Source organism: Pseudoleptotrichia goodfellowii, from assembly GCF_007990505.1.
GTDB classification, from domain to species: domain Bacteria; phylum Fusobacteriota; class Fusobacteriia; order Fusobacteriales; family Leptotrichiaceae; genus Pseudoleptotrichia; species Pseudoleptotrichia goodfellowii.
The window spans coordinates 2,076,171-2,133,841 of the sequence record NZ_AP019822.1 but is presented as its reverse complement, the minus strand read 5'-3'; the positions used below and the strand labels follow the sequence as shown (position 1 = coordinate 2,133,841).

Genomic DNA, 57,671 nt, shown 5'->3' with positions numbered 1-57,671 from the left:
AAGTACAAATCCTACATATTCAAAAAATGTAGATAAACAGAATATAGAAATAGTAAAAAATATATCAGGAATAACAGAAGTAAAGAATACTGGTATAATCCCGATAAATATATCGGGAATAAACACCGGCAACACAGGAATAAGCCAAAGAAATGGAATAAATATAGGGAGTCTTTATGTTCCTTCAACAGATCCGAGTTCAAGATATGTAATAGAAAACAGAACAGAGTTCATAACAAGAGGAAACTACTATGGAGGAGATTACTTCCTAAGCAGAATGGGTTATGTGGAAGACTGGGACAGAGTAAAACTGTTGGGAGATGCATATTATGATAATATGCTGATAGAACAGACATTAATGGAAAAACTGGGAACAAGATACATAAACGGACTGTCAGGAGAAAAGTTGACAAAACAACTGATAGATAATGCAACAACAGCGAAAAAAGACTTACAGTTAAGACAGGGAGTAGCTTTAACAAAAGACCAGATAAATAACTTAAAAAATGATATAATATGGTATGAATATGAAACATTAAACGGTAAAAAGACATTAGTACCTAAAATATATTTATCAAAAGCAACAATAGAAAAACTGGAAGTAGACGGAAGAAGTAAAATGTACGGGACCGACTATACATTGGTAAATATAAAAGGAGACTATGAAAATAAAGGACTTAAAATAGGTTCGACAACAGGAGTAACATTAGTAAAGGCAAATAAAGTAAGAAATGAAACAGTAGCAAATGAAAGAGCAGAAATAACAGGAAGACAAGTAAGAGTAACAGCTTTAGAAGGCAATATAGAAAATATAGGCGGAAAAATAGTATCAGTAGAAAGAACTGAATTAATAGCTAAAAACGGAGATATAATAAACAACGGAACAAAAGTAACAAAAGGTTATGACTTGGGAGAAAACTTCAGAAGTAAATACGAAGAACTGGGAAATATAGGAGAAATATCAGGATCGGCAGTTTATCTTGAGGCAAACAATTACAACAGCACAGGAGGAGCATTAGCGACAAAAAATCTTGAGTTACAATTAACAGGCAATATAAATGAAAATGCCCTTGAACTAAATGGAGATGACAGATTCGGAAGAAACAGCAGTAACTATCAAACATATAAGTCAAAAGAACATATAGGGTCTGGAATAGTAGCAGAAAAAGCAACAGGAAAAGTAGGAGATATAAACCTTAAAGGGTCAGCTTTTGTAGTAGAAGACGGAAAAGGACTGAAGGTAGGCAATGTAAAAGCAGAATCAGCAGTAAACGAATATGATGTAGAGAAAAGAACAGGACAGAAAGGATTAGGCTATAGAGAAAGCAGCTTTACCCAAAGTCATACAGAAGAAAATGCAGCAAGTAACTTTAAGATAGGTGAAAATGCAAATATATCAGGAACAGTAACAGGCATAGGAAGTAATATCTATATAGGAGATAACAGCTTTGTAGGAGGAAAAGTAACAACAGACTCAAGAGAGTTGCATAATACTTACTATAATGAAGAAAAGAAAAGCGGCTTCAGTGCAAGTGCAAAGGGAACGAGTGTAAGTGCAGGATACGGAAAGAGTAAAAATACATATGATGAAAAAAGCACAATAAATGCAAAATCAAGTCTGCATGTAGGACATAATACGACTTTAAATAACGGAGCAGAGATAACAGCGACAGACTTTGAGCATGGAAAGATAGAAATAAATAACGGAGATGTAACATACGGAGCAAGAAAAGACACAAGAGATGTATCGACAACCTCAAAGAGCAGCTATATAGGAGTAACAGCAAGTGTAAAAAGTCCAGCCCTTGACAGAGTAAAACAGGCAAAAGAAGCAGTAGATCAGATAAAAAAAGGAGATACAGTAGGAGGAGCAGTAAATGCTGTAAACTTTATGACCGGTACTGTACATGGCCTTGCAGGAAATCAAGGAAACAGACAAAGAAACTACGATAAAAATGGAAGTGTAGGAAAACAGGGAGTAAAAGATGCTTCGGCAAATAACAACTTCTATGCGAATATAGGATTGGATGTAGGATTTAATACATCAAAAAGTGAAACAAACTCTCATGAAGAAAGTGCAGTAGTAACGACAATAAAAGGCATTAACGAAGAGTCAAGCATAACGTATAATAACGTAAAGAACATAAACTACATAGGAACACAGGCAAAAGATACAAAATTCATCTATAATGATGTAGAAAATATCAATAAAGAAGCAGTAGAGTTACATAACAGTTACAGCAGTAATTCAAAAGGTTTCGGAATAAGTGCAGGAGCAACAGTAGGATACGGACATAAAATACAGACGACAGGCAACGGTGGAAGTGTATCAGTAACAAGAAGTAATATGAATACAGAAGAAACACTGTATCAGAATGGAAGATTTACGAATGTAGAAGAAGTTCATAACGGCACAAAAAATATGAGACTGAGTGGCTTTAATCAGGAAGGTGGCAAAGTAACAGGAACAATAGAAAACCTTGTAGAAGAAAGTAAACAGAACATAAGTAAAACAACAGGAAGTAGCAGTGGAGTAACACTGGGGATAGGTTCAAACGGAGTACCGAGTTCAGCTTCAATAAGCGGAAGCAGAACGAATGGAAGCAGAGCCTATGTAGATAATCAGACAACATTTATCTTGGGAGAAGGAAGTAACCTTACAATAGGGAAAGTGGAAAATACGGCAGGAATAATAGGAGTGGAAGGAAACGGAAAACTAAAGATAAATGAATACAAAGGAAAAGATTTACATAATCATGATAACTTAACAACAACAGGTGGCTCAATAGGAGTGGACTTTGGAAAAGGCGGAGCAAAAGTCAATGGAATAGGCGTAAACAATGAAAGCCATAGAAAAGGAGGCATAACACGACATACAGTAATAGGAAATGTAGAAATAGGAAGTGCAACAGGAAGCCCTATAAACAGAGACAGAAGTAAAGCCAATGAAACAACAAGAGATGACCACAGCAGTACAAATGTGTATATAGAAGGACAGACAATAGATTATGCAACAAACCCTTCAAAACTTAAAGAAGATATAGGGAAAGCAAAAGACGAGATAGGAGATATAGGAAGAGCAATAAAAGAATCATTAAATGACAGAGGAGATGATAACAGAAACTTCTTAGGACAGTTAAGTGAGACAAGAATACAAAGAACCATAGAAAACATAGCAGGAGAAAGACTGAAAGTATCAACAACCCAGGAAGATATATCAAAGACACTAAAAGATACTTACAAAGACTTAGGCTATGATATAAATATAGTATTTACGACACCGGACAAAGCACCGCAACTAATAGATGAGAAAGGAAAAATAAAGGCAGGAACAGCGTATGTAGGAGAAGACGGAAAACATACGATAATAATAAACACAGAAGCAAAAGAAAACCAAGACAGAGCAGGGTTAATCGGAACGATAACAGAAGAAGGCAGTCATGTAATAGGAAAAGTAGAAGGAAGACAAAGAAAAGTACCAGAAGGTTCGGAAGAAAAAGGGTTGGAAAGTACGGGAAGAGCAACGAATGACTTCTTTAATAAGACGTATCAGGAAGGAAATATACAGATACAGACAAAGTCAGATGGAAAAGATTACAGTAAAGCTGATTTTGGTGAACATGTTGGAGATAAAGAATATAAGTTACTAGGAAAAATGAGTGCAGAAGAAATAATAAGGAATTCTAGAGAATATATATTAGAATCTAAAAAACAGGGATTGATTCATTCAGCAGAAGCTTTGGAACATTTTTTAAATAATAAAGGAACATCATTGAAAATTGATGAAGAATGGTATAGAGGTTATGATGATGTAAAAAAAGCAGAGCAGAGAAATATTAATAGATTTTTTTCCATAGAGTCAGGAAAAAGTGAGGGTGGAGAATGGTTCTCAGGATTTAAAGGAACACCATTAGTAGCACTTGATAAAATAAATAAAGACTATGGAGGATTTGATAAAATGAAAATAGGCGAATCTATAGAATTCAATGATTATTGGAAAACATCTGTTAAAATATCCGAAAAAGAAGATATAAAAAAAGCAGCAGACTTTTTTTTCACATTTGGTGCTACAATATTGAAAACAGAAGCAAAAGTTAAAGTAAAGAAGATTGATCAAGAGAATGTGAGTATAGAAATATCGAATGTCAAATATTCAATAGAAGATATGTATGACTGGCATCCTGGAAAAATAAGAATGCTCAATAAAAATGTTAAGTTTGATGAGAAATTAATTGAAGAAAAAACAGGGTTAAAAAATGTTTCAATTAATTTTGAAGATTCCGCTATGAAAAAATTAGTTAATGAAAAAAAAGCTAAAGAATTTAAGTTTGAATTAGAATATAAGGGAAGAGATAGAAGTAATAATATAAACATGAAGAAAATATTGAAGAAATATATGAAGATTGGAGGAGCTTGGAGAGAAAAATGGTTTTAGTATTAAAAAAAGGAATTATGCTCTTATTATTGTGGATATTTTGTATAATTTTATTTTCAGGAAGTGATATTTATGAGCAATTTATATTATTTGTTTTTAATATAATAATAACATTTCGTATTTTGTTTGATATAAAATATAGAAATAGAATATTGCTAATAAATTTATTTAGTTTTTTATTATTTATATTAATATTACCGAATATATATTACTTAGAAATTTATAAAATATATATATGCATGTATATATACATAATTATGTATATAATATTATTATATTGTGCTTTTAAAAATTATAAAAAAGGATGTTTAATAATATTATTAATTATGCTGTTTTTTACATTTTTTTCTTTCGTGAAAAGTTATAATAGAGTTTATGATTTTAGAAAACAAGAATTATATAAAATTATTGATATAATGAAAGATCAAAATTGAAATATCTTAATTTTTGCGTTAAAAATATTTAACAGGTAGAGAAAATGAATGTACTTCTATAAAAATGCTTGAATAGAAATCATTAAAAAAATTCCCGCATTTTCGGAGTCGACGTAAGGAGCGTAGAAAGCGGGTAGCAGGAGTATGAGGGGCGGCAATGAGCCCCTCATAGACTTCAGGAAGGTGGCAAAGTAACAGGGAGTATAGAAAACCTTGTAGAGGAAAGTAAACAGAACATAAGCAGAACAACAGGAAGCAGCAGTGGAATAAATGTAAATCTAAGCTCCAAAGGAGTACCTACAGGAGGAAGTGTAAACTACAGCCAAACAAACGGAAGCAGAGCCTATGTAGATAATCAGACAACATTTATCTTGGGAGAAGGAAGTAACCTTACAATAGGGAAAGCAGAAAATACAGCAGGAATAATAGGAGTAGAAGGAAACGGAAAACTAAAGATAAATGAATACAAAGGAAAAGACTTATACAATCATGACAGTTTAACAACAACAGGCGGCTCAATAGGAACAAGCGGAGCGGGAATAAGTAATGAAAATCATAGAAAAGAAGGAATAACAAGACATACAGTAATAGGAAATGTAGAAATAGGAAGTGCAACAGGAAGCCCTATAAACAGAGACAGAAGTAAAGCCAATAAAACAACAAGAGATGACCATAGCAGTACAAATGTATATGTAGAAAGTCAAACTATAGATTATGCATTACATCCTGCAAAGTTTAAAGAAGATGTAGGGATAGCAGTACTTGAAGGCAGTGCAACGGTAGAAGGAGCCTTAAAGAAAATAGATAATATATTAAGAGGAGATGATAACAGCGACATATCACAATCAGAAAAGAGAAGATATGAAGAGATAAAGGAAAATATAATAAGGGTAAAGACAGCTCCAGATATGAAGTTAATAGCAGAAGGAGATTTAAGTGACCCTGAAGTACAGAAACGGCTTGGGATAGGAGGAAGATTTAATCCAGATGATCCTAACTTACCTGAAAAGATAAAAGACAGAATAGCTCAGGTAAGAGAACAAGGACAGGAGATAAATTACTTTTACGATAAGGTAACAGGAAAGATATACATAAATGAGAATGCAGATGAGGATGAGATAAGAGCAGGAATAGGAAGAGAGTGGGGTATAAGAAACGAGTTTGACAGAGGAAGAACGAAACCTAACGGAGAAGGACAGGAAAAAGGAACGGTCGCAGGAGAGATAGCGTATAAGGAAATAGAAGACAGAACAAAAGGAAAGGGCGATAAGAAAGTAAATCCATATGACTTTGAGTACGCACAATTTGATCCTGATAGTGAGGTTAGTGGGGACTTTACAAAAGCTCATATAGATAAATTTTTTGCAGGACTGGGAGAAGCGGGAGCAAGATTAAGAAAAGGAGACATAAAAGGAGGTTTAGGTAAAGTAGCAGAAACCTTTGGCAAGACAGGAAAAGTTCTTGGAAAAGATACTAAAAATGTAATAGCAGGAGGAGATAAGCGAAAGAAAACAATAGAAGAATCAAAAAATGCGATAAAAGAAAAAGCAACAGAAGTAAAGGCAAGAAATGAGAAAAAGAGAAAAGCAGCAGAAGCAGAAAAAGCGAAGAAAAGACAGGAAGAAGAAAGGAAAAAACAGGAAGAAAAAAATAAAGAAATAGCTGAGATAAGTAAAAAATATATAGGAAGAAGAATAGTAAGTAAAGAAGACTATGATTATTTAATATATTTATCTAAAAATCCTGACTTGAGAAGTGAGTATAAGGATTATAATATTAAACTTATAAATACACTTGAAGGAAAATATTTAATAGAAGAAAGTCTGGGAAATCCAAAAGCAAAAGCATCAAAAGAATGGTTTGAAGAAAAATATTTAGCAAATAATGAACAATATTATTATTACACTACACCACAACCGACAATATCAGATTTCAGAAGAGATATAAATGCAGGAAGAGGGATATCGAGTGGCGGCTTATTCATAAAAGGATATGGGTTAACAAAAGAATATGCTGAAATGAATAAAGAAGAAAAAGTCGGAATGGTAATAGAAGGAACAGCACAGGGAGCAGGAGGAGTAATAAGAGCGGGAGCAGGAGCAAGTGCAGTTGGTATAGGTCTTGGAACGTGTGTGGAAACAGCAGGAGGAGGATGTTTAGCAGCAGGAGCAGGAGCAGCAAATGTAAGCTTTGGAGGGAATGAGGCATTTATGGGCGGACAAAAAATACTTCAAGGCTTTACAAATCAAGGATATACAATAAAAGGGACACCGGGAGAAGAGTATGCAAAGTTAAAGGCAGGAAAAGAAGCAAATGTAAATAGAAGTTTTAAAGGAATAATAAATCCAATAAAAAGTACAATGACAACTATAGGTTTTGGTGAAGATGATTATGATGTATTAAATATGATGACAGGACAAGGCATGCAATATGCCTCACAGTACGTACAAACTTATAGACCGATGTATGAAGCTAAGAGAGCAGTGATATTAGGGAATGGAAATAGTAATGTAAGAGCTAAAAATGAAGTTTCTCATACCAAAAATGAATCTTCAAGTACGAAAGGAAAGCCACAAGATATAGTATTAGTTGAAAATTCAGAAGGAGTTTTAGAAGTTCCGAAAGAAACAAAAATACAAAATAATACAAATATAAAACCGATAAGTTCTAACTCAGGTAAAAAGCCTATGAGAGATGTAACTAACAGTGTAAAAGAAGATAAATCAGGAGGAATAACATATACAATAAAGGTAATACCAAAAGAAAATCCTAAAGTAAATCCTGAAATAATAGAAAAAAGTACAATAGAAGCAACAAAAATTCAAACAGAAGAGATAGTATTAAAGAAGCCTGTTAAAAATGATTATAAAGAGAATAATTCATTTGAGAGTAATTATTCAAATAATAAAGAAAAATCATTTAACTATAAATCTTCAGGGGGTAATGAAAATTTAAAAAATACAGAATATAGTTCAGGACTTGGAGATTTAAAATATACAGAAACACCATTGACTTCTAATAAGATAGGTTCAAAAAATGTAAATAAACATTCACAAACTTTAAATACACCATCTGAAGTATCAAAAGATGTAAAGACTGTAATGAGAGGAGAAGACAGTAGTGGAAGGATAACGGAAAAAGTATTTAACACAGCATTTGAAAAAGACCCGAATATAACGGTATATGAGGGGAAATATGGTTCAAATAATGGTTTTGACCATGTGATAAAGGACGAGAAGACAGGAGAAGTATGGATACTGGAAAGTAAGCAGCTCTCTAATAAAGGAACTGTGAATTTATCTAATAAGGGAGTAGGTGGAACAAGACAATTATCATCTGAATGGGTAGATAATGTTTTAATGAAACTTGATAAGGATAGTCCTACAAGAAAATTAATTGAACAAGCTAGAAAATACGATAAATTAAGAACGGGAGTAACAGTAATAGACAAAGATACAGGAGAATTAAAAATAGTACCCGTAATAATAAAAAATAAATAACGGAGAGTGATAAGAGTGAATGTAGTAGCAGGAAAAACAAAATATGAAAGAGGATTACGTCATATTTTAGTTAGTGGAATTGATAAAAAGTCAGAAAAAGAAAGTCTTGAATATATTCAAAATAGAGTAGGAGATCAACTATGGTGTATGTATAGTTTATCAATAGATTATGAAGAAATGTCATCTAAAAATTTATTGATAGAAAAAGATATAAAAACACATAGATTAAATTCCTATATATCAGCAAAACTAAGGCTTTTGGGTCAAAAAGTTCGAGAAAGATTTGTTCGAGGAGTTGGCGATTTATTTGTACTAATGGAATCAAATAATAGAGACTTTATAGAATTTCTAATGAATAATTTGGAAGTAATAACCCCAAATGATTATGATGAAATGAAAAGAGTATATAAAAATATGATGATTAATAGTAAAATAAGCTTGTTTATATTAAGAAATGTTTTGTTAGCAATAAAAGGGGATATGGAAGAAGTAGGAAAAAGAAGTGAAGCATATTTGAAGGAGTGCAAGGAAAGTAAACATTATGTATATTTTTATACAGGACAGTTGTTTTTAAAAGCGTTATCAGAGGGAAACAAAGAAAAAATGAAAGAAGCGATAGAATTAATGATGGAGCCGAGACTTGCAAAAAAGTTAATGTATGATTTGAATCCGAATTATGACTTTTATTTACATATGTTTGTAATAATCTATGCAAAGATAGCTATGTATCATAGGTATGATTTAGAAATAGATTATGAGGTAGCTCCGAAAGAGCTTATAGATAATACACCATTAGAAAGATATGAAGATCCATATGAATTTATGAAAGCGTTTAGTTTAGCAACGATAACTCAAGAGGAGTGGAGAAAATGGACATTTAGTTGGCCATTTAGACCAGTGGAATGAGGGACAACCCGCATTACCGAAGTCGACTGAAAGGAGCGAAGGTCGCGGGTAGCGGGAGTATGAGGGCGGCAATGAGCCCTCATGAACTTCCCAAACGGAAGCAGAGCCTATGTAGATAATCAGACAATATTTATCTTAGGAGAAGGAAGTAACCTTACAATAGGGAAAGTGGAAAATACGGCAGGAATAATAGGAGTAGAAGGAAACGGAAAGCTAAAGATAAATGAATACAAAGGAACAGACTTATACAATCACGATAATCTAACGACAACAGGCGGCTCAATAGGAGTGGACTTTGGAAAAGGCGGAGCAAAAGTCAATGGAGTAGGTGTAAACAATGAAAGCCATAGAAAAGAAGGCATAACACGACATACAGTAATAGGAAATGTAGAAATAGGAAGTGCAACAGGAAGCCCTATAAACAGAGACAGAAGCAAAGCTAATGAAACAACAAAAGATACACATAGAACTACAAACATAAATATAGAGAGTCAAACAATAGAGTATGCAACAAATCCTAAAAAGTTTAAAGAAGATTTAGGAAAATCAAAAGACGAGATAAATGATATAGGAAGAGCAATAAAAGAATCATTAAATGACAGAGGAGATGATAACAGAAACTTCTTAGGACAGTTAAGTGAAGGAAGACTTCAAAGAACGATAGAAAACATAGGAGGAGAAAGATTAAGAAAGTCAACAACCCAGGAAGATATATCAAAGACATTAAAAGATACGTATAAGGATTTAGGATATGATGTAAATATTATATTTACGACACCGGACAAAGCACCGCAACTAATAGATGAGAAAGGAAAAATAAAGGCAGGAACAGCGTATGTAGGAAAAGACGGAAAACATACGATAATAATAAACACAGAAGCAAAAGAAAACCAAGATAGAGCAGGACTGATAGGAACAATAACAGAAGAAGGAAGTCATGTAATAGGGAAGGTAGAAGGAAGACAAAGAAAAGTACCTGAAGGTTCGGAAGAAAAAGGACTGGAAAGTACAGGAAGAGCAACGAATGACTTCTTTAACAAGACATATGAGGAAGGAAATATACCGATACAGACAAAGTCAGATGGAAAAGATTACAGCAAAGCTGATTTTGGTGAGCATGTGGGGGATAAAAGAAATGAAGGTTGGGGAGCTATGTTCTTTAATAATAGTTTGTTGAAAGAAAAAAAATCTGATGGAACAACATATAAGAAAACAGAAATAGAGAGAGAATTAAATAGCATATTTGGATTAAAAGTAGATTGGAAAAAATATGAGGAGGAAGGACCATATAGAGAAGAGATAAATTATTATTTTTTTCAAGCTAAATATACTTTAAGAGTTAAATCGGTAGGAAAACCATACACAAAATCAAATGGAAATACGTATATAAAAATAATTAGAAATAATGGTAGTCCTATGGAGTTAAAAATGATCCCAGAAAATGAGAGTGTTTATCATAATCTAACATTTAAAAATGGAGAAATAGCAATAAATTTTAAAGAAGTAAATAGAAAATATGTCCAAGATGATGGATATGAATTTATAGTCAATAGTAAAGGAGAACAACTTAAAAATGACCCCAAAAATATGGGGACATATAATTTTTATACATATGGTTCTATTAATATTGATGCTGCTCAACATGGAATAACAGATGTTGGATTTTGGAAAAAATATGGTACAGCTCCTAAAGGTATAGATCCAACTACAAAAGAGCAACGTGAGAAAATAGGAGCTGCTGGAGTAGGACTTAGTTTAAAAGATGATTATCAATATTATAAAGAAGCGTCACAGCACAGAAATGGAGTATTAACTTATTCAGATATAAAGCGATTAAAGGAAAACATGTGGCGAATAAAAGAATATAAAAATTTTTATGATGATAGACAAAATTTAATAAAAAAAATCTTAGATACTAATAAGAAGGTAAGATGATGAAACAAATATTAAAGAATAAATACTTAATGAAAGTATTTGTAGGATTTGTTTTGCTTTTTTTACTAAGAACAATAGGTGTAAAGTTTTTTACTCCAACGGTTGTTGAATGGGTTGTATTAGAAGAAATAATAAAAAACATATTGATATTTATAATTTCTTTTTTTATAAAAGAAGATGAAAAATTTAAAAAAGAAGAAAATACGATAAAAGGGATTTGTATTTTTGTATTATTTTACATTATTATGAGAGCAGTAATAATAGGTTCAATAATGTAAAATATGAATAATATACATCTATTTAAAATTTCCCGCATTTTCGGAGTCGACGTAAGGAGCGGAGGGGAGTATGAGGGCGGCAATGAGCCCTCATGAATTTCCCAAACGGCAGCAGAGCCTATGTAGATAATCAGACGACATTTATCTTGGGAGAAGGAAGTAACCTTACAATAGGGAAAGCAGAAAATACAGCAGGAATAATAGGAGTAGAAGGAAACGGAAAACTAAAGATAAATGAATACAAAGGAAAAGACTTATACAATCATGACAGTTTAACAACAACAGGCGGCTCAATAGGAACAAGCGGAGCAGGGATAAGTAATGAAAATCATAGAAAAGAAGGCATAACACGACATACAGTAATAGGAAATGTAGAAATAGGAAGTGCAACAGGAAGCCCTATAAACAGAGACAGAAGTAAAGCCAATGAAACAACAAGAGATGACCATAGCAGTACAAATGTATATGTAGAAAGTCAGACGATAGATTATGCATTGCATCCTGCAAAGTTTAAAGAAGATGTAGGGATAGCAGTACTTGAAGGAAGTGCAACGGTAGAAGGAGCCTTAAAGAAAATAGATAATATATTAAGAGGAGATGATAACAGCGACATATCACAATCAGAAAAGAGAAGATATGAGGAGATAAAGGAAAATATAATAAGGGTAAAGACAGCTCCGGATATGAAGTTAATAGCGGAAGGAGATTTAAGTGATCCTGAAGTACAGAAACGGCTTGGTATAGGAGGAAGATTTAACCCTGATGACCCTAATTTACCTGAAAAGATAAAAGAGAGAATGGCTCAGGTAAGAGAACAGGGGCAGGAGATAAATTATTTTTATGATAAGGTAACAGGAAAGATATACATAAATGAGAATGCAGATGAGGATGAGATAAGAGCAGGAATAGGAAGAGAGTGGGGGATAAGAGACGAGTTTTACAGAGGAAGAACGAAACCTAACGGAGAAGGACAGGAAAAAGGAACGGTCGCAGGAGAGATAGCGTATAAAGAAATAGAAGACAGAACAAAAGAAAAGAGTGATAAGAAAGTAAATCCTTATGACTTTGAGTACGCACAATTTGATCCTGACAGTGAGGTTAGTGGAGACTTTACAAAAGCTCATATAGACAAATTTTTTGCAGGATTGGGAGAATCAGGATCAAGATTAAGAAAAGGAGACATAAAAGGAAGTTTAGGTAAAGCAGTAGAAACCTTCGGCAAAACAGGAAAAGTTCTTGGAAAAGATACTAAAAATATAATAGCAGGAGGAGAAAAACGTAAAAAAACAGTAGAAGAATCAAAAAATGCGATAAAAGAAAAAGCGGCGGAAGTAAAAGCAAAAAATGAGAAAAAGAGAAAAGCAGCAGAAGCAGAAAAAGCGAAGAAAAGACAGGAAGAAGAAAGGAAAAAACAGGAAGAAAAAAATAAAGAAATAGCTGAGATAAGTAAAAAATATATAGGAAGAAGAATAGTAAGTAAAGAAGACTATGATTATTTAATATATTTATCTAAAAATCCTGACTTGAGAAGTGAGTATAAGGATTATAATATTAAACTTATAAATACACTTGAAGGAAAATATTTAATAGAAGAAAGTTTGGGAAATCCAAAAGCAAAAGCATCAAAAGAATGGTTTGAAGAAAAATATTTGGCAAATAATGAAGAATATTATTATTACACTACACCTCACCCGACAATAACAGATTTCAGAAGAGATATAAATGCAGGGAGAGGTGTATCAAGTGGTGGCTTATTCATAAAAGGATATGGGTTAACAAAAGAATATGCTGAAATGAATAAAGAAGAAAAAGTCGGAATGGTAATAGAAGGAACAGCACAGGGAGCAGGAGGAGTAATAAGAGCAGGAGCAGGAGCAAGTGCTTTTGTAGTAGGGATTGGAACGTGTGCAGAAACAGCAGGAGGAGGTTGTTTAGCAGCAGGAGCAGGAGCAACAAATGTGGGCTTTGGAGGGAACGAGGCATTTATAGGAGGGCAAAAGATACTGCAAGGCATTACAAATGAAGGATATACAATAAAAGGGACATCGGGAGAAGAGTATGCAAAGTTAAAGGCAGGAAAAGAAGCAAATGTAAATAGAAGTTTCAAAGGAATAATAAATCCTATAAAAAGTACAATGACAACTATAGGTTTTGGAGAAGATGATTATGATGTATTAAATATGATGACAGGACAAGGCATGCAATATGCCTCACAGTACGTACAAACTTATAGACCGATGTATGAAGCTAAGAAAGCGGCAGTAGTGGCGAATAGTAAAAATCAGGAAACTGGAAGTGGTGGTTCACAAGGAAAAAGAGAGATAAACAAAGAATTACATGCAAAAATAAACAACAGAGAAAAAGAGCATTTTGCTAATTTGCAGGCAAGTAAGCGAGTGAATAATGTTGAAGCTAAATTTGAAAATTTTGAAGGACATATAATTAATGCAGAAATGAAAAATGGAAAAGTAAAAGGGGGTCATACAACTTTAGGAAATGTAAAGGTAAAACAAGTAACCAAGAGATATCCGAGTGGAGTTTATGAAGCAGAGATTGAAATTCAAGATCCCAAAAATCCTAATAATTTTATTCCTAAGTCAAATAATAGTGGAAAATCAACAATGTTTCCTGAACATTGGACAGCGGATAGAATAAAAGTGGAAGTAGACATAGCTTTTAAAAATAAAACTATGACGGGGATATATAAATGGAAAGGTAGAACTCCATCAGGGATTGAAGTAAGAGGGTATATAGATAAAAATGGAAATATTACAAGTGTATATCCGATAAAATAGAATAATAGAATATAGGAGAAGTTAAAAATGAAATTGATTTTTAAATACGAAAAATATTTGAATGAATATGAACCTTGTAGTTTATCATTTAATGGTAAACATGATGAAGAGTTTTTAGCAGAATACGTAGCCGATACAAATTTAGAATTAGCTGTTCATGAGCTTAAATTTTTAGGTAATAAAGATGTAAAAAAACGTGCTATAGGCTCAGAAGGTTGGGATGTAGATATTTTAGGTAATATTGTATCTATTGAGTTATCAAATACAAGTTATCCCGATAAAGTATATATAGATAGAGAAGTGGTGACGTATGCTATGTCAAAATGGAAAGAATTTTTAGAAAAAGAAATTAAAGATTACAGTTATGAAGAAATAATAGATACAGATGACATTTATAAAAAATAAAATAATAAAAAATCTCCCGCATTACCGAAGTCGACTGAAAGGAGCGTAGGTCGCGGGTAGCGGGAGTATGAGGGGCGGCGATAAGCCCCTCATGAACTTCCAAGTCCATAACAACACAAAGAACATGAGATTATCAGGTTTTAATCAGGAAGGTGGCAAAGTAACAGGAACAATAGAAAACCTTGTAGAAGAAAGTAAACAGAACATAAGTAAAACAACAGGAAGTAGCAGTGGAGTAACAATAGGAGTAGGCTCAAACGGAGTACCGAGTTCAGCTTCAATAAGTGGAAGCAGAACAAACGGAAACAGAGCCTATGTAGATAATCAGACAACATTTATCTTGGGAGAAGGAAGTAACCTTACAATAGGGAAAGCAGAAAACACAGCAGGAATAATAGGAGTAGAAGGAAACGGAAAACTGAAGATAAATGAGTATAAAGGAACAGACTTATACAATCACGATAATCTGACAACAACAGGCGGCTCAATAGGAGTGGACTTTGGAAAAGGCGGAGCAAAAGTCAACGGAATAGGCGTAAATAATGAAAATCATAGAAAAGAAGGAATAACAAGACATACAGTAATAGGAAATGTAGAAATAGGAAGTGCAACAGGTTCTCCTATAAATAGAGACTTAAGTAAAGCAAATGAAACAACGAAAGATACACATAAAAGTACAAACATAAATATAGAGAGTCAAACAATAGAATATGCATTAAATCCTGGAAAGTTTAAAGAAGATTTAGGGAAGGCAAAAGATGAGATAAAAGATATAGGAAGAGCAATAAAAGAATCATTAAATGACAGAGGAGACGATAACAGAAACTTCTTAGGACAGTTAAGTGAAGGAAGACTCCAAAGAACGATAGAAAATATAGGGGGAGAAAGATTAAGAAAATCAACGACTCAGGAAGATATATCAAAGACATTAAAAGATACGTATAAGGATTTGGGATATGACATAGAAATAATATTCACAACACCTGATAAAGCACCGCAACTAATAGATGAGGCAGGAAAAATAAAGGCAGGAACAGCGTATGTAGGAAAAGACGGAAAACATACGATAATAATAAACACAGAAGCAAAAGAAAACCAAGATAGAGCAGGACTGATAGGAACGATAACAGAAGAAGGAAGTCATGTAATAGGAAAGTAGAAGGAAGACAAAGAAAGGTACCTGAAGGTTCGGAAGAAAAAGGACTGGAAAGTACAGGAAGAGCAACGAATGACTTCTTTAACAAGACGTATGAGGAAGGAAATATACCGATACAGACAAAATCAGACGGAAAAGATTACAGTAAAGCTGATTTTGGTGAACATGTGGGGGATGAAAAAGGAGCTTGTTATAAAGGTGGAAGAATATTAATTAATTGTAAAGTGCCTCCTACTATGGCTGATTTTAGAATATTAGATCAAGAACATCTAAAAAGAGATAAAAACAAACTTCAAAAAATTCGAGAGATATCAAAGGTAGAAAAGAAAATAGAAGAATCTAAAACACCCGAAGAAAAAGCGGCTTTGAAAAAACGTTTGGATAAATTAGAAGGGAAAAATAAGAATTTTTCAAGTTTTATTTCAGGATTTAAGGAGGAAACAAAAGAAAGTACACCATTAGGCATAGTGATAGGAGTCGCTGAAAAACTTAATCCGGTTGCAGCATTATTTTTTGCGACATCTACCCCTGTAAATACAAATGAAGAACAATTGCTTCATGGGATTAGAAAGCCTCAATATTCAACTAAAGATGCAGAATATATAAAGAATAATTATCCTGAAATGTATCCTGAAATAAAGGGAAGTATTAATCCCAAAATAAAAGAATTTAATAAAAAAGCAGTAGATGTATCGGCGACAAAATTTTATGGAAAAGACGAAGAAAATGCTAATGAATTTGGCAAATTTTTAGGAAGTATAGTAGGGTTTGAAGCAGGTAGAGGTGCTGCAAATACTGTAATTAATACAGGAGTAAAATATTACAGTAGCAGTTCAAAATCATTATTTGAAAAAGGTCATAGTGAAGAAATTGGTAAAAATCTTAATGATTATGCAAGTTCTAAGAGTAATCCAAATAAAAGATATACAGCAAGTGAATCAGAAGCTGAACTCACTACCCGTTTAAAAGAAATGTATAAAGATAAACCGAATACAACGATAGAAACTCAAGAGTCATATAAGGGTGGAGAGAATGTGAAATATGGAATAAAAGGTTCAGTAAGACCTGAAAATTCTGTAGTAGAAAACGGTATTGTAAAGGAAACATATGAAATAAAGAATTATAATCAAGAAAATTATAACAGTATGACCTCAAATATAGGAAAACAGGCAATTAAAAGAGCAGAAGAATTACCTGAAACTGCGACACAAAAAATTGTAATAGATACAAGAGGTCAAAAAATTACACCTGAAATAAGACAAAAAATAACAGAGGATATAATTAGAAAATCAAATAAAATAATAAAAAAGAAAATATAATATTTATGGAATAAAATAGGAGGATAAAGATGAGAGAATTAACAACAAAAGAGTTTAATGACTTATACAAAAGAAATTTTAGGGAATATTTTGATAAACCTTTAAAGAAAGATGGATTTTATAAGAAAGGCACAATAAATTTTTATAGAATAAATAAGCTGGGTATGATTGAAACATTAAATTTTCAGAAACATCGAGAAGAATTAAATGTAAATTGTGCTATTCTTCCAATATACTGTGGGGCTACAAAAGAATCTATAACGATAGGATTAAGATTAGGAAAATTTATGAATACCCGTTATACTTATTGGTGGGATATAAAAGACGATGAAAGTATGGAAAAAAATATGCAGGAAATGTTAAATGTAATACAAACAGATTTGTATAATTGGTTTAATAAAATGGATAATGAGAAAGAGATATTGAAATATATTTCAATATCATATCAAACAATTATAAATAGATATATAACTCAAGCAGCGAGTATGGCAAAATTTAAAAGATATGATGAAATTTTACAATATGTAGAAAAAGTGAAAAAAGAATATATGGAAAGTTGGTCAGAAGAAGAGAGACAAAAGAAGGAGTGGTTAAAAAAAGTGTTAGACGAAGCTTTATTGCTTGAAAGAAAATTAAAGGAAGGTAAAGAAAATATAGATCAATATATTATAGAAAGAGAAAAACAATCATTGATTGAATTAGGATTAGAAAAGTTAATTAAATAATAAAAAGATTCCCCGCATTTTCGGAGTCGACGTAAGGAGCGGAGAACGCGGGTAGCGGGAGTATGAGGGCGGCAATGAGCCCTCATGAACTTTCCAAACGGAGGCAGAGCCTATGTAGATAATCAGACAACATTTATCTTGGGAGAAGGAAGTAACCTTACAATAGGGAAAGTAGAAAACACAGCAGGAATAATAGGAGAAGGAAACGGAAAACTGAAGATAAATGAATACAAAGGAAAAGACTTATACAATCATGACAGTTTAACAACAACAGGCGGCTCAATAGGAACAAGCGGAGCAGGGATAAGTAATGAAAATCATAGAAAAGAAGGAATAACAAGACATACAGTAATAGGAAATGTAGAAATAGGAAGTGCAACAGGAAGCTCTATAAACAGAGACAGAAGTAAAGCCAATGAAACAACAAGAGATGACCATAGCAGTACAAATGTATATGTAGAAAGTCAAACTATAGATTATGCATTACATCCTGCAAAGTTTAAAGAAGATGTAGGAATAGCAGTACTTGAAGGCAGTACAACAGTAGAAGGAGCCTTAAAGAAAATAGATAATATATTAAGAGGAGATGATAACAGCGATATATCAGAACCTGAAAGACGAAGATATGAAGAGATAAAGGAAAATATAATAAGGTTTAAGACAGCTCCTGATATGAAATTGATAGCAGAAGGAGATTTAAGTGATCCTGATGTACAGAAACGACTTGGCATAGGGGGAAGATTTAATCCTGATGACCCTAATTTACCGGAAAAGATAAAAGAGAGAATAGCTCAGGTAAGAGAACAGGGGCAGGAGATAAATTACTTTTATGATAAGGTAACAGGAAAAATCTATATAAATGAGAATGCGAATGAAGACGAGATAAGAGCAGGAATAGGAAGAGAGTGGGGGATAAGAGACGAGTTTGACAGAGGAAGAACGAAACCTAACGGAGAAGGACAGGAAAAAGGAACGGTAGCAGGAGAGATAGCGTATAAAGAAATAGAAGACAGAACAAAAGGAAAGAGCGATAAGAAAGTAAATCCATATGACTTTGAGTACGCACAATTTGATCCTAATAGTGAGGTTACGGGGGATTATTATTATATGTGGGAGGATAATGTTAATAAATCAAGAGTTGTAGAACATAAATTATTAACAAAAAGATATGCAATAGGTAGTAACAGTTTTCTTAAAGATTTGACAGATTATTCTTATAAAACTCCATATAAAATTGCAGTTATATCACCTTATTTTGGATTTTACTATTTACCAAAGGAAGTTCAAAACAAGTATATGTCAAGAGATGAAGATGGAACAAAAGGTTTAAGAGTTGATGTTTTTGATCCAAAAGGTTTTAGAAAACTTGAAAATAGTAAACCGTATACAATAGCTATGTATAAAACAAATATTGAAGTTTTTAAAAGTTCAATTTCACATTTTAATAGAAAAGGTTTGGTAAGCGGAAAGATAAAAAATGAGGTTGTAAAACAAAATTTTATTGGAGAAAAAAATGTTTTTGGAGGGAAAAATCTTGGATTAGATAAAGCTATTTTATCTCCAGAGGACTTAGATATAACTTATAGAAACGGAAGCGTGATAAGTAAGACTATAATTGATATTTCAAAAAATGAAAAGGGTTTAGTAGTAAAAATAACAAGAAGACACAAACTATTTGATGAATTTTCAAAGCCACTTGATTTAGCAGGCGGTTTTATAGATTCAAGAGAACTTGGGAATCCTTATAATTTACTTACAAATTATCAAAATCATGTAGTGTTTGAAGGTGTTTTTAAGAATAAAGATGAAGCCATAAAGTATTTGAATGATAGAGTAGATGAGGCAAAGAAAAAATTAAAGGAGTTAGGTGAACCGTATGAAGAAAAGAAAAAATAATCAATTATATTTATTTGTAATTTCAGCTACGATTTCGTATGTTATATTTTCTCTCATATGCATTCATTCAATAAGAACAGAAAAATATGTACAAAACACATATATGAAAATCAATGATACTTATGATTTATACAGAACGGAAAATGACAACAAGATAATATTATATTTCGGTTCAAGAGGTTTCGGAGAACATAGAGGAGTGCCTTCCTGTGATAATATAAAAGAAATAGCGATGAATGGAGAATATATTGTAGGATTTTTGCCGGGAACAAGTGAGTCCGGATATCGGGATGATATTAAAGAAATAGAGAATAAAAAGGCATGCAGAGGATATTTTTATATAAACATGTATAAGGAAAACGATGAGAAATTTAACTTGACTGATATTGATATGGAAATAAAATTTAACGGGAAAATAAAATATATGAATAGTATAGATTTTATAAATACTTTCGGAGAAGGTTCGGACGATTTAATGAATATAGAAGGAATAATATTTATAAATTCAGTACATGGAATAAAGTGGACATTTTTTATTTATATTTTCTTAAATATAGCAACATATATAGAAAAACTTAAAAAAAATCTGGATAGAAAAAGAATAAAAAATAGTTTTAAAAAAAGATATTCCAGATATTCACGTTTATACAATTCTCGAAAGAGAAGGAAAATGTAATTTTTCTTATAATTATAGAATAGAAATAAAGAAGATAATAAAAGAATAAATTATCAAATATAATCCCAAATTTTCGGAGTCGACTGAAAGGAGCGGAGAAGGCGGGTAGCGGGAGTATGAGGGCGGCAATGAGCCCTCATGAATTTCCCAAACGGCAGCAGAGCCTATGTAGATAATCAGACAACATTTATCTTGGGAGAAGGAAGTAACCTTACAATAGGGAAAGTGGAAAACACAGCAGGAATAATAGGAGTAGAAGGAAACGGAAAGCTAAAGATAAATGAATACAAAGGAAAAGACTTATACAATCATGACAATCTGACAACAACAGGCGGTTCAATAGGAACAAGCGGAGCAGGAATAAGTAATGAAAACCACAGAAAAGAAGGCATAACAAGACATACAGTAATAGGAAATGTGGAAATAGGAAGTGCAACAGGAAGCCCTATAAATAGAGACAGAAGTAAAGCCAATGAAACAACAAGAGATGACCATAGCAGTACAAATGTATATGTAGAAAGTCAGACTATAGATTATGCATTACATCCTGCAAAGTTTAAAGAAGATGTAGGGATAGCAGTACTTGAAGGAAGTGCAACGGTAGAAGGAGCCTTAAAGAAAATAGACAATATCCTAAGAGGAGATGATAACAGCGACATATCACAATCAGAAAAGAGAAGATATGAAGAGATAAAGGAAAATATTATAAGGGTAAAGACAGCTCCAGATATGAAGTTAATAGCAGAAGGAGATTTAAGTGACCCTGAAGTACAGAAACGACTTGGGATAGGAGGAAGATTTAATCCAGATGATCCTAACTTACCTGAAAAGATAAAAGACAGAATAGCTCAGGTAAGAGAACAGGGACAGGAGATAAATTACTTTTATGATAAGGTAACAGGAAAAATCTATATAAATGAGAATGCGAATGAAGACGAGATAAGAGCAGGAATAGGAAGAGAGTGGGGGATAAGAGACGAGTTTGACAGAGGAAGAACGAAACCTAATGGAGAAGGACAGGAAAAAGGAACGGCAGCAGGAGAGATAGCGTATAAGGAAATAGAAGACAGAACAAAAGGAAAGAGTGACAAGAAAGTAAATCCATATGACTTTGAATATGCTAAGTTTGATCCTAATAGTGAAGTTACGGGGGATAAAAAAATTGTTAGTGTATTTAATGCCAGTGCGATTTGGTTTGACACTAAGCTAAAACAGGAAAAAGTACAACAATCTTTTCAAGAAACATATGGTAAGAAATATTCGATTGATTGGAAAAAATACAATAGTGGAAGAATAGTTGATATGGTATATAGAGAAAAAATAAACTATTATTATCAGTCGTTAAATTCAGTAAAAACTATAGAAGAATTCAAAAAAGGAAAATTTGAAGCAGCTGATGAAAAAGAATCCGTTTTTCATAATATTAAAGGAGGTAAGATATACATAGGAGATGAACCTAATAAGAAGTTTATTGAATATGAGACAGGAAAAGAAGTTGTTCTTAATAATAAATTAACAAAAATTATTAAAGATCCTGTAAATATAGGAACTTTTAATTATTATACATATGTTCTTAAAGGTGGAGGTATAAGTATTGATAAAGGAATGCATGGTATTGACGTATATAATTGGATAAGATTTGGTACAGGAATAAATGATAAGTCTACATTTGGCGAAAGGATTGATATTTTTGTATTAGGAACAATTGTCTCAACTAATTATAAAGAATTAAAAGAATGGTCGAAAAATCGGAAAATAGAGTATATAGGATATAAAGAATTAATTGAATATGATGAAGATTTAAAGTTTAAAATAGAGAAAGAAAGAAATAGAATAAAAAATAGAATCAATAGAATCTCAGGAGGTAAATAAAAATGAAAAAATTAATAGTTATAGTTATAATTATAATTCTGTTATTTTTAAAGGCATGTGTAAGACATACAGATAGAAATCATTATAATATTTCGTCTGGTAGGTTTGAAGGTAATGTGCCTAATATAGAAATTTATACATCTCTTGAAAATGTCTGTTTTGAATCAAATAATTTTCCGGAAAATTTAATTCTTAAAAAAATAAATCTATATTTTAATGGAAAAATTATAGGAACAATGAATATAAATAAAAATATTCATGAAATGAAATTCACAAATAGTACTTTAAAAGAGTATGAAATGGAGGAAGAACTTTTAAGAATATTAGGAAAAAATAATGAAAAATATGAAATCGCTACAGGATATATGCAAAAAGGATTTGTTTTTGAAATTCTTATAAAAAATACTGATACAGAAGAAATTTATAAGGCAATAAGAGAAACAAGTATAAGTTTTGATAAGAAAGGTTTTTACTTTTGGGTTCCGAATATTTAAAAAATAATAATTAGTTAAAGTAAAAATAAAAATATATAAACATTAATATTATAAATAGTGAATGTGTGACTCAGAATGTGTAAGAAAACATAATGTAAACCCGCATTACCGAAGCCGACTGAAAGGAGCGAAGGTCGCGGGTAGCGGGAGTATGAGGGCGGCAATGAGCCCTCATGAACTTCCCAAACGGAAGCAGAGCCTATGTAGATAATCAGACAACATTTATCTTAGGAGAAGGAAGTAACCTTACAATAGGGAAAGTGGAAAATACGGCAGGAATAATAGGAGTAGAAGGAAACGGAAAGCTAAAGATAAATGAATACAAAGGAACAGACTTATACAATCACGATAATCTAACGACAACAGGCGGCTCAATAGGAGTGGACTTTGGAAAAGGCGGAGCAAAAGTCAATGGAGTAGGTGTAAACAATGAAAGCCATAGAAAAGAAGGCATAACACGACATACAGTAATAGGAAATGTAGAAATAGGAAGTACAACAGGAAGCCCTATAAACAGAGACAGAAGCAAAGCTAATGAAACAACAAGAGATGACCACAGCAGTACAAATGTGTATATAGAAGGACAGACAATAGATTATGCAACAAATCCTTCAAAACTTAAAGAAGATATAGGAAAAGCAAAAGATGAGATAAAAGATATAGGAAGAGCAATAAAAGAATCATTAAATGACAGAGGAGACGATAACAGAAACTTCTTAGGACAGTTAAGTGAAGGAAGACTCCAAAGAACGATAGAAAATATAGGGGGAGAAAGATTAAGAAAATCAACGACTCAGGAAGATATATCAAAGACATTAAAAGATACGTATAAGGATTTAGGATATGATGTAAATATTATATTTACGACACCGGACAAAGCACCGCAACTGATAGATGAGAAAGGAAATATAAAGGCAGGAACAGCATATGTAGGAAAAGACGGAAAACATACGATAAAAATAAACACAGAAGCAAAAGAAAACCAAGACAGAGCAGGGTTAATCGGAACGATAACAGAAGAAGGCAGTCATGTAATAGGAAAAGTAGAAGGAAGACAAAGAAAAGTACCAGAAGGTTCGGAAGAAAAAGGGTTGGAAAGTACGGGAAGAGCAACGAATGACTTCTTTAACAAGACGTATGAGGAAGGAAATATACCGATACAGACAAAGCCAGACGGAAAAGATTACAGCAAAGCTGATTTTGGTGAACATGTGGGGGATTTTTTAGGAAATATAGAACGTTTAGAAAATACAGTCTATTATAAATATGCTCAAACAACTTTAAAAGAAAGAGCTAATGAAGATATTAATAAATTAGCAAAAATGTATAATATAACTGAAAAAGATGGTGCAGAAATTTTAAGAGAAAATAAAGCCTTAGCAAAAGATTTAGATTTTATAGAAGGATCACTTGTAGGAGTCGCTGCTTCGTATGCTACAGATGGTTTAGGAAAATTACTTTCGGGCGGTCATAAAGTTTTAAAATTTGTGATTACTAGTGTAAGTGGAGGAGTATTTGATAATGCATATCAAAATAGTAAAGAGATTAAAGAGCCTGAAATAGGAGATGAACTCAAGAAAAAAAATATTTTAATAGGAGTTGCCTATATAGAAAAAACTAGAAAAGAAGTTTCTGATTTTCGTTTTTCAGAAGATAAATATTTATTTAAAAATATTAAAAATAAAAGTAATTTGACAATGAGAGATGTTGGAATAGTAAATAGTTCTTTATCTAATGGTTCGCATATGATAAAAGATGTTTCTGAATCAAAAGAAAGAATAAAATTATATAAAGAATACGAAAAAACAAAAAATCCGGATGTGTATTTTAAGCCAAGAAGTCTAAAATTAAAAGTTCCTAACCTTAGAATACAGTATACAGATATAGAAGAAATTACAAGTCATTAATGGAAGAGGTATTAAATGAAAAAAATTTTAAATAAAATATTAGATAGAGTTTTTAAAGAAGTTCCTATTCTTTTAGGATTTGGTCATATATTAGTGGAATTTACCAGAGCAACTATTAATTTTTATAGGAAAATATATATAAAAGAAGAAAAATATCTGTTTTTGTATTTGTTTATAGGTTATATAGCTCATTTGATTTCTAATATTATTAATAAAAAAAGAAATTTATGTGATGAAGAAGATGTATATTATTATAAGATTTATCCTTTTTATTTCTTAGTAGAAAATACTTATTGTTATTATTTATGGGGAGTTGCTGACAAAACAACTGCTATAAATTCTGTATACGGACTTGGAGATAAATTTGGAAATATGTCAATGCTGTATTTTGTATCAATATATTTCATATTAAGTTTTATTGTTTTATTATGGGCTTATTTTAAAACTAAATCCCGAGATATTTTATTGTTTAATATTTCCTTATGTTATGGCAGAATTTTTATTATACTCTTTGTAATCAGATACACTATCTTTAAATAATAGAATAAAAAATAACTTAAATAAAAAAGTCGAACTTAAAGCTCGGCTCTTTTATTTGAAAAATTTCTCCTCTTGTAAAAAAACAGATTAAAATGTATAATAGAACATAAGAAATAATTATTATCTTAAAAAATTTAATTATTTTCAATGTTTAAAACAGATTATTATATAAATTAAGAATATTTCATTAAGAAGAACGTGCTTCATTGATAAATAAGGAGGAAAAATGAAACAGGTAGTAGCAATAGTGGGAAGACCTAACGTAGGAAAATCCACATTATTTAATAAACTGGTAGGGGACAGATTATCCATAGTAAAAGATGAGCCCGGAGTTACAAGGGACAGACTTTATCGTGAAACAGAATGGTCGGGAAAAAATTTTATACTTGTCGATACGGGAGGGCTTGAGCCTAAAACCGATGATTTTATGATGAGAAAAATAAAAGAACAGGCACAGGTTGCCATAGATGAAGCGGATGTAGTAATATTTCTGGTTGACGGTAAAGCGGGAATTACAGGACTTGACGAAGATATAGCAAATATATTGAGAAAAAAGGACAAAAAAGTAGTTGTAGCAGTAAATAAAATAGATAATTATATGAGAGAACAGGACAATATTCTTGAATTTTATGCTTTGGGATTTGAAGAAGTTATAGGAATTTCAGGAGAGCATAAAATCAACTTGGGAGATTTGCTCGATGCTGTAATAGCAAAATTTGACAATAAAAAAGAAAAGCAGACTGAAGAAGGGCTTTGTATTGCGATATTGGGGAGACCTAATGCAGGAAAATCCTCTCTTATAAATAAACTTTTAAATGAAGAAAGATCTATCGTAAGTGATATAGCAGGAACAACAAGAGATGCTATAGACTCGGCTCTGAAATATGACGGAGAAACTTATACATTGATAGATACTGCAGGAATAAGAAGAAAGTCGAAAATAGAAGACTCTATCGAATATTACAGTGTTTTGAGAGCTGTAAAATCCATAAAAAGAGCCAATGTATGTGTTCTTATGCTTGATGCTACAGAGCTTTTGACGGATCAGGATAAAAGAGTGGCAGGACTTATATATGAAGAAAAGAAACCTATCATAATAGCCGTAAATAAATGGGATCTTATAGAAAAAGACAATAACAGCGTAAAACATTTTACCGAACTTGTAAAAGCGGATTTGCCGTTTCTGGATTATGCACCGATTATTACAATGTCGGCACTCACAGGGAAAAGAACTGTGTCAATACTGGAACAGGCTAAATTTATAAATGAAGAATATCATAAAAAAATAACAACAGGATTATTAAATCAGATTTTAGCGGAAATGATAGCACAAAATCCTGTTCCTACAAGAAAAGGCCGAGCGGTAAAAATAAATTACGGAACGCAGATAGGACAGGCACCGCCTAAATTTGTATTTTTCTCAAATAATCCGGACTTAATACATTTTTCTTATCAAAGATATATAGAAAATAAATTGAGAGAATATTTCGGATTTGAGGGCTGTCCGATAAGCATAGTGTTTAATAAGAAAAATGAAAATTATTAGAATTAGAAAAGGAGATATAAAAAAATATGGATTTTTATGATGAAGAAAAATTTAAGAAATGGAGGAATATCCTTACTGTAACAGTATTGGGACTGCTTACGGTACTTCTGTTTTTTAAAGTATACGTGTATTTTGAAAAATCTGTTCAAATAATAACGGGAACACTGTTTCCTTTTATTCTGTCTTTTGTCATAGTGTATTCACTTATGCCTTTTATAGATATGTTGAACGAAAATTTGAAAATAAACAGAAAAGTAGCTATATCGTTGGTTTTATTAATATTTTTTATATTTTTTATATACGTAATACTTGCATTCATACCGTTAGTAGCGGCACAACTGTCAAGCCTTATAGAGTTTTTTATAAAAAATCAGGAAAATCTTCAGAAAAATCTGATTTCTTTTATGGCACAAAATAATATAAACATCAGAGATTCCATAATAAATTCCAAAGAAGTCATATTTACGAATTTTTTAAAAGTTTTAAATTCCAGTGTCTCACTTTTGACAGGAACATTCAGTTTTCTGTTTATGACACCGATTTTTACAATAATGCTTATATTCAGCTATGACAATATAGATGAAGGAATAAAAAACCTGTTGAGAAAATTTGACAGAGAAGAATGGATACCGCTAATAAAACAGATGGACGATGCGATCGGAAAATATATAAAAGTAACTGTTTTGGACAGTCTTATCGTAGGAATATGCTCTTACGTAATATTTTTCTTTCTGAAAATGGAGTACAGTTCACTGTTTTCAATGATAATAGGTGCAGGAAATGTAATACCTTTCATAGGGCCTTTTATAGGGCTTATTCCGGTAATATTTTATGCCGCTACAAAATCCTTTAAACTGGTTGTAATAATTATCGTATTGATAACAATATTGCAGACTATAGAAGCAAATATAATAAAACCGTGGCTTACAAGTAAATCTGTAGACATTCATCCTATTACAACTCTTCTTGTTGTGTTGATAGGCGGAGCGTTATTCGGCATAGGCGGAGCATTTATTGCTATTCCGGTATATATAGTTTTGAAATTGGGAATAACTTTTTATTTTGAAAAACCTGAAATTAATAAAGAAAATTGACAAAATTAAAGCAGTATGTTAGCATTTGTACGAAAAGGTTATAAAAATTTTAAATAGAATGTCGGGAAATCCGATAAGAGAAAAGACAAAAAGGAAGTGACTGAATATGAAAAATTGCAGTAAAGGTGAAATGCAGATAAATAATTGTCTATATTTCACCATATCAAGGCTGTTCAGAGTTGTAAACAAAGTAGCCGAAGAATCTTTCGGCAGGATGGGCATATGTCCTACACATGCTTTTCTTATGGTATTACTTGAAGAAGAGAAGGACGGGCTGTCTGTAAATAAAATATCAGAAGCATTGACAATAGCTCCTTCGACAGTTACCAGATTTGTAGATAAACTGGTATTGAAAGGTTATGTCGAGAGGATAAAGTCGGGAAAGCAGTCTTTTACCAAAATAACGGAAAGCGGACTCGAAGCAATGCCTGAAATATACAAATCATGGGAAAATATGTTTGGTAAAATAGAAAGAATGGCGGGTGATAAAGAGTATTTGGGAGAAATGCTGAAACAAATAAGAGAACTTACAGATATATTGGAAGAAAATCAAAAATATTTATAAAAACATAAAAATATTAATTTGTTAAAAAGGGGTAAAACAAATATTTAAAGATATTCGTGCTACCTTTTTTATATATAAAAAATTATCCGAAGACTATTGACAAAGAAATAAAAAAGTAATATAATAAAACATATGAACGGTTATTCATGTGTTGACAAAAAACTGTGAATATAAGGAGAAAAAATGGAAAAGAAATTACCTGCGTGCGAAAGCACAATAATACATAAAGAAGTTGTTGAAGAGATAAAAACAAAAATCCCTGAAGAAGAAGTTTTGTATGAACTTGGAGATTTCTTCAAATTATTGGGAGACAGTACAAGAATAAAAATATTAAGTGCACTTTTTCATTCTGAAATGTGTGTATGCGATATAGCTTCACTGTTTGACATGACACAATCGGCGATATCTCATCAGTTGAGAGTATTAAAACAGGGAAGACTGGTAAAATACAGAAAAAGCGGTAAAGTAGTTTATTATTCACTGGATGATGAACATGTTAAAGAAATAGTCGAACAAGGTTTGAATCACATAACTGAAAAAAAATAGTCGGATAAAACGTTTTCAGAAAGGATAGAAAAATGAGTCAACGGATAATTTTGAATGTAAAAGGATTACACTGTGCAAATTGTGCAGCAAAAATCGAAAAAAAATTAAACGAAATGCAGAATGTTAAAGAAGCACGTATTGATTTGGTCGGAGAAAAAATATTTTTAACTGCCGAAGAAAAAAACGGCTCTGTCTTAGTGAATGCAGTTCAAAAAATTGCCGATTCCATAGAAGAAGGAGTAAAAATATTTTTACCTGCAAAACATGACCATGATCATGTACACGATCATTCTCATCATCATTCGGGAGAAGTCGGAAAGATGATAAAAACACTTATAATCGGCGGAATATTCTATTTTTCTGCAAGTTATCTGAATCTTTTTTCGTCATATATGAATCCTGACATGATGTCTTTCGGGAAAATTATACTTTTCCTTATAAGTTATATTATAATCGGTGGACATGTACTGACAACGGCTTTTAAAAATATACTGAAAGGTCAGATTTTTGACGAAAACTTTTTAATGGCTGTGGCGACAATAGGTGCATTTGCAATAGGAGAATATCATGAAGCGGTAGCGGTTATGTTTTTCTATCAGGTAGGAGAACTGTTTCAAAGCATGGCAGTAAATAAATCCAGAAAATCTATAGCTTCTTTAATGAATATAAGACCCGACTATGCTAATTTAAAAATAAGAAACAATATAACAAAAGTTTCTCCCGAAGAAGTAAAAATAAATGATTTTATAGTTGTGAAACCGGGAGAAAAAGTACCTTTAGACGGAATAATTACAGAAGGAAGTTCTACTTTTAACACTTCGGCTTTAACGGGAGAGTCTTTACCTGTGAGTAAAAACCGTGGGGAAGAAGTGTTAAGCGGTTCTGTGAACAAAACAGGGCTTGTAACAATAAAAGTAACTAAATTATTTTCAGAGTCTACTGTTTCCAAAATATTGGATTTGGTAGAAAATGCAAACGGTAAAAAATCCAAAACGGAAAACTTTATTACAAAATTTGCGAGATACTATACTCCTACAGTTGTAGGTATTGCGGTTCTTATGGCAATAGTTCCGCCGTTAGTATTAAAAGAAACGACCTTTTATGAATGGCTTTATAAAGCATTGGTATTCTTAGTGCTTTCATGTCCTTGTGCATTAGTTATATCCATACCTTTAGGATTTTTCGGAGGGATAGGAGGAGCTTCCAGACACGGGATTCTTATAAAAGGAGGGAATTATCTCGAAGCATTAAACAATGTCGAAACTGTAGTAATGGATAAAACAGGAACTCTTACAAAAGGAGTATTTAAAGTTACACAAATAAATCCCGAAAATAATATTACAAAAGAGGAATTATTACAATATGCGGCTTATGCGGAAAGCTTTTCTACGCACCCTATTGCCGAGTCTGTTATAAAAGAGTACCAAAAAAACAGTTTACAAATAGATAAGTCTTTAATCAAAAATTATGAAGAGATTTCGGGATACGGAATTAAAACTGAAGTAAACGGAAAAACTGTAATCGCAGGAAATATAAAATTAATGAATCTTGAAAACATTAATATAGAAAATAATCCTCAAACTGGAACAGTTGTTTATATTGCTGTTGACGGTAAATATGCAGGAAACCTATTAATATCCGATGAGATTAAAGAAGATTCTCAAAGGGCAATAGAAGATATGAAAAAAGTAGGAGTTAAACAGACTGTAATGCTTACAGGAGATTCAAAAGCTATAGGAGAAAGCATTGCAGAAAAACTTAATATAGATAAGGCTTATACTGAACTTCTTCCGAGTGATAAAGTGGAAAAAATAGAAGAAATTTTTGAAGAAAGAAAAAGTAACGGTAAAATATTATTCGTAGGAGACGGAATAAACGATGCTCCGGTTCTTGCAAGAGCCGATATAGGAGTAGCGATGGGAGGAGTCGGTTCTGATGCCGCAATAGAAGCCGCAGATGTAGTTATTATGAATGATGAGCCTTCTAAAATAGTAACCGCAATAAAAATTGCAAAAAAAACAAGAAAAATAGTTTGGCAGAATATAGCCCTTGCACTGGGAGTTAAAATCATAACGCTTGTATTGGGAGTTATGGGATTTGCCACTATTTGGGCAGCAATATTTGCCGATGTCGGTGTGGCATTGTTAGCTATTTTAAATGCTGCAAGAGTTATAAGAATGAAAGTATGATTATATAATTATAATCCTCTGAAAAGTAGAGAAAATAAGGTCTGTGCTTGAAAGAGGATTTTTATTTAAAAAAAATATACCATTATTAAAAAAATGTGTTATAATTTATATTAAGATAAAAATTTAAAATGAAAAACGGAGATGAAAATGTCCAAAATAAAGGGAGAATTTAAAAAAAATCTGTTGACTCGGGAAGAGATGAAAAAAAAAATAGAAGAATTGAAAAAAGGCGGTAAGAAAACAGTTTTTACTAACGGAGTATTTGATATTTTGCATATAGGACATTTGACTTATCTCGAAGAAGCACGTAATTTGGGAGATGTTCTCATAGTAGGTGTAAATAGTGATGCTTCGGTAAAAGTAAATAAAGGAGATAAAAGACCTATAAATAGTGAAAAAAACAGGGCGGAAATGCTTTCGGGACTGAAATTCGTAGATTATACAGTGATTTTTGATGAAAAAACGCCGGAAAAATTGCTCGATCTGTTAAAGCCCGATATTCATGTAAAAGGTGGAGATTATAAAAAAGAAGATCTTCCCGAAACAAAAATTGTCGAGAAAAATGGAGGAGAAGTTAAAATACTGAGTTTTGTAGACAGCTTTTCCACAACGGATATTATAAATAAAATAATAGATGTTTATTCAAATAAAAGTTAAATCGGGAGTTTATAAATAAAAATATGAAATCGCAAATATTGACATTTGATGAAATTGACAGATTGGCTGTAAAAGTTGCCGAGAATATGAAAAAAGGCGGATGTATCGGACTTATAGGAGATTTGGGAGCGGGAAAAACCACTTTTACAAAAAAGATATGTAAATATTACGGAATCGAAGAAAATATAAAAAGTCCCACATTTACTTATGTTATCGGATATACTTCGGGAAGTGTAAATGTGTATCATTTTGATGCTTACAGAATAATAAATCCCGAAGAAATATACGAAATAGGTTTTGAAGACTATGTGGGAGAAGACGGCTCTGTCATAATAGTCGAGTGGGCAAACAATATTTCCGATGAAATGCCCGAAGATACTGTTTATATTGAGATAGAACATAATGATGAAAACACAAGAAAAGTATCCATATACAAATTGAAAAACGGAGAAAAAGAATATGCTGATATTTTCCATAACAACAACAACTAAAATTGTGTCCCTTTCACTGCATGACGGCACTAAAATAATAGGAGAAATAAGAGTTGAAGTAGCAAAAACTCATTCTACAGGGATTATCGATCAGATAGATAAATTGTTCGAATGGACAGGAAAAAAGTTGAGTGATATTGATAATGTTGTCATTTCTACAGGACCGGGTTCTTTTACAGGAGTAAGAATAGCCATTTCTGTTGTAAAAGGACTTTTTTACGGAAGAAACGTAAATATTTATGAAGTGAATGAACTGGATGCTTTGGCTTATCAAATTTATTACTCTGCCCAAAGCACTTCAGGAGAAAAATGTTCCGGTATGAAAATATATTCTATGATTGATTCGGGAAAAGAAAAAATATATTATTCAGTGTACACTGCTGAAAGTTTCGGATATCTGAAAAAAGATAAGGATGACAGAGTAAGTAAACTCGATAATGTAATAGAAAGTATATCCCTCGAAGAAAATGAAAAAATATATATTACAGGAGACGGAGCTTTTAACTACAAAGAAAAAATAACAGAAAATTTAAAAGATAAAGTACAGTTTTCCGAAGATAAAAATATGAAGATAAATTCTTCAACATTTGCACAAATGCTTTTAAACGGAAAACTTGTAAAAACAGATATATTTAATTTAAAGCCTGATTATCTTGAAAAATCTCAGGCTGAAAGAGATAAAAAAGAAAGGGGAAATAATGGCTCTTAAGAATTTATTCAAATTCGGAAAAAAAGAAAAAGAACATGAAAATTCCGAACAGGAAATTCACGAAAATATACAAAAACAAGAAATAATCGAAAATAATGAAGATATTGAAAAAAAGGAAATTGAGGAAAAAGAAGCAGAAGTAAAACCTTTGAAAGACAGATTGGCTGCACCTAAAAAGGGGTTTTTCGGGAAACTGAAACAGATGCTTTTAGGGAAAACCATAGATGACGATTTATACGAAGAGCTTGAAGAAGTTCTTATACAGTCGGATATAGGAATGAATATGACTATGCAACTGGTTGAAGAGCTTGAAAAAAGAGTAGCTAAAAAGAAACTGAAAACGTCCGAAGAAGTTTATGATGAACTGAAAGAAATATTAAAGGAAAAATTTATTTCAAACAATACTCTCCATGATAATATTGATTTGGACTTGAAAGACGGACAGCTGAATATCATTCTTGTTGTGGGAGTAAACGGTGTCGGAAAAACAACATCTATCGGGAAAATAGCCAATAAACTTATAAATGAAGGGAAAAAAGTAATAATCGGTGCAGGAGATACATTCAGAGCTGCGGCTATTGAGCAGATAGAGGAATGGGGTAAGAGAACAGGAGCCGAAGTTGTGAAACAGTCTCACGGAAGCGATCCGTCAGCAGTTATTTTCGATACGGTAAGTACCGCGAAAAACAGAGGTTTTGATGTGGCGATAATCGATACTGCAGGAAGACTTCACAATAAAAGGGATTTGATGAACGAACTTGAAAAAATAAATAAAATAATAAGACAACAGTCGGGACAGGAAAAATTTGAAACACTTCTTGTCATAGACGGTACAACAGGACAGAACGGACTTGAACAGGCAAAAGTATTTAATGAAATTGTGGATTTATCAGGTATTATACTCACAAAATTTGATGGAACTGCTAAAGGAGGAATTATTTTTCCGATTTCCGAAGAATTGAAAAAACCTATAAAATTTATAGGGGTAGGAGAAGGTATAAACGATTTGAGAAAATTCAATATTAAAGAATTTGTCGAAGCAATGTTTGAATAAATAAAGAATATAGAAATGGAGTGAATTTTAGTGGCTGATTTAGTAGCAAGTTTAAAAGAAAAAGCTAAAAAATTGGGTAAAACAGTTATTTTACCTGAAACAGAAGACGAAAGAGTCCTCAGAGCGGCTGAAAAAATCATAGCTGAAGGCATTGCCAAAGTGGCTTTGGTAGGAAATGAACAGAAATTAAAAGAAGAGGCTGCAAAACTTGGAGTTTCAATTGAAGGAGCGATTATATACGATCCTCAAAACTGTGCAACAATAGACGATATGGCTGAACTTTTAAGAAAAAGAAGAGAAAAAAAAGGAATGACTTTTGAAACTGCAAAAGCGACATTATTGTCGGATCCGAGATTTTTCGGAGCGATGCTCGTAAGTCAGGGAAGAGTTGACGGAATGGTTGCAGGATCCAATTCACCTACAGCTCATGTATTAAGGGCAGCAATTTTGGTAATAGGACCTAAAGCAGGATTGAAAACAGTATCAAGTTCCTTTGTTATGATAACAAAAACTCCTGAATACGGAGATAACGGTGTATTTATATATGCCGACGGAGGAGTTATACCGAATCCGACAGCCTTGCAACTGGCAGATATAGCAGTATCAAGTGCTGAAAAAGCAAGATTTACTGCAGGGATAAAAGAACCTAAAGTAGCGTTTCTTTCATTTTCTACAAAAGGGAGTGCCGATGGAGAGTCTGTTACAAAAGTAAGAGAGGCGATAGAAATTTTAAAAGAAAGAAATGTGGACTTCGAGTTTGACGGAGAGCTTCAACTGGATGCGGCTATCGTTCCTGAAGTCGCAAAATCAAAAGCACCCGGCTCAAAAGTTGCAGGACATGCAAATGTTCTTATATTCCCTGATTTGAACTCAGGAAATATAGGATACAAATTAACTCAAAGACTGGCAGGAGCAAAAGCATTGGGGCCTTTAATTCAGGGATTGGCAAGTCCGGTACATGATCTGTCAAGAGGATGCAGTGTAGACGATATTGTCGAAGTGGTAGCAATAACAGCGGTAGAATCCGATCAAAAATAGTTTATAAAAAAACAATTACATAAATTTAGAGGAGGAAAAATGAAAGTACTAGTAATAAACAGCGGAAGTTCGTCATTAAAGTTTGAATTGGTTGATATGACGAACGAAAAGACATTAGCCAAGGGAATTTGTGAAAGAATAGGTATAGCAGACCCTATTTTCACTTATAAAAATTTGGTAAAAGGAACTAAAATAGATAAACAGCAGGTTCCTATGGAAGATCACTCGGTAGCAATAGATTTGGTACTGAAAACACTTCAGGATAAAGAAAACGGAGTTATATCGGGTGTAGATGAAATAGACGCAATAGGACACAGAGTCGTTCACGGAGGAGAATATTACGATGATTCGGTAGTTGTGGACGACCAGGTAATAAAAAATCTTGAAGAAGTTGCAGCACTTGCTCCTTTACACAATCCTGCGAACATAATGGGAATAAAAGTAATGAGAAAATTACTTCCGGATAAGAAAAATGTAGTGGTATTTGATACTGCATTTCATCAATCTATGAAACCTGAAGCATATATGTATGCTTTGCCGTATGAAGATTATAAAGAATTGAAAGTGAGAAAATATGGATTTCACGGGACTTCACACAAATACGTAAGTGAAACTGTAGCGGAATTGCTTGGAAAAAAAGACGCTAAAATAATTGTTTGTCACTTAGGAAACGGTGCAAGTATATCCGCAGTAAAAAACGGAAAAGTAGTGGATACTTCTATGGGAATGACTCCTCTTGCCGGAATTATGATGGGAACAAGAACAGGGGATACTGATCCTGCTGCAGCATTTTATGTAATGGAAAAAAGAGGACTTTCTTTAAAAGAAATCGATACAAGAATGAATAAAAAATCCGGAATTTTAGGAGTTTACGGAAAAAGCTCAGATTTCAGAGATTTGGAAGAAGGAATGGAAGCAGGAGATGAAAGAGCAAAACTGGCTTATGATATGTTCTGCTACAGAGTAAAATTATATATAGGTGCTTATGCAGCTGCTATGGACGGAGTAGATGCTATCGCCTTTACAGGAGGAATAGGAGAAAACGGAGCAGATCCTAGAGAAACTATATGCGAAGGATTGGGATATCTGGGATTGAAATTCGACAATGCCAAAAATAAAGAAAGAATATCCGGGAATGTAGAATTATCAACTCCTGATTCAAAAGTGAAAGTATATAAAATAGAAACTGCAGAAGAACTTGTAATAGCAAGAGATACTTACAGATTGACAAAATAAGATTTTAGGAGAAAATAAATGGCGAAATTAAATATTATTTATTTCAGTACAAGCGGAAATACAGAACAAATGTGCATTTATCTGGAACAGGGAGCAAAAAGTGTCGGAGTGGGAGCGGAAATGATTTCTGTAGATGCTGCTGATGAAAGTTCTGCAGATGCTGATTTTATAGCTTTCGGATCGCCTGCTACAGGATCTGAAGAAGTTGCACCTGAAATAATGGAATATATAGAAAGTGTAAAAGATAAGCTGAAAGGAAGAAAAGTCGGAATTTTCGGTTCTTATGACTGGGGCGGAGGAGAATGGCTCAGTATTTGGATTGACGACTTGGCTAAAAAAGGAATATTTGTCGTAGGAAAAGGATGTATGGTAAACCTTGCTCCTGACGATGATGAAAAAATAGAGGCTTGTAAAGAATATGGAAAAGCTGTTGTAAGTCAGTGATTTTAAGTTGTTAATAGTGAGGATGGAAAGTCCTCGCTAATTTTTTTATTGCAAACGAAAAAAATCTCTTGACAGTTTTTGTAAAAAGGAGTATAAATTAAACATGGAAGAAAATTCCGTATTTTTAAAAAATTTAATTGTTAAAAAAATCACAAGAATATTTTCAAAATAAAAAACAGGAGGAAAAAGTAATGGTAAAAGATTTGAAAAGTTTAAAAGAACTTATGGAAAAAGTGCGAAAATCACAGGAAGAATTTTCAACATTTGAGCAGGAAAAAGTAGACAAGATATTCAGAAAAGTAGCACAGAAAATAAATGATGAGAGAATAACTCTTGCTAAACTTGCTGTAGAAGAAACAGGAATGGGAATACTGGAAGATAAAGTTATAAAAAACCACTTTGCCTCCGAGTATATTTATAACAGATATAAAGATGAAAAAACATGCGGAGTACTTGAAGAAGATAAATCATACGGAATTAAAAAAATAGCAACACCTATAGGAATAATAGCGGGAGTAATACCTACAACAAATCCTACATCAACTGCCGCTTTTAAAATACTCTTAGCATTGAAAACAAGAAATGCGATAATACTTTCACCTCATCCGAGAGCGAAAAAAAGTACGATAGAAACTGCAAAAATAGCATTAAAAGTTGCAATAAAATACGGTGCACCTGAAAATATAATAGGCTGGATAGACGAGCCGAATGTGGAATTATCCAAAGAATTAATGGCTAATTCTGACTTGATATTGGCAACAGGAGGACCGGGAATGGTTAAGGCTGCTTATTCTTCAGGAAGACCTGCCATAGGAGTAGGAGCCGGAAATACCCCTGTAATAATTGATAAATCTGCCGACATTAAAATGACTGTAAATTATACATTGCTTTCAAAAACTTTTGATAACGGAGTAATTTGTGCATCGGAACAGTCTGTAATCGTAGATAAGTCAATATATGACAAAGTCAGAAAAGAGTTTGAATTAAGAGGAGCTTACATTCTTAATAAAGATGAAATCGAAAAAGTCAGAAAAATAATGTTTAAAGACGGAAATCTGAATGCAGATATAGTCGGACAAAGTGCTTATAAAATTGCAAAACTGGCAGGAGTGAAAGTTCCCGAAGAGGCGAGAGTGCTTATAGGAGAAGTTAAATCTACAGGAGAAGAAGAACCTTTTGCTCATGAAAAATTATCGCCTGTACTTGCCATGTATAAAGCCGAAGATTTTGAAGATGCACTGGATAAAGCGAAAAAGCTTGTAGAACTTGGAGGATTAGGACATACATCCTTACTTTACATAAATCTTGCAGAAAAAGAAAAAATAGATAAATTCGGAATAACTATGAAAACAGGAAGAACGCTTATCAATATGCCTGCTTCATTAGGAGCGATAGGAGACGTGTTTAACTTTAAATTGGAGCCTTCGTTGACATTAGGTTGCGGTTCGTGGGGAGGAAATTCGGTGTCTGAAAATGTAGGAGTGAAACATTTGCTGAATGTAAAAACAATAGCTGAAAGAAGGGAAAATATGTTGTGGTTTAAAGTACCTCAAAAAGTATATTTTAAATACGGTTCATTGCCGACAGCACTTGAGGAACTGAAAGGAGAGCATAAAAAAGCCTTTATAGTAACTGATAAAACTTTGGCAGAATTAGGGTTTACTTCTCATGTAACGAGAGTTTTGGAAGAAATAGGAATTGATTTCAGAATTTTCTCCGAAGTAAATGAAGATCCTACGTTAAGTTCGACTCAAGCGGGAGCCAAAGCTATGCTTGAATATAATCCTGATGTGATTATAGCGTTAGGCGGAGGTTCGGCAATGGATGCGGCTAAAATTATGTGGGTATTATATGAGTATCCTGAAATAAGATTCAGAGATTTGGCAATGAGATTTATGGACATAAGAAAAAGAATATTTGAATTTCCTAAAATGGGACTGAAAGCTAAATTTGTGGCAGTGGCAACGTCTGCAGGAACAGGCTCCGAAGTAACGCCTTTTTCTGTAATTACTGATGATTCTACAGGTATAAAATATCCTCTTGCAGATTATGAGCTTACTCCCCATGTGGCAATAAACGATCCCGAACTTATGCTTACAATGCCTAAAGGACTTACCGTCACTTCGGGAATAGACGTATTGACACATGCTGTAGAATCTTATGTTTCAGTATTGGCAACAGAGTATACAAAACCCTATTCTCTGGAAGCAGCAAGACTTGTATTCAAATATTTGCCGGAATCGGTAGAAAAAGGAGAGGAAGCTATTAAAGCAAAAGAAAAAATGGCAAATGCTTCGTGTCTTGCAGGAATGGCTTTTGCAAATGCATTTTTAGGAATATGCCATTCACTTGCTCATAAATTAGGCGGAAAATTCCATGTGCCTCACGGTATTGCCAATGCTATGCTCTTAAATGAGGTTATAAAATATAATTCTGTAGAGGCACCGACAAAAATGGGATTGTTTCCCCAATACAGATATCCTGATGCTATGCAGAGATATGCAGCAATGGCTGACTTTTTCGGACTGGGAGGAAAAACAAAAGAAGAAAAAACTGATAAATTAATTAAGCATATTAATAATTTAAAAGAAAAAATAGGGATCCCGATGAGTATAAAAGAGTACGGAATTCCTGAAAAAGACTTTTTGGATGCGGTAGATGAAATGTCGCTTGATGCTTTTGATGATCAGTGTACACCTGCAAATCCGAGATATCCGTTGATTTCCGAATTAAAAGAAATTTATTTGAAAGCATATTACGGAAAAGAATATAAAAAATAAAAATTGTTATAAGAAAATCTTATAGAGTATTTGAAAAGCTTATATTATTTGACAAAAGGCAAAACAGGTGGTATATTCAAAAAAAGAAAGGTCAAAAAATGGATATAAATGAGAAAAAAATCAAAATTAAAGAAATGGCACAGTTAAGAAATATGTATATGCAGCAGGGAAAAACTTTGGAAGAAGTGGAAGTATTAAGAAAATTGGCTATGCTTACTGAGGAAGTTTACGGAGTTGAAAGTGACGAAAATATAAAAATTCTGAATGAACTTGGAGGCACACTGAAATATGTAGGTGCTTTTGATGAAGCTGTAAATGCTTTATTGAAAGCACGAGATCTTATAGAAAAACGTTACGGAAATGAAAATGTAAGTTATGCCACATGTAATCTTAATTTAGCCGAAGTTTACAGATTTATGAGAAAGTTTGATGAGACTGAAAAATTATATTTGGACACGATAAAAATATATGAAAAGAACAATCTTCAGAATGACTATTTGTACGCAGGAGTATGTAATAACTTGGGATTGTTTTATCAGGAGCAAGGAAAATATGAAAATGCTGTAAAACTCCATGAAAAAAGTTTGAAAATTCTTGAAAATTCCGAAAAATATAAACTGCAATATGCGACTACACTGAGTAATCTTGTAATTCCTTATATGAAGATCGGAAAAAAAGAATTATCTGAAGAATATTTAAAAAAATCTCTGGAATTAATTGAAAAAGAAGTAGGTAAAAATCACAGCTTATATTCGGCTTCTCTCAATAATCTTGCGATTCATTATTATAATGAAGGAAATTATAAAAAGGCTTTGGAGTTTTTTGAAGAAAGTGCCGAAATTTGTAAAAAATCTTTTGGAGAAAACAGTACTAATTATAAAAATCTTATGTCGAATATTGAAATTGTAAGAGAAAGATTAGAAGGAAAATAAAATGGATAAAAAAATAAAAGGACTGGAATTGTCAAAACTTTATTTTGAAAATATATATTTACCCGAATTGCAAAAAAACTTTTCCGAACTGTTGGAAAGAATGGCGATAGGACTTGCAGGAGAGGGCTCCGAATGTTTCGGATATGATGACGAAATATCTCGGGATCATGATTTCGGTCCGTCCTGTTGTATATGGTTGACAGACTCGGATTATAATAATTACGGTAAAGAAATTCAGGAAAAACTTGATAAACTTCCAAAAGAATTTATGGGATTTAAAGCTCTTAATATAAGTGAATGGGGAAATGATCGTCGAGGAGTTTTGAATATGAATGACTGGTATTATAAATTTTTAGGAACAGAAGCAGGACCTGGAAATCTTTATGATTGGCGTCTTATTCCTGAAACGGCTCTTGCTTCTGCAGTAAATGGCGAGGTATTTGTTGATAACTTAGGAGAATTTTCAAAAATAAGAGAAAAACTTAAAAAATATTTTCCTGAAGACATAAGGCTGAATAAAATTGCTACAAGATGTATGAAAATAGGACAGTCAGGTCAGTATAATTTCCGGCGTTGTATGAAAAGAGGAGAAACCGTAGCTGCTAAAATTGCAGAAGCGGAGTTTATAGATGAAGCTATTCATATGATTCATCTGCTTAACAGAGAATATAAACTTTTTTATAAATGGATGCACAGAAGATTGAAAGAACTTCCGATTTTAGGAGAAAAATCTTATTTCCTTATAAAAGAATTATCTGAGTTGCCTGTAAATGAAGTAAACAGAAAAATCGAAATAATTGAAAATATTTGCATGGATATAATAGGAGAATTAAAAAAACAGAATATAGTGGACAAACATTTAAAAAGTGATTTTTTATCTGATTACGGACCTTATGTTCAGCATAAAATAAAAGATGAAAAACTGAGAAATTGGTCGCCTTGGCTGGATTAGGAGAAAACATGGACAAAGAAAAAATTATAAGAGAAATCCTTGAAAGAGAATGGGTGTTTTTTCAAATGGCTCAAAATACCGGAGGAAGAGCATCATGTCAGGATAATAAAAAAGAATTTATAATTATGAGAGAGAGCCAATGGAAAACCTTGCCGTTAAATATACTTGAAAGTTATCTGGAAGATTTGAAAATTGCGGAAGGAAACAAACAAAACATAGTTGTGGAAAAATATGCAAGAATGATGAAATACAGTGCACCTGATGAATATGAAAAAATAAAAAAGTTTTTGCCTGAAATTTCCGAAGAAAAAATGAAAATAGCAGATCAAATTGTTGAAATATATCTGGATTGGGAGCGGGATCTTATAAAAAAATATCCCAAGCTGACTGATAGAGGAAGACCGCTTAATTCAAAAGACGACACTCCCGAATACACTTCCATAGAAACTTATTTGAGAGGTGAGTTGCTTTCTTATTCGCTAAAAACGGTAAAATTATATTTTGATTATATAAAAGAATGTATCGAAAAAAATATAAATTTGGCAAAGATAAACATAGAAAATATTGTAAAAGAAAAAGGATACGCTTCTTTGGAAGATGCCGAAGATAAGATTTAAAAGGTTATAAAAAAGAAAAATTTAAAAAAATACGATAATTAATGAAAAAAAACTTGACAAATAACACTCATTAATATATAATTTGTTTTGTCTTTAAGAAATAAGTTGAAAATGTGCCTTGGTGGCGAAATCGGTAGACGCACAGGACTTAAAATCCTGTGGTAATTATTACCGTGCCGGTTCAAGTCCGGCCCGAGGCACCACAGAAACTTATTGAAAAGGATTTTGATGTCGCGGGATAGAGCAGTCTGGTAGCTCGTCGGGCTCATAACCCGAAGGTCGTTGGTTCGAATCCGGCTCCCGCCACCAATTTTGCCTAGATAGCTCAGTCGGCTAGAGCATGCGGTTCATACCCGCAGGGTCGAAGGTTCGAATCCTTTTCTAGGCACCAACTGAATTATAAAAATATATTTGCAGTTGATTCAATAGCAGGTATATTATAAATTATTTATATTTATGAAGAAGAAAGTGTTGAACTTTCTTTTTTTCTTATTCACAAATAAAGTGTCAATAAATCCTGACAAGGTCTTACAAAATAAAAATCATTGTTATTTTTAAAGCAATGGAGTATAATATTTCTATAAAATTAAGACAGCAAAAGTAAAGACAGAAAAAATGAGAGGTGATATGATGGAGTACACTAAATTGGGAAACACTGGATTGGAAGTATCTAAAATATGTTTGGGATGTATGGGTTTCGGAGATACTGAAAACTGGATTCACAAATGGGTTCTGGAAGAAGAGGAAAGCCGTTCGGTAATAAAAAAAGCCTTGGAATCGGGAATTAACTTTTTCGATACGGCGAATGTCTATTCTCTCGGAAGAAGTGAAGAAATTTTGGGAAAAGCATTAAAAGATTATGCTAAACGTGATGAAGTTGTAATTGCTACAAAAGTATTCTTTGAAATGCGTCAGGGAGCAAATGCCCGGGGATTGTCAAGGAAAGCTATTATGACCGAAATAGATAACAGTCTTAAAAGACTTGGAACAGATTATGTAGATCTTTATATAATTCATAGATGGGATTATAATACACCTATTGAAGAAACTATGTCATCTTTGCATGATGTTGTGAAGTCGGGTAAAGCAAGATATATAGGTGCATCGGCTATGTATGCGTGGCAGTTTCAAAAAGCCTTGAATACAGCTGAAAAGAACGGTTGGACAAAGTTTGTTTCGATGCAGAATCATTTGAATCTATTGTACAGAGAAGAAGAAAGAGAAATGATGCCTTTGTGCAAAGAAGAAAAAATAGCAGTAACTCCTTACAGCCCTCTTGCTTCAGGAAGATTGACAAGGGATATATCGGCAGAAAAAACTAAAAGAGAAGAAACCGATCAGACTGCAAAAGGAAAATATGATTCTACAATGGAATACGATAAAATAATAATTGAAAGAGTAAAAGAAATAGCTGAAAAATATAATAGACAAAGAGCTGAAATTGCTCTTGCGTGGTTACTTCAAAAAGAACAGGTTGCAGCTCCTATCGTCGGTGCAACAAAGTTTTCTCATATTGAAACAGCTGTATCGGCACTGGATGTGAAATTAACCGAAGAAGATATAAAGTTTCTTGAAGAACCTTATATCCCTCACAAAGTAATGGGAGCACTTTAATATAAAAAATTATAAAAATGAGGAAACAGATGAAAATACTTATAATAAGATTCAGCTCTTTCGGAGATATTGTGTTGACAACTCCTGTTATAAAAAAGATAAAGGAAAAATATCCTCAGGCGGATATAGATTTTTTAGTTTACGACACTTTTTCTGAAGCGATTTCTTTAAATCCGAATATTCGTAATCTGATAATATTTGAAAGAAAAGAAAGTAAAAACAGGGAATATATAAAAAATATTATAAATAAACTAAAAAATGAAAATTATGATTATGTCATAGATTTACATTCCAAAATTCTTTCAAGGATAATCGGAAAAAGTCTTGGGAACAAAAAAACGAAATATCTTAAATATAAAAAAAGAAAATGGTGGAAAACGTTACTTGTAAAAACAAAGTTAATAACTTATAATGCAGATTGCACTATTGTAGAAAGCTATTTTACCGCATTGAAAAAATTGGGAATCACTTTTGATAAAAGTTCCTTGCAATCGGGAAAAGGTGATGAACTGGAATTTTATTTTGATTCGATACAGGAAAAAGAATTAACTGAAAAATACGATTTATTGTCAAAACCTTATTTTGTATTGGCTCCGGGAGCCTCGAAATTCACAAAAAAATGGCCGTATTATAATGAGTTAGCAAAAAGAATAATCGAAAATAATGATATAAGAGTTTTTATTATAGGCGGAAAAGAAGATTATAATTCTGTTGAAGAAAAAGAAAAAATAATAAATTTATGTGGGAAAATATCTTTTAAAGAAAGCGGGATAATATTGAAATATGCCCGAATAGCAGTTGTAAATGATTCAGGACCTTTTCATATTGCGAGGGCATTAAAAGCAAAGATATTTGTATTTTTCGGGCCTACAGATCCGAAACTGTTTAATTTTGAAGATACAACTTTTCTGATTAAAAATCCTGATTGTCCAGCTCATTCTTTGTATGGAGATGACAAATTTCCGAAAAAATATGAAAAATGTATGTCGGATATTTCGGTAGATGAAGTTTATAATAAAATAATGACTGAAAATAAGGAGGATATGATTATCCAATAAGGAAGTGCTGATTTTCCAACTTCCGGTGTACGTATCTCGCTGATTGTATTGTTTCCGATGATGCGGGAAGATATTGATTGAGATAATCTTAAGTTTTAAAAATGAAAATACTTGCCTTTGAAACTTCCTGCGACGAAACATCTGTTGCAGTTGTAGAAAACGGGAAAAATGTACTGAGTAACATAATATCTTCCCAGATAGATATACATAAAGAATACGGAGGAGTTGTGCCTGAGATAGCTTCCAGACACCATATAGAAAATATATTGCCCGTTTTTAATGAAGCTATGGAAAAAGCAAAATGCACTCTAAAAGATATAGATTACATTGCTGTAACAAATACTCCCGGATTAATAGGGTCATTGCTTGTAGGACTTATGTTTGCCAAGTCTTTAAGTTATTCGAATGATATTCCGATAATTCCCGTAAATCATATAGACGGACATATTTTTTCAAGTTTTATTGAAAATGATATAAAGTTACCGGCAATTTCTCTGGTTGTCTCAGGCGGACATACAAATCTGTACTATATAAATGAAAATTTGGAAACGGAATTGATAGGAGAAACTTTAGACGATGCAGTAGGAGAAAGTTATGATAAAGTAGCAAGAATACTCGATCTGCCTTATCCAGGAGGGCCTGAAATTGAAAAGATTTCAACTTTCGGAGAAGATACATTAAAAATAAAAAAACCGGATGTAGATAATTTTGATTTCAGCTTCAGCGGAATAAAAACGTACGTTACAAATTTTGTAAACCGGGAAAAAATGAAAAATCATGAAATAAATAAAGAAGACATAGCCAAGTCTTTTCAGGAAACGGTTGTTAAAGTTCTGTATGATAAAGTAATAAAAGCTTTAGCTGAAAAAAAAGTAAAAACTGTATTGGTAGCAGGAGGAGTTTCCGCAAATAAAAGACTTAGAGAAAAGTTTAAAGAATTGCCTGAAAATGTGGAAATACATTTTCCGAAATTCGAGTATTGTACCGATAATGGAGCAATGATAGGTGCAGCAGCTTATTATAAGTTAAAAAATAAAAAAAGTTTTGAAAAAAATAAATATGATATTGATGCCGAATCTACAAAAGAAAAAAATAGAAAGTAAAAAAACTATATATAGTAAAAACGGATTTATAAACGATGTTATATTGTGGTCGAAAAATTTTTTTCAAAATTTTTTCAGAAATATCTTGACAAAGGGTAATAAATTTGGTAATATAATTTTTGTCAATTACGGGAGTGTAGTTGGCGAGGACAATGAAAACATGAGAAGAAGAAGCAAAGATGTGAAAAGATGAAATAATGGTGAAATAAAGGAAATATAGAGATATATTGAATGAAGAGTTTGATCCTGGCTCAGGATGAACGCTGACAGAATGCTTAACACATGCAAGTCGATGGGGAAGAATTAACTTGTTAATTTGGTAACCATGGCGGACGGGTGAGTAACGCGTAAAGAACTTACCTTTCAGACTGGGATAACAGAGGGAAACTTCTGATAAGACCGGATATAATTAATTGATTGCATGAGAGATTAATGAAAAGAGATGCTGAAAGAGAGCTTTGCGTCCTATTAGCTAGTTGGTAAGGTAATGGCTTACCAAGGCGATGATAGGTAGCCGGCCTGAGAGGGTGGACGGCCACAAGGGGACTGAGATACGGCCCTTACTCTTACGGGAGGCAGCAGTGGGGAATATTGGACAATGGAGGAGACTCTGATCCAGCAATTCTGTGTGCACGAAGAAGGTTTTCGGATTGTAAAGTGCTTTCAGTGGGGAAGAAGGAAGTGACGGTACCCACAGAAGAAGCGACGGCTAAATACGTGCCAGCAGCCGCGGTAATACGTATGTCGCGAGCGTTATCCGGAATTATTGGGCATAAAGGGCATCTAGGCGGACGATCAAGTCAGGGGTGAAAACTTGCGGCTCAACTGTAAGCTTGCCTTTGAAACTGATTGTCTAGAGTATTGGAAAGGTGGGCGGAACTACACGAGTAGAGGTGAAATTCGTAGATATGTGTAGGAATGCCGATGATGAAGATAGCTCACTGGACGATAACTGACGCTGAAGTGCGAAAGCTAGGGGAGCGAACAGGATTAGATACCCTGGTAGTCCTAGCTGTAAACGATGATCACTGGGTGTGGGCAGGAAGACTGTCTGTGCCGAAGCAAATGCGATAAGTGATCCGCCTGGGGAGTACGACCGCAAGGTTGAAACTCAAAGGAATTGACGGGGACCCGCACAAGCGGTGGAGCATGTGGTTTAATTCGACGCAACGCGAGGAACCTTACCAGATCTTGACATCCTACGAACATGTATGAGGATACATGGTGCCTTCGGGAACGTAGAGACAGGTGGTGCATGGCTGTCGACAGCTCGTGTCGTGAGATGTTGGGTTAAGTCCCGCAACGAGCGCAACCCTTATCGTTAGTTACCATCATTAAGTTGGGGACTCTAGCGAGACTGCCTGCGAAGAGCAGGAGGAAGGTGGGGATGACGTCAAGTCATCATGCCCCTTATGATCTGGGCTACACACGTGCTACAATGGGCAGTACAAAGAGGAGCGAGATAGTGATATGGAGCGAATCTTGAAAGCTGTTCTAAGTTCGGATTGAAGTCTGCAACTCGACTTCATGAAGTTGGAATCGCTAGTAATCGCAAATCAGCAATGTTGCGGTGAATACGTTCTCGGGTCTTGTACACACCGCCCGTCACACCACGAGAGTTGTTTGCACCTGAAGTTACTGGTCTAACTTAGGAGGAAGGTACCTAAGGTGTGAATAGTGATTGGGGTGAAGTCGTAACAAGGTATCCGTACCGGAAGGTGCGGATGGATCACCTCCTTTCTAAGGAGAAAAGAAAACATCTTTCTTCTTCTTGTGTTTAAATAAAGTCTAAAAAGGACAATGAGAAATGAATAGTAGGTAAAAGAGTTACAATGAAAAAAGCGAAATAAGGGCACACGGAGGATGCCTAGGCAACTAAAGCCGAAGAAGGACGTGATAAGCTGCGAAAAGCTATGTTAAGGTGCAAGTAACCGCAATAGACATAGATATCCGAATGGGAGAACCTGTATACTGGGAGAGTATACACGAGAGAGGTAAGTCCGTGAACTGAAACATCTAAGTAGCGGGAGGAAAAGAAAGTAAAAACGATTCTCTAAGTAGCGGCGAGCGAACGGGGAAGAGCCTAAACCATGTATGTGTAGAAGTTGGCGACGTTGCATATATGGGGTAGAGGGATATAGAATGAACAGATAGCCATAAAGTTTAAGTTATGTTGTATGAAGCGGAATTAGTTGGGAAGCTAAACCGAAGAAGGTGACAGTCCTGTATAGTGTAAGTATGATATAATGATAGATATAATCCCGAGTAGCATCGAACACGAGGAATTTGGTGTGAATCAGCGTGGACCAAATCACGTAAGGCTAAATACTTTAGTTGACCGATAGAGGAGAGTACCGTGAGGGAAAGGTGAAAAGAACCCTGAGCAAGGGAGTGAAAAAGAATTTGAAACCGTGTGCTTACAAGCGGTAGGAGCACAGAAATGTGTGACTGCGTGGATTTTGGTTAATCATCCTGCGAGTTATGATATGTGGCGAGGTTAAGTAAGCGGAGCCGAAGGGAAACCGAGTCTTAATAGGGCGACAAGTCGCATATCATAGACGCGAAACCTAGTGATCTAGGCCTGTCCAGGTTGAAGCTGGGGTAAGACTCAGTGGAGGACCGAACTCACCGCCGTTGAAAAGTTGGGAGATGAGATAGGTTTAGGGGTGAAAAGCCAATCGAACTAGGAGATAGCTCGTTCTCTCCGAAATGCATTTAGGTGCAGCCTTAATTTAGATATGTGGGGGTAGAGCACTGTATGATCTAAGGGGCATATAGCTTACCGAAATCAAGCAAACTACGAATACCATATATTGATGATTAGGAGTGAGTCTATGGATGACAAGGTCCATGGACGAGAGGGAAACAACCCAGACCACCGGCTAAGGTCCCAAATTATGTCTAAGTGGGAAAGGAGGTGGATATTCATAGACAACCAGGAGGTTGGCTTAGAAGCAGCCATACCTTAAAAGAGTGCGTAATAGCTCACTGGTCGAGAGTATCTGCGCCGAAGATATAACGGGCTAAGACATAAACCGAAGCTGTGGAATTAGAGTAATCTAATTGGTAGGAGAGCGTTCTGTAGGCCGAAGAAGGTGTACTGGAAGGTATATTGGAGGTATCAGAAGTGAGAATGCAGGAATGAGTAGCGAGAAGGATGGTGAGAATCCATCCGGCCGGAAGTCCAAGGTTTCCAGGGGAAGGTTTGTCCGCCCTGGGGGAGTCGGGACCTAAGCAGAGGCTAAGGAGCGTATGCGAATGGAAAATAGGTTAATATTCCTATACCACTATAATCGTTATTAGAGAAGGAGTGACGCAGGAAGGTATGTAAGAAGACTGACGGAATAGTCTTTCTAAGGGAGTAGCATGAATATATAGGCAAATCCGTATATTTAAATGTGAGACCTGATGGGTAAGTACCATATGGTATAAGTTACAGATCCTACACTGCCGAGAAAAACTTCTATCGAGAGAAGTAGTGCCCGTACTGAAAACCGACACAGGTGGACAGAGTGAGAAACTTAAGGCCGACAGGATAACTCAGCTAAGGAACTCTGCAAAATAGCCCCGTAACTTCGGGAGAAGGGTACCTAATATACTTGAGTGGAGAGACACCACGAGGGGAAATAGGTCGCAGTGAAGAGTCCCAAGCAACTGTTTACCAAAAACACAGGTCTATGCTAAGCTGAAAGGCGACGTATATGGGCTGACACCTGCCCAGTGCCGGAAGGTTAAGAGGAGGATTGAGAGATTCGAATTGAAGCCCCGGTGAACGGCGGCCGTAACTATAACGGTCCTAAGGTAGCGAAATTCCTTGTCGGGTAAGTTCCGACCTGCACGAATGGTGAAATGATTTGGGAGCTGTCTTGGCTGGAGACCTGGTGAAGTTGTAATGTCGGTGAAGATACCGATTACCTGCAGTAGGACGGAAAGACCCCGTGGAGCTTTACTGTAGCTTGGCATTGGGTTTTGGCAATGTGTGTATAGGATAGTTGGGAGACTGAGAAGATAAGGCGTCAGTTTTATCAGAGTCGTCGTTGGAATACCAACCATATGTTGTTGAAATTCTAATCATATATTTGTAGTATATGAGACAGTGCCAGGTGGGCAGTTTGACTGGGGCGGTCGCCTCCAAAAGAGTAACGGAGGCGTTCAAAGGTTCCCTCAGGTTGGATGGAAATCAACCGGAGAGTGCAAACGCAAAGGGAGCTTGACTGCGAGACTGACGGGTCGAGCAGGTACGAAAGTAGGAGTTAGTGATCCGGCGGTGCTGAATGGAAAGGCCGTCGCTCAACGGATAAAAGCTACCCCGGGATAACAGGCTGATACTTCCCAAGAGTCCATATCGACGGAAGTGTTTGGCACCTCGATGTCGGCTCGTCTCATCCTGGGGCTGGAGAAGGTCCCAAGGGTTGGGCTGTTCGCCCATTAAAGAGGCACGCGAGCTGGGTTCAGAACGTCGTGAGACAGTTCGGTCCCTATCCACTGCAGGCGTTAGAATATTGAAGAGATCTGTCCTTAGTACGAGAGGACCGGGATGGACAAACCTCTGATGTACCGGTTGTTACGCCAGTAGCATGGCCGGGTAGTCACGTTTGGAAGGGATAATCGCTGAAAGCATCTAAGTGAGAAGCCCACTTTAAGATGAGTATTCTTTTAAGTAACCATCGAGAACAGGTGGTGATAGGCTGGAGGTGTAAGTACAGTAATGTATTTAGCTGACCGGTACTAATATTACGTTAGCTTTTTATTTAACTTCTTTTACTACTACTATTTATTTCTCATTGTCTTTATATTCAGTTTGGTGATCTTAGCAACAGGGATACACCCGGTTACATTTCGAACCCGGCAGTTAAGTCTGTTTACGCCTAAAATACTTAGATTTACTTCTAGGGAAAATCGGTAATCGCCAAACTTTTTCTTTTTTGCGTCTCCGTAGCTCAGTCGGTTAGAGCATTTGGCTGTTAACCAAAGGGTCGTTGGTTCGAATCCATCCGGGGACGCCATTTTTTTTATATTTTCTTTTCTTTCTTTTCTATTATTTTTTTGATATAATATATATAATTAAAAATATTTGCCGGAGAATTTTTATGAAAACAGTTTTAATAACAGGTGCAAGTAGCGGGATAGGTTATGAACTTTCCAAATTGTATGCTGAAAACGGATATAATTTAGTTCTTGCAGCGAGAAGAACTGAAAATTTAAGTGTTCTGAAAGATGATATTTTGAAGAATATTAGCGATAACTTATTGATAGAAATTATTTCTGTTGATTTGTCTGAGGAAAGATCAGCTTATGAGTTATTTGATATTATAAAATCAAAAGGTATTGAAATTGACGTATTAATAAATAATGCCGGATCAGGTATATATGGAGAGTTTGCTGAATATTCCTCTGAACAGATGCAAAGAAATGACAGAATGATAAATTTGAATGTAAAATCGGTAGTTGAGCTTACAAAACTGTTTCTTGATGATATGATTAAAAAGAACGAAGGAAGTATACTGAATGTTTCTTCTATTGCGGGATTTCAGCCGGGAGGACCTTTAATGGCAAATTATTATGCGAGTAAAGCATATATATTATCTTTTTCGGAAGCTTTAAGAGAGGAATTAAGAAAGACGAATGTTACAATCTCTGTTTTATGTCCGGGTCCTACAGATACTGAATTTGAAAAAAGTTCTAATTTAACAGGTTCAGGATTGTTTTCAAAGTTGAAAGTGATGACTGCAAAAGAAGTTGCAGAAATTGCTTATAGGGATTTTACTAAAAAGAAAAGGATTATAATACCGGGATTTATGAATAAACTGGCGGTATTAGGAGCTAAAATATCGACCAGAAGATTAACTGTCAGACTTGTAAGAAAGTTACAGGAAATAAAGGATAACTAATTTATATATTGATGAATAGGAAAGGAAGAAGATGGAAAAAAGATATTTTGAAAGTTTTGATAATACAAAAATTCCTTATTTGTATTTTGAGTCAAATCGGGGAGAGCAGTTTAAAAATAATATTATTATATTTCACGGAGTTGCGGAGCCTGTGGAAAGATACGAAGAATTCGGAAATTTTCTGTCTGCAAACGGATATAATGTGTTTATTCCCGAGATAAGAGGACATGGAGAGCTAAAAGAGGGAGAAATAGGAGATTTCGGTAAAAAAGGCATACAGAATGTTTTTGGAGATATAAATGAGTTTTTTGAAAAAGAGTTATTTCCTAAAGGAATAAAATCAGAAAATACAACTTTGTTTGGACATAGTATGGGATCTTTAATAGTTGCAAATTGGGCTATAGAAAATAATTATAAATATTTTATATTGTCGGGGTTTCCTGTTAAAAAAAATTCGGAACTTTTCGGTGCAAAGCTGCTTTCATTTTTTGAAAGAATGCTCATATTTAAGAAGAAATCTTTTTTCAATAAAGAATTTAAAAAATATAACAGTTTTTTTGCACCTAATCAGACAAAATTTGACTGGTTGTCCAGAAATAATGAGGAATGCAGTAAATATGAAGAAAGCGAATTGTGCGGATATGCTCTTTCGCCTAAAGTTTTTGTAGGAATAATAAAAATGATGAATTTTATAAATAAAAAATATAAAAAAATAAGACCTGATGCGAATATGCTCATAATTCACGGAACTGAGGATAAAGCTATGGATATAGATTATGTAAATAAAATCTTGTCAGTTCTCAGAAAAAAGAAAAGAAGAATCAATGTGCTTGCCAATGAAGGAGGACGGCATGAGTCATTGAACGAAATTAATAAATATGTGATTTATGATGAAATATTGAAATGGTTGAATGAAAGGGAAAAATAGTTTGCTTTGTGAGAAAAACTATAAAATAAAGAGTGTATAATAGAGTATTTTTTACTATTTATTAAAGCTAAAATATTTTTAAATATAAAATCAGGAGGAATTAGAAATGAAAAGTATAAAAGAGGATTTTTCTTTAATGGCTATTTTACTTATACCGGTGGCTGTGGCGATAAATATGGCAGGATTTGGAATTGTAAAGTTACTTCAGTTACCTATATTTTTGGATACTGTAGGAACAATTTTTATAAGTTTTCTTGCAGGTCCTTGGATAGGAGCTATTGCGGCTATACTTACCAGCATTGTTTCAGGAATGTTTGATCCTGTGTATCTTGCCTATATTCCTACTTCGGTTTTTTTGGCATTAGTGGCAGGATTTCTGGCAAGATTTAAGTTCGGAAACAATGTTATAATAAAAATAGCAGTTTCGTCTTTGATACTTACAACTGTTGCAGTTGTGGTTTCAGCACCTATAACTGTATTAGTATTTGGGGGTTCTACGGGAAATATGACTTCTTCCATAACAGGACTATTTTTGGCATCAGGAAAACAAATATGGGAAGCTGTAATAAGTTCAACTATAATAACTGAATTTGCTGATAAGCTTGTGACTGTAATAATATGTATTTTAATACTGAAAAGTATGTCATCAAGATATTTAATAAAATTTAAATTCGGTGAGAAATATATAAATAAATCCAAAAAATAAAAATCGGAGGATAGTAATGGAAAAAAGAATAACAAAAAAACTTTATCCGACTACAAATTTATTATTGGCAATAGTCTTAATAATATCTGCATTTATAGTGCCTGATTACAGATATTCATATTTTATATTTATAATATGTGGTGTAATTGTTTATTTTTATGGAAAGTTAAATACCTATTTAAAACAGGTTTTTAGAAGTTTGATATTACTTTTTATAATAATATTTATTATACAAAGTATTTTGATTCCGGGAAAAGAAGTATTGATAAAACTTGGTTTTATATCAATTTATAAGGATGGATTTATGAGAGCGGTGAATCTTACTTCAAAAATAACAGCTTTTGTTTCAGCAATCGCAATGTTTTTTCAGATAACAGAAATAAGAGATTTTGTTATTTCATTGGAAAAGGCAGGATTAAACTCCAAAGCTGCTTATGTAGTAATGCTTACTTTACAAATAATACCGGAAACAATGAAACGTTCAAAAATTATAATGGATTCTCAAAAAGCAAGAGGAGTGGAAACAGAGAGTAATATTTTTACAAGAGCAAAAGCTTTTATTCCTGTATTTTTTCCGCTTATACTTTCATCTATAGAAGGTACGGAAGAAAGAGCTATAACTTTAGAAGTGAGAGGGTTTTCTTCGGGAGCAAAAAAAACACGATTGTATGATATTGAAAAAACTTCTTATGACAGAATATTCAGAATATTATTAATAATTTTCCTTATTTTATGCATTATCTGGAGGAAACTATGGAATATTTAAAATTGAAAGATATAAACTATAAATACCCTTTATCTGAAAACAAAGTATTAAAAAATATAAATCTCGATATAAAAAAAGGTGAATTTTGGGCAGTTATAGGAAAAAACGGAAGTGGAAAAACGACGTTTTGCAATTTGCTGAGGGGATTTGTTCCCGATTTTTATAAAGGAGAGTTATCAGGAGAGATAACTCTTGAAAATAAAAAACTTTCTGAATACAGTCAGAAAGAAATTGTTCAGAAAATAGGATTTGTGTTTCAGAATCCTTTTACTCAGATAAGCGGTGTAAAAGAAACTGTTTTTGAAGAAATAGCTTTCGGACTGGAAAATCTGGGATTTGAAGTAAGCTATATAAAAGATAAAGTGAATGAAATACTTCAGTTGTTGGGAATAGAAAATTTGAAAGATAAAAATCCTTATGAATTATCGGGAGGACAGGGACAAAAAGTGGCTTTGGCATCAATAATAGCTATGGAGCCTGAAATACTCGTGATTGACGAGCCTACTTCCCAGCTTGATCCTCAAGGAACTGAAGAAATATTTAAAATAATAAATATGCTCGCTAAAAAAGGAAAAACGATAATACTGGTAGAGCATAAAACTGAACTTATTGCTGAGTATGCCGAAAAAGTTATCGTTTTTGATGAAGGTGAAATTATACTAAAAGGGGATACAGAAGAGGTATTGAAAAATCCGATTTTGCTTGAAAAACAGATCGGAATGCCTCAATATGCAGTTCTCGCTTATAAATTAGAAGAAAAAATGCCGGAGAAAATAAAATTTGATGAAATACCGGTAACAAGAGCGGCAACTTTGAAAGAACTGAAAAAAATCATTGAAAGCTGACAGGAGGAACAAAGTGAGTTTTATAGAAATTGATAAAGTAAGTTTTATATATCCTGACGGGACTACGGCAATAGATGATATTTCTCTTAATATAGAAAAAGGGGAGAAGGTTGCAATTATAGGGCAAAACGGTGCCGGGAAAACAACAACTGTAAAAATGCTGAACAGATTGCTGAAACCTTCAAAAGGGCAAGTAATTGTAGACGGATGGAATACGAAAAATTATACAACTGCACAAATGAGCAGAAAAGTGGGATATGTATTTCAAAACCCTATGGATCAGATATTTCACAGTAATGTCTATGATGAAATTGCTTTCGGACCGAAAAAGCTCAAATATTCAGAGAGTGAAATAAAAAAAGTAGTTGAAAAAGCAATAGAAATGACAGGATTGAATGATTATAAAAAAGAAAATCCATATAATTTGCCTTATTCGGTAAGAAAATTTGTTACTGTTGCGGCGATAATCGCTATGGAAACGGAAGTCATTATTATGGATGAGCCTACAGCAGGACAGGATATGAAAGGGATAAAAATACTTGATGAACTGACACGGGAACTTATGAAACAGGGAAAAACTGTAATTACAATTACTCATGATATGGAATTTGTAGTAAATAACTTTGAAAGAATTGTAGTTATGGCAAATAAAAAAATAATAGGCGACGGAAATAAAAAAGATATTTTCAAAGAGTCGGAAATGCTGTCACAAGGGAAGATAAAATCCCCTTATATAAGTGATTTAGCAAATGAATTGTCTATGGATAAGAGTATTCTTACGATAAATGATTTTGTAGAAGAATTTTCCGAAAAAATCAAACAAAAAAATTAGTATAAGAATAAACAGAAAAGGCGGCGATGCCCTATGGAAATAAAAGGAATAATCGGAACGATAAAAGGAAATAAAATGAAAATAACAGTTATGTTTATATTTACAATGATTTTCGTTTCGTGTTATGCTATAAAAAATCCTAATCCTAAAAATAAAAGTACAACAGCTGTAGAAAAAGAAGATATCGTAAATGTGGATATGGAAAAAGTTATAGAGGAAATAAACTCAGAAATAAGAAAAACGGATAAAGATAAGAATTTAAAGAGAAAAGTCAAAGTAATTAAAGGTTTGGGAAAAGACAGTAAAAGTGAGTATACAGGTTATCGTACTAAAAACAATGAATTGAGAAAATTTGTAGTAAAACATTTTGCGGAAACAGGCAGATTAATTCAGGAATTTTATGTGAAAAACGGTAAAATATATTATCTTTATCAGAAAAAAATGACTTATAACAGACCTATCGGATGGACTAAAGCGAAAGCAAAAGAAAGCGGAGATACCGAATATTTTAATTTGGAAAAGTCCGAAGTTGAGGAAGCTAAATATTATTTTGATTTTGATGAAAATCTTGTGAGATTTATTTCTGAAGACGGCTCCATAAATGACAATCAGGAAATATTGAAAGTAATAAAGAATGACCTGAAAGACGAATATTTGATGAATATACAAAATATTAAATAAATTTTTTGAATAAGAATGAGGGATTTAAAGGGAGAAATCACGAAAAGTGAAAGAAAAGGAGAAAAAACTTGAAACAGGTTTATTTGGATAATGCGGCTTCGACCAAAATGATGCCGAAAGTTATCGAAAAGATTGCAGAATCTTACGGAGAAATTTATGCAAATCCCTCTTCGACACACAGATTAGGACAGAAAGCAAAAGGGATAATAGAAAAAACAAGGAATATAATAGCAGGATGTTTAGGAGCGGAAGCAAATGAGATAATATTCACATCAGGAGGAGCCGAAGGAAATAATCTCATTTTAAGAGGAGCACTAAATGCTTATGAATACAAAGGAAAGCATATTATAACTTCCAAAATAGAGCATTCTACCGTGTTGAAAACATGTCAGCAGCTGGAAAGGGAAGGGTATGAAGTAACTTATATAGATGTTGATAAAAACGGTGTTATTGATATTGAGCAGCTGAAAAATTCTGTGAGAAAAGATACCGTTATAGTTTCGATAATGTATGTAAATAATGAAACCGGAGTAAAACAGCCCATAGAAGAAATAGGAAAAATACTTGAAGGAACGAGTGTTCTTTTTCATACAGATGCAGTTCAGGCTGTGGGGAAAGAGATTATACTTCCTAAAAATGTCAGGATAAGTGCATTAACGGCTACGGCACACAAGTTTTACGGACCTAAAGGAGCCGGTTTTATATTTTTGGATAAAAATTTTCTTGTGGAAAAAGAAATATGGGGAGGCTCTCAGGAGAGAAATCAGAGAGCGGGAACTGAAAATATTCAGGGGATAATCGGATTGGGAACTGCTCTTGAGGAAGTTTACAGGACAATATACGAAGAAAAGGGAAAAGATGAGGAACTTCATAAATATATGGAAAATCGCCTGAAAAATGAAATAGAAAGATTAAAAATAAACGGAGAAAATGCACCGAGAATAAAAACTATTACGAATGTGTGCATTGAGGGGTGCGATGTACAGACTTTGCTTATTGCTCTTGATTTAAGAGGAATATATGTGAGCGGAGGTTCGGCGTGTATGTCGGGAGCTCATGAAAATTCTCATGTCCTTAAGGCGATGGGACTGTCTGAAGAAGAGCTTAAAAGCTCTTTCAGAATA

44 protein-coding genes, 4 tRNA genes and 3 rRNA genes (2 of these 51 cut by a window edge) are annotated in these 57,671 nt (G+C 33.6%); all 51 read left to right on the top strand.

Annotated features, from left to right (window positions below):
• A protein-coding gene (locus tag FVE72_RS10295; RefSeq protein ID WP_026738260.1) for a two-partner secretion domain-containing protein crosses the window boundary here: on the top strand, positions 1 to 4,435 show its 3' portion. Its footprint begins 3,314 nt before the window's first position; only the last 4,435 of its 7,749 coding nucleotides appear in the window; the start codon falls outside the window, past its left edge; its stop codon occupies positions 4,433 to 4,435.
• An 805-nt stretch (positions 4,436 to 5,240) separates the two neighbouring features.
• Entirely contained in the window at positions 5,241 to 8,369 is a 3,129-nt protein-coding gene (locus tag FVE72_RS10290) for a hypothetical protein (protein ID WP_026738258.1), read from the top strand.
• 15 nt (positions 8,370 to 8,384) lie between these two features.
• Positions 8,385 to 9,275 (top strand): hypothetical protein, encoded by an 891-nt coding sequence (locus FVE72_RS10285; RefSeq protein ID WP_036056222.1) that lies wholly within the window; start codon positions 8,385 to 8,387, stop codon positions 9,273 to 9,275.
• Between the two features lie 81 nt (positions 9,276 to 9,356).
• Positions 9,357 to 11,210: a hypothetical protein gene (locus FVE72_RS10280; protein WP_051411794.1), complete on the top strand. Its 1,854-nt coding sequence runs from the start codon at positions 9,357 to 9,359 to the stop codon at positions 11,208 to 11,210.
• Positions 11,210 to 11,488: a hypothetical protein gene (locus tag FVE72_RS10275; protein ID WP_026738256.1), complete on the top strand. Its 279-nt coding sequence runs from the start codon at positions 11,210 to 11,212 to the stop codon at positions 11,486 to 11,488. Before FVE72_RS10280 ends, FVE72_RS10275 begins: the two co-directional genes overlap by 1 nt.
• A 92-nt stretch (positions 11,489 to 11,580) precedes the next feature.
• On the top strand, positions 11,581 to 14,283 hold the full coding sequence (locus FVE72_RS11365; RefSeq protein ID WP_197734916.1) for an EndoU domain-containing protein: 2,703 nt from the start codon (positions 11,581 to 11,583) through the stop codon (positions 14,281 to 14,283).
• Between the two features lie 27 nt (positions 14,284 to 14,310).
• On the top strand, positions 14,311 to 14,688 hold the full coding sequence (locus FVE72_RS10265) for a DUF5376 family protein (protein ID WP_026738253.1): 378 nt from the start codon (positions 14,311 to 14,313) through the stop codon (positions 14,686 to 14,688).
• 91 nt (positions 14,689 to 14,779) lie between these two features.
• Positions 14,780 to 15,847, top strand: coding sequence for a hypothetical protein (locus tag FVE72_RS10260; RefSeq protein WP_146966586.1), 1,068 nt, complete (start codon positions 14,780 to 14,782; stop codon positions 15,845 to 15,847).
• Positions 15,848 to 15,916: 69 nt separating this feature from the next.
• A complete protein-coding gene (locus FVE72_RS11235) occupies positions 15,917 to 16,057 on the top strand; it encodes a hypothetical protein (protein WP_154669376.1) in 141 nt (46 codons plus the stop codon).
• 23 nt (positions 16,058 to 16,080) lie between these two features.
• Positions 16,081 to 17,163 carry a hypothetical protein gene (locus FVE72_RS10255; RefSeq protein ID WP_146966584.1) on the top strand — a complete coding sequence of 361 codons (1,083 nt, stop codon included), beginning with the start codon at positions 16,081 to 16,083 and terminating at the stop codon, positions 17,161 to 17,163.
• Positions 17,164 to 17,192: 29 nt separating this feature from the next.
• Positions 17,193 to 17,888, top strand: a complete 696-nt coding sequence (locus FVE72_RS10250) for a DUF4304 domain-containing protein (protein WP_026738252.1) — start codon at positions 17,193 to 17,195, stop codon at positions 17,886 to 17,888.
• Between the two features lie 84 nt (positions 17,889 to 17,972).
• The gene (locus FVE72_RS10245; protein WP_026738251.1) at positions 17,973 to 19,784 is read left to right on the top strand and encodes a hypothetical protein; all 1,812 of its coding nucleotides are present in this window, start codon (positions 17,973 to 17,975) and stop codon (positions 19,782 to 19,784) included.
• A gap of 103 nt (positions 19,785 to 19,887) precedes the next feature.
• On the top strand, positions 19,888 to 20,460 hold the full coding sequence (locus FVE72_RS10240; RefSeq protein WP_146966581.1) for a hypothetical protein: 573 nt from the start codon (positions 19,888 to 19,890) through the stop codon (positions 20,458 to 20,460).
• Positions 20,461 to 20,598: 138 nt separating this feature from the next.
• Positions 20,599 to 22,332: a hypothetical protein gene (locus FVE72_RS10235; RefSeq protein ID WP_026738249.1), complete on the top strand. Its 1,734-nt coding sequence runs from the start codon at positions 20,599 to 20,601 to the stop codon at positions 22,330 to 22,332.
• A 2-nt stretch (positions 22,333 to 22,334) separates the two neighbouring features.
• The gene (locus FVE72_RS10230; RefSeq protein ID WP_026738248.1) at positions 22,335 to 22,826 is read left to right on the top strand and encodes a hypothetical protein; all 492 of its coding nucleotides are present in this window, start codon (positions 22,335 to 22,337) and stop codon (positions 22,824 to 22,826) included.
• Positions 22,827 to 22,999: 173 nt separating this feature from the next.
• Complete coding sequence (locus FVE72_RS10225; protein WP_146966579.1) at positions 23,000 to 24,733, top strand: hypothetical protein; 1,734 nt, start codon at positions 23,000 to 23,002, stop codon at positions 24,731 to 24,733.
• A 15-nt stretch (positions 24,734 to 24,748) separates the two neighbouring features.
• A complete protein-coding gene (locus tag FVE72_RS10220; RefSeq protein WP_026738247.1) occupies positions 24,749 to 25,273 on the top strand; it encodes a hypothetical protein in 525 nt (174 codons plus the stop codon).
• A 226-nt stretch (positions 25,274 to 25,499) separates the two neighbouring features.
• Complete coding sequence (gene der, locus FVE72_RS10215; RefSeq protein WP_026738246.1) at positions 25,500 to 26,819, top strand: ribosome biogenesis GTPase Der; 1,320 nt, start codon at positions 25,500 to 25,502, stop codon at positions 26,817 to 26,819.
• 26 nt (positions 26,820 to 26,845) lie between these two features.
• A complete protein-coding gene (locus tag FVE72_RS10210; RefSeq protein WP_026738245.1) occupies positions 26,846 to 27,913 on the top strand; it encodes an AI-2E family transporter in 1,068 nt (355 codons plus the stop codon).
• A gap of 106 nt (positions 27,914 to 28,019) precedes the next feature.
• Positions 28,020 to 28,478, top strand: coding sequence for a MarR family winged helix-turn-helix transcriptional regulator (locus tag FVE72_RS10205; protein WP_026738244.1), 459 nt, complete (start codon positions 28,020 to 28,022; stop codon positions 28,476 to 28,478).
• Between the two features lie 183 nt (positions 28,479 to 28,661).
• On the top strand, positions 28,662 to 29,024 hold the full coding sequence (locus FVE72_RS10200) for an ArsR/SmtB family transcription factor (RefSeq protein WP_026738243.1): 363 nt from the start codon (positions 28,662 to 28,664) through the stop codon (positions 29,022 to 29,024).
• A gap of 32 nt (positions 29,025 to 29,056) precedes the next feature.
• Positions 29,057 to 31,213: a heavy metal translocating P-type ATPase gene (locus FVE72_RS10195; RefSeq protein ID WP_026738242.1), complete on the top strand. Its 2,157-nt coding sequence runs from the start codon at positions 29,057 to 29,059 to the stop codon at positions 31,211 to 31,213.
• Between the two features lie 198 nt (positions 31,214 to 31,411).
• Complete coding sequence (gene rfaE2, locus FVE72_RS10190; RefSeq protein WP_408634693.1) at positions 31,412 to 31,870, top strand: D-glycero-beta-D-manno-heptose 1-phosphate adenylyltransferase; 459 nt, start codon at positions 31,412 to 31,414, stop codon at positions 31,868 to 31,870.
• 23 nt (positions 31,871 to 31,893) lie between these two features.
• A complete protein-coding gene (gene tsaE / locus FVE72_RS10185; protein ID WP_006806889.1) occupies positions 31,894 to 32,361 on the top strand; it encodes a tRNA (adenosine(37)-N6)-threonylcarbamoyltransferase complex ATPase subunit type 1 TsaE in 468 nt (155 codons plus the stop codon).
• Positions 32,330 to 33,070, top strand: a complete 741-nt coding sequence (gene tsaB / locus FVE72_RS10180; protein WP_026738240.1) for a tRNA (adenosine(37)-N6)-threonylcarbamoyltransferase complex dimerization subunit type 1 TsaB — start codon at positions 32,330 to 32,332, stop codon at positions 33,068 to 33,070. Before tsaE ends, tsaB begins: the two co-directional genes overlap by 32 nt.
• Positions 33,060 to 34,124: a signal recognition particle-docking protein FtsY gene (ftsY, locus tag FVE72_RS10175; RefSeq protein ID WP_026738239.1), complete on the top strand. Its 1,065-nt coding sequence runs from the start codon at positions 33,060 to 33,062 to the stop codon at positions 34,122 to 34,124. The genes tsaB and ftsY overlap by 11 nt, the downstream gene beginning before the upstream one ends.
• A gap of 30 nt (positions 34,125 to 34,154) precedes the next feature.
• On the top strand, positions 34,155 to 35,162 hold the full coding sequence (pta, locus tag FVE72_RS10170) for a phosphate acetyltransferase (RefSeq protein WP_026738238.1): 1,008 nt from the start codon (positions 34,155 to 34,157) through the stop codon (positions 35,160 to 35,162).
• A gap of 39 nt (positions 35,163 to 35,201) precedes the next feature.
• Complete coding sequence (locus tag FVE72_RS10165; RefSeq protein ID WP_006806884.1) at positions 35,202 to 36,398, top strand: acetate/propionate family kinase; 1,197 nt, start codon at positions 35,202 to 35,204, stop codon at positions 36,396 to 36,398.
• A gap of 18 nt (positions 36,399 to 36,416) precedes the next feature.
• On the top strand, positions 36,417 to 36,842 hold the full coding sequence (locus FVE72_RS10160; protein WP_026738237.1) for a flavodoxin domain-containing protein: 426 nt from the start codon (positions 36,417 to 36,419) through the stop codon (positions 36,840 to 36,842).
• A gap of 137 nt (positions 36,843 to 36,979) precedes the next feature.
• Positions 36,980 to 39,622 carry a bifunctional acetaldehyde-CoA/alcohol dehydrogenase gene (gene adhE, locus FVE72_RS10155; protein WP_258454731.1) on the top strand — a complete coding sequence of 881 codons (2,643 nt, stop codon included), beginning with the start codon at positions 36,980 to 36,982 and terminating at the stop codon, positions 39,620 to 39,622.
• A 98-nt stretch (positions 39,623 to 39,720) separates the two neighbouring features.
• On the top strand, positions 39,721 to 40,554 hold the full coding sequence (locus tag FVE72_RS10150) for a tetratricopeptide repeat protein (protein ID WP_026738235.1): 834 nt from the start codon (positions 39,721 to 39,723) through the stop codon (positions 40,552 to 40,554).
• A 1-nt stretch (position 40,555) separates the two neighbouring features.
• A complete protein-coding gene (locus FVE72_RS10145; RefSeq protein ID WP_026738234.1) occupies positions 40,556 to 41,506 on the top strand; it encodes a DUF4037 domain-containing protein in 951 nt (316 codons plus the stop codon).
• 8 nt (positions 41,507 to 41,514) lie between these two features.
• Positions 41,515 to 42,123, top strand: coding sequence for a DUF4125 family protein (locus FVE72_RS10140; RefSeq protein ID WP_026738233.1), 609 nt, complete (start codon positions 41,515 to 41,517; stop codon positions 42,121 to 42,123).
• Positions 42,124 to 42,238: 115 nt separating this feature from the next.
• Positions 42,239 to 42,326: transfer RNA gene (locus FVE72_RS10135), tRNA-Leu, on the top strand.
• A gap of 29 nt (positions 42,327 to 42,355) precedes the next feature.
• Positions 42,356 to 42,432: transfer RNA gene (locus tag FVE72_RS10130), tRNA-Met, on the top strand.
• A 5-nt stretch (positions 42,433 to 42,437) separates the two neighbouring features.
• Positions 42,438 to 42,514: transfer RNA gene (locus tag FVE72_RS10125), tRNA-Met, on the top strand.
• 236 nt (positions 42,515 to 42,750) lie between these two features.
• Positions 42,751 to 43,737 carry an aldo/keto reductase gene (locus FVE72_RS10120; RefSeq protein WP_232049450.1) on the top strand — a complete coding sequence of 329 codons (987 nt, stop codon included), beginning with the start codon at positions 42,751 to 42,753 and terminating at the stop codon, positions 43,735 to 43,737.
• A gap of 29 nt (positions 43,738 to 43,766) precedes the next feature.
• Complete coding sequence (locus tag FVE72_RS10115) at positions 43,767 to 44,795, top strand: glycosyltransferase family 9 protein (RefSeq protein ID WP_036056219.1); 1,029 nt, start codon at positions 43,767 to 43,769, stop codon at positions 44,793 to 44,795.
• Between the two features lie 101 nt (positions 44,796 to 44,896).
• Positions 44,897 to 45,898: a tRNA (adenosine(37)-N6)-threonylcarbamoyltransferase complex transferase subunit TsaD gene (tsaD, locus tag FVE72_RS10110; RefSeq protein ID WP_026738230.1), complete on the top strand. Its 1,002-nt coding sequence runs from the start codon at positions 44,897 to 44,899 to the stop codon at positions 45,896 to 45,898.
• A gap of 228 nt (positions 45,899 to 46,126) precedes the next feature.
• Positions 46,127 to 47,638, top strand: a 16S ribosomal RNA gene (locus FVE72_RS10105).
• A 95-nt stretch (positions 47,639 to 47,733) separates the two neighbouring features.
• A 23S ribosomal RNA gene (locus tag FVE72_RS10100) occupies positions 47,734 to 50,650 on the top strand.
• A 48-nt stretch (positions 50,651 to 50,698) separates the two neighbouring features.
• Positions 50,699 to 50,813: ribosomal RNA gene (gene rrf, locus FVE72_RS10095) — 5S ribosomal RNA — on the top strand.
• The 16S, 23S and 5S rRNA genes sit together here with 1 tRNA gene alongside, the layout of an rRNA operon.
• A gap of 14 nt (positions 50,814 to 50,827) precedes the next feature.
• Positions 50,828 to 50,904, top strand: a tRNA-Asn gene (locus FVE72_RS10090).
• 84 nt (positions 50,905 to 50,988) lie between these two features.
• Complete coding sequence (locus FVE72_RS10085) at positions 50,989 to 51,789, top strand: SDR family NAD(P)-dependent oxidoreductase (RefSeq protein WP_026738228.1); 801 nt, start codon at positions 50,989 to 50,991, stop codon at positions 51,787 to 51,789.
• 31 nt (positions 51,790 to 51,820) lie between these two features.
• Positions 51,821 to 52,717, top strand: a complete 897-nt coding sequence (locus FVE72_RS10080) for an alpha/beta fold hydrolase (protein WP_026738227.1) — start codon at positions 51,821 to 51,823, stop codon at positions 52,715 to 52,717.
• A gap of 106 nt (positions 52,718 to 52,823) precedes the next feature.
• Complete coding sequence (locus FVE72_RS10075; RefSeq protein WP_026738226.1) at positions 52,824 to 53,423, top strand: ECF transporter S component; 600 nt, start codon at positions 52,824 to 52,826, stop codon at positions 53,421 to 53,423.
• Positions 53,424 to 53,439: 16 nt separating this feature from the next.
• A complete protein-coding gene (locus FVE72_RS10070; protein WP_006806944.1) occupies positions 53,440 to 54,189 on the top strand; it encodes an energy-coupling factor transporter transmembrane component T in 750 nt (249 codons plus the stop codon).
• Positions 54,177 to 55,034, top strand: coding sequence for an energy-coupling factor ABC transporter ATP-binding protein (locus FVE72_RS10065; protein WP_006806948.1), 858 nt, complete (start codon positions 54,177 to 54,179; stop codon positions 55,032 to 55,034). Before FVE72_RS10070 ends, FVE72_RS10065 begins: the two co-directional genes overlap by 13 nt.
• A 13-nt stretch (positions 55,035 to 55,047) precedes the next feature.
• Positions 55,048 to 55,866, top strand: a complete 819-nt coding sequence (locus FVE72_RS10060; protein ID WP_026738225.1) for an energy-coupling factor ABC transporter ATP-binding protein — start codon at positions 55,048 to 55,050, stop codon at positions 55,864 to 55,866.
• A gap of 33 nt (positions 55,867 to 55,899) precedes the next feature.
• On the top strand, positions 55,900 to 56,547 hold the full coding sequence (locus FVE72_RS10055) for a hypothetical protein (protein ID WP_026738224.1): 648 nt from the start codon (positions 55,900 to 55,902) through the stop codon (positions 56,545 to 56,547).
• A gap of 68 nt (positions 56,548 to 56,615) precedes the next feature.
• A protein-coding gene (locus tag FVE72_RS10050; protein ID WP_026738223.1) for a cysteine desulfurase family protein crosses the window boundary here: on the top strand, positions 56,616 to 57,671 show its 5' portion. The gene runs 87 nt beyond the window's last position; 1,056 of the gene's 1,143 nt are visible here — the first part of the coding sequence; its start codon is at positions 56,616 to 56,618; the stop codon falls past the right edge of the window.

Coding starts and splice junctions, on each gene's coding strand:
- FVE72_RS10280 (WP_051411794.1), top strand. CDS start 9,357: ATGAACTTCCCAAACGGAAGCAGAGCCTATGTAGATAATCAGACAATA.
- FVE72_RS10275 (WP_026738256.1), top strand. CDS start 11,210: ATGAAACAAATATTAAAGAATAAATACTTAATGAAAGTATTTGTAGGA.
- FVE72_RS11365 (WP_197734916.1), top strand. CDS start 11,581: ATGAATTTCCCAAACGGCAGCAGAGCCTATGTAGATAATCAGACGACA.
- FVE72_RS10265 (WP_026738253.1), top strand. CDS start 14,311: ATGAAATTGATTTTTAAATACGAAAAATATTTGAATGAATATGAACCT.
- FVE72_RS10260 (WP_146966586.1), top strand. CDS start 14,780: ATGAACTTCCAAGTCCATAACAACACAAAGAACATGAGATTATCAGGT.
- FVE72_RS11235 (WP_154669376.1), top strand. CDS start 15,917: ATGACTTCTTTAACAAGACGTATGAGGAAGGAAATATACCGATACAGA.
- FVE72_RS10255 (WP_146966584.1), top strand. CDS start 16,081: ATGGCTGATTTTAGAATATTAGATCAAGAACATCTAAAAAGAGATAAA.
- FVE72_RS10250 (WP_026738252.1), top strand. CDS start 17,193: ATGAGAGAATTAACAACAAAAGAGTTTAATGACTTATACAAAAGAAAT.
- FVE72_RS10245 (WP_026738251.1), top strand. CDS start 17,973: ATGAACTTTCCAAACGGAGGCAGAGCCTATGTAGATAATCAGACAACA.
- FVE72_RS10240 (WP_146966581.1), top strand. CDS start 19,888: ATGAAAATCAATGATACTTATGATTTATACAGAACGGAAAATGACAAC.
- FVE72_RS10235 (WP_026738249.1), top strand. CDS start 20,599: ATGAATTTCCCAAACGGCAGCAGAGCCTATGTAGATAATCAGACAACA.
- FVE72_RS10230 (WP_026738248.1), top strand. CDS start 22,335: ATGAAAAAATTAATAGTTATAGTTATAATTATAATTCTGTTATTTTTA.
- FVE72_RS10225 (WP_146966579.1), top strand. CDS start 23,000: ATGAACTTCCCAAACGGAAGCAGAGCCTATGTAGATAATCAGACAACA.
- FVE72_RS10220 (WP_026738247.1), top strand. CDS start 24,749: ATGAAAAAAATTTTAAATAAAATATTAGATAGAGTTTTTAAAGAAGTT.
- der (WP_026738246.1), top strand. CDS start 25,500: ATGAAACAGGTAGTAGCAATAGTGGGAAGACCTAACGTAGGAAAATCC.
- FVE72_RS10210 (WP_026738245.1), top strand. CDS start 26,846: ATGGATTTTTATGATGAAGAAAAATTTAAGAAATGGAGGAATATCCTT.
- FVE72_RS10205 (WP_026738244.1), top strand. CDS start 28,020: ATGAAAAATTGCAGTAAAGGTGAAATGCAGATAAATAATTGTCTATAT.
- FVE72_RS10200 (WP_026738243.1), top strand. CDS start 28,662: ATGGAAAAGAAATTACCTGCGTGCGAAAGCACAATAATACATAAAGAA.
- FVE72_RS10195 (WP_026738242.1), top strand. CDS start 29,057: ATGAGTCAACGGATAATTTTGAATGTAAAAGGATTACACTGTGCAAAT.
- rfaE2 (WP_408634693.1), top strand. CDS start 31,412: ATGAAAAAAAAAATAGAAGAATTGAAAAAAGGCGGTAAGAAAACAGTT.
- tsaE (WP_006806889.1), top strand. CDS start 31,894: ATGAAATCGCAAATATTGACATTTGATGAAATTGACAGATTGGCTGTA.
- tsaB (WP_026738240.1), top strand. CDS start 32,330: ATGCTGATATTTTCCATAACAACAACAACTAAAATTGTGTCCCTTTCA.
- ftsY (WP_026738239.1), top strand. CDS start 33,060: ATGGCTCTTAAGAATTTATTCAAATTCGGAAAAAAAGAAAAAGAACAT.
- FVE72_RS10165 (WP_006806884.1), top strand. CDS start 35,202: ATGAAAGTACTAGTAATAAACAGCGGAAGTTCGTCATTAAAGTTTGAA.
- FVE72_RS10160 (WP_026738237.1), top strand. CDS start 36,417: ATGGCGAAATTAAATATTATTTATTTCAGTACAAGCGGAAATACAGAA.
- FVE72_RS10150 (WP_026738235.1), top strand. CDS start 39,721: ATGGATATAAATGAGAAAAAAATCAAAATTAAAGAAATGGCACAGTTA.
- FVE72_RS10145 (WP_026738234.1), top strand. CDS start 40,556: ATGGATAAAAAAATAAAAGGACTGGAATTGTCAAAACTTTATTTTGAA.
- FVE72_RS10140 (WP_026738233.1), top strand. CDS start 41,515: ATGGACAAAGAAAAAATTATAAGAGAAATCCTTGAAAGAGAATGGGTG.
- FVE72_RS10120 (WP_232049450.1), top strand. CDS start 42,751: ATGATGGAGTACACTAAATTGGGAAACACTGGATTGGAAGTATCTAAA.
- FVE72_RS10115 (WP_036056219.1), top strand. CDS start 43,767: ATGAAAATACTTATAATAAGATTCAGCTCTTTCGGAGATATTGTGTTG.
- tsaD (WP_026738230.1), top strand. CDS start 44,897: ATGAAAATACTTGCCTTTGAAACTTCCTGCGACGAAACATCTGTTGCA.
- FVE72_RS10085 (WP_026738228.1), top strand. CDS start 50,989: ATGAAAACAGTTTTAATAACAGGTGCAAGTAGCGGGATAGGTTATGAA.
- FVE72_RS10080 (WP_026738227.1), top strand. CDS start 51,821: ATGGAAAAAAGATATTTTGAAAGTTTTGATAATACAAAAATTCCTTAT.
- FVE72_RS10075 (WP_026738226.1), top strand. CDS start 52,824: ATGAAAAGTATAAAAGAGGATTTTTCTTTAATGGCTATTTTACTTATA.
- FVE72_RS10070 (WP_006806944.1), top strand. CDS start 53,440: ATGGAAAAAAGAATAACAAAAAAACTTTATCCGACTACAAATTTATTA.
- FVE72_RS10065 (WP_006806948.1), top strand. CDS start 54,177: ATGGAATATTTAAAATTGAAAGATATAAACTATAAATACCCTTTATCT.
- FVE72_RS10055 (WP_026738224.1), top strand. CDS start 55,900: ATGGAAATAAAAGGAATAATCGGAACGATAAAAGGAAATAAAATGAAA.